Consider the following 55,458-nt stretch of genomic DNA (forward strand, 5'->3'; position numbering starts at 1 on the left):
CGCATCGATCGGATCGGTCGGCGACGCCTACGACAATGCCCTGATGGAGTCCACGATCGGCCTGTTCAAAACCGAGTTGATCAAGCCCCGTCGGCCCTGGAAGACACTCTCTGAGGTCGAGCTGGCCACCGCCGAATGGGTCGACTGGTACTGCCACCGCCGACTGCACGGTGAGATCGGGCACATCCCACCCGCCGAATACGAGACCAACTACTACCGGGCAACCACGAAGCCCCAGGTCACAGTCATAACCTAGAGTCTCGATCGAACCCGGAACGGTTCAACCAGGTGAGCTCGAACTGCCCTGTCAGCAGGTCGCGGCGAGAGGGAGCGGGGTGGGCGGAGCCGGGAACGGTGGCGTTCATGAGGGGGCTCTCGGCTTTCTGTGAGGGAGGGGCGCGGGCGCGGGAGAGGGCGGCCCGGGGTCTCCCGGAGCCTGCGGGGCGCTCCCTTCCGTGGAATCAGAGTTCCTCGTCCTGCGCCAGCTGCTCCCACGCCATCTCCCGCAGGCCGGGCTCCGCATCGCAGCCCGAGGGCAGGAGTGACGTCGGCTGGAACCAGACGACGGTGAGGCGCGAGCGGTGGAGGACGCGGTCGTGGGCCGGGGCGATCGCCTCGGAGCTGAAGGCGCCGACGCAGCTGACGGCGGGGAGCACCTCGACCGGGCCGAAGGCTCCCGCGTACTGGTCGGGACGGTCGCGCGGTGGCGTGATCAGGTGGACCGGGGCGCCCGGGAAGGACTGTGCGGCGGAGCGCACCAGCCGGTCGATCCTCATGTCGTTGAGCGGTTTGCAGGGGTAGCCCTCGAGCACGCCGCCGTACGTCGACGACAGGTGCAGCTCGGACAGCTCCACGGTGCGGCCGGAGGTGAGGGCGACACGGGCGAGCGACATGGTCGGCACTCTATGGCGGTGGTGCCTCGGGGTCTTTCGATTTTCGGTCGGCCGGTGCGGCCGGGCGGTGCAGGTGGTCGGGGTGGGCTTCAGGGGAGGTGGCCGGTCATGCGGGCCGCCGAGGCGATGGTCGCGCGGGCCTCCCGTTCGGTCAGGCCCGCGCCGACGGCGGCGCGGACCAGGGGGTCCACGAGGGCGGGGCCGATGCCGTCCTCGTAGGCGCGGCAGGCCGCCCAGAACAGACGGGTGTTGCGCTGCCCCTGGTGGGCGGCGAGGACGAACTGCACGAGGCCCTGGCCGTGTCCGCCGGCCGACGGGGGCGTGGGGTGGTGCGCCCGGGGCGGTGGCACGAGGATCCGGAGCAGGGCCGGCGGGCAGGCCGCCGGAGGCAGGTGCGCGGTGCCGGGCACGGCGGTGTAGGTGCCGCGGTCGGTACGGGAGCCGGGGCCCACGAGGTAGCCGCCGGCGCCCCGGATGTCGATGCCGGGGGCGAGCCGTCCCGCGGAGTTGGGGACGACGACGTCGGGCGGGCCGCTCAGCCACAGGTGGCGTCCGCCGCTGGGCGTCAGGATCACGACGGTGGCGGGGATGGTGAACAGGTGGCGCAGTGCCAGCTCGCGCAGGGCGGCCGGGGCGTCGGTCCCGGTCTTGGTGTCCAGGTCGACGCCGATGAGGTGGTGCGGGGGCAGGCCGCAGGCGATGCCGTAGCCGGTGGCGCGGGGTGCGGCGGCGAACATCCGGCGGATGCGGACGGGATCGGTGGAGGCGTCGTGGACCCCGTGGCCGAGGCGTCCGCAGGTGCCGTGGCAGCGCGTCGGGGTGGCGGGGTCGTCACGGTGGGGGGAGCGCAGGGCCGGGAGCTTCGTGCGGGACAGGGGGATCACGGCCAGTCCGCGTTCGGCGGCTGACAGGGCGTGTGCGAGGGCCAGGGTCGTGGCCTGCCGGTCGGTGGTGGCCATGGCTCTATTTTCGTACGCGCGTTCGAAAAAGGAAAGAGGGTGCGGGTGCGGTCCGTTGCCCGTGAGCGGGTCGCCGGGGTCATGCCGTAACGCTTCGGCTCTTGCGGGGCTTGGGGTGATGTGACCGGTCGGAGAGGGGATAGGAGGTGTGTAGGGGAAAAGGGTTTATCGACATGTCCTCACGCTTGCGTGCGAATGAGGGCCTACGGGGTGGTTCCGGCGGAGGCGATGGGCAACTGTGATCACGCGACGTCGTGCACAGCGGATCGGGGCGGTCGGCCGGCCCTCCGACGGAAGACGTATGTCACGCACGGAGGCCGTCCTCGGCCGGTGCGTCCTTGGTTCTGGAGGGAACACAACATGGCAAGCATCCGTACCGCCCGCGTCATCGCCGCGGTCTCCGCCCTGCCGCTCGCGGCCGCCCTCTTCACCGGCGTCGCGGCGGCGGACAACGGCGCCCTCGCGGACAACGGATCGAGCGCGACGGCGGCGAGTGCCGCGGCCGGGATCGCGGGCAGCGGCGTGGGCGGCGACAACTTCGGCAACTCCGCCACCACGCAGCAGCAGGCCGTCGGTTCCGGGGCCTCGAACCAGAGCAACACCGCCCAGGTCAACGGATCCGCCTTCACGGCGCTGAACCAGGGCAACGAGAACGTGGCCATCGGCTTCACGCCGCTCTGGCGGTGATGACGGGGCCGACCGTGGCCCCTGACGTGAGGGTGTGCTTCCAAGGGTGCAGGGCGTCCGCGCGACGGTGCTTCGGTGCCGTCGTGCAGACGTGTGGGGGGTGTGGTGGCCGGTCGGGGCGACGGAGGCGGGTGGGGGTGGAGGGATGGGTCGGGGGTACGGGCTTCGGGTGCGGGTGGGCGCCGGGGGTGGCCAATTCGGCGGCTGGGGGCCGGGGGTGGCAGCCCGGGGCGATCGGGGTGAACGGGGCCGGGGGCGCGCGGGGCGGCCGGGGTGGACGGGGCAGGGGCCGGCGTCGGAGGACGGGCGGAGCCGGTCGTGGTGGTCAACCGCCCGATGGGGTCGGCCTGTGCGGTCAACTGCCGGGGCGGGGCCGACGTCTCCTCAGGGAAGTGGGACGAGAGAGTCCCCTCAGGAAAGTGGGAGGAGAGAAGAGGGAACCCGTTCGGCCGCGAGCGGTGGATCAGAAATGGCAGGGCAGGGCAGGGCAGGCAGGACGGCACGGAACACCAGAGGGTCGGATGAACCCGGTGCAGGAGATGGGCCCGGCGTGGCATGTGTGGGGTGAGCCTTTTCTGCCCTGCCCGTCGTCCGGCCCGCGCGCAGGAGCCGTCGGACGCGGCGGCCGGTCGGGAGCCTCCCCCGGCCCGGGAGCCGCCCCCGGCCGCCGCCCCGGACCGGTACGGGTGTGCCCTGGCGGGCCGGCCCCTCCGGGGAGAACCCTCAGGGGCTCTCCTCCTCACGTCCACCTACAGGAGGTGGGGCGGTCCCCACCCCTACAACCTGAGGGGGACGCGGCTTCGGGACCTGCGGGCGATCCGCCGGGCGGCCGTCGCTCATAGCGTTGAGCCATGACCACACCCGTCTGCACCCGCGCTTCGAACGCCGCTGCTCCGCCGGCGCAGACCCTCGTGTACCCGTCGTTCTCGTCGTACATGAGGGCTCGTCAGCCGGCGCTGCTGCGGACCGCCCGGTCGCTGACCGGCAATCCGAGCGACGCGGAGGACCTGCTGCAGACCGCCCTCGCCAAGACGTACGTGGCGTGGGAGCGGATCGAGGACCACCGCGCACTCGACGGATACGTACGCCGAGCGCTGCTGAACACCCGGACGTCCCAGTGGCGCAAGCGCAAGGTCGACGAGTTCGCCTGCGACGAGCTGCCCGAGCCGGACCCGGTGACCGGTGGCGAAGATCCCGCCGAACGGCAGGCACTGCGCGACGCCATGTGGCGGGCGATCATGCGGCTGCCGGCCCGGCAGCGGGCGATGGTCGTCCTGCGGTACTACGAGGATCTCAGCGAAGTGCAGACCGCCGAGGTGCTGGGCGTGTCGGTGGGGACCGTGAAGTCGGCCGTGTCGCGGGCGCTCGGGAAGCTGCGCGACGACCCCGAGCTGGGGTTTGTTCGCTTCTGAGACGAAGTGTCGGGTGCTGTGGGGTGATCGATCACCGCTCCCCTAGTGACATACCGCGTGGTATGTGCGCAGAATCAGCGCAACCCTTACCCGCGCGCAGGCAATGTCGCCAGGAGGACTCCGTGCTGAGCACCATGCAGGACGTACCGCTGCTGATCTCGAGGATCCTCGCCCACGGGTCGACGATCCACGGCACATCGCAGGTCATCACCTGGACCGGCGAGGACGAGCCGCAGCGCCGCTCCTACGCGGAGATCGGCGCCCGTGCGGCCCAGCTGGCCCATGCCCTGCGCGACGATCTCGGGGTCACCGGCGACGAACGCGTCGCGACCCTGATGTGGAACAACGCGGAGCACGTGGAGGCGTACTTCGCGATCCCGTCGATGGGCGCGGTGCTGCACACGCTCAACCTCCGTCTTCCTCCGGAGCAGCTCGCCTGGATCGTCAACCACGCCGCGGACCGGGTGGTCGTCGTCAACGGTTCGCTGATTCCGCTCCTCGCCCCGCTGCTGCCCCACCTGAAGACCGTGGAGCACGTCGTCGTCTCCGGCCCCGGTGACCGTTCCCCGCTGGCGGACGTCTCCGTGCGGGTGCACGAGTACGAGGACCTGCTCGCCGGGAAGCCCGTCGCCTACGACTGGCCCGAGCTGGACGAGCGCTCCGCCGCGGCCATGTGCTACACCTCCGGCACCACCGGCGACCCCAAGGGCGTGGTGTACAGCCACCGTTCGATCTACCTGCACTCGATGCAGGTCAACATGGCCCAGTCGATGGGCCTGACCGACGAGGACACCTCCCTCGTCGTCGTCCCGCAGTTCCACGTGAACGCGTGGGGCCTGCCGCACGCCACCTTCATGACCGGCGTCAACATGCTGATGCCGGACCGCTTCCTCCAGCCCGCGCCGCTCGCCCGGATGATCGAGAGCGTGCGGCCGACCCACGCGGCGGCCGTGCCCACCATCTGGCAGGGCCTGCTCGCCGAACTCACCGCCAACCCGCGGGACGTGTCGGCCCTCACCCAGGTCACCATCGGCGGCTCGGCCTGTCCGCCCTCCCTGATGGAGGCGTTCGACCAGCTCGGCATGCGGGTCTGCCACGCCTGGGGCATGACGGAGACCTCGCCGCTCGGTACGGTCGCCCGCCCGCCGGCGCACGCCGTGGGCACCGACGAGGAGTTCGCGTACCGGCTGACCCAGGGCCGCTTCCCGGCCGGTGTCGAGGCCCGGCTGACCGGCCCCGGCGGCGAACGGCTCCCCTGGGACGGCGAGTCCGCGGGTGAGCTGGAGGTGCGCGGCCCCTGGATCGCCGGCGCCTACTACAACGGACCCGGCGAGGAACCGCTGCGCCCCGCCGACAAGTTCAGCGAGGACGGCTGGCTGAAGACCGGGGACGTCGGCATCATCAGCCCCGACGGCTACCTCACGCTGACCGACCGGGCCAAGGACGTCATCAAGTCCGGGGGCGAGTGGATCTCCTCCGTCGAGCTGGAGAACGCCCTGATGGCCCACCCGGACGTGGCCGAGGCCGCCGTGGTGGCCGTGCCGGACGACAAGTGGGGCGAGCGCCCCCTGGCCACCGTCGTCCTCAAGGAGGGGGCCACCGCCGACTTCACCACCCTGCGGGCCTTCCTCCAGGAGGAGGGCGGGATCGCCAAGTGGCAGCTCCCGGAGCGCTGGTCGGTGATCGAGACGGTGCCGAAGACGAGTGTCGGCAAGTTCGACAAGAAGGTGCTGCGCAAGCAGTACGCCGAGGGCACGCTGGACGTCACGCAGATCTGACGCACCGGGCGGCGTACGACGACGCGCCGGCGCCAGGCAATGCGCGCCACGTCACGCGCCACGCATCGCGCCCCGCCTCGCGACGCACCATGCGACGTACGACGTGACGCACGACGCACGACGTGACGCACGTCCCCGTTGCGCGGGGAGACCGACCGAGCGCCGGCCGCGCCGGGCAGGGGACCGCAGCAGTGCCCGTCCCTCTCGCCCGGCGCGGCCGTTGTGTCCAGCCGGTGAGCCGGTGAGCCGGTGAGCCGGTGAGCTGGTGAGCCGGCGGGCTGGTGGGCCGGTGAGCTGGTGGGCCGGTGGGCCGGCGCGCGCACGTGACCGACCGGGGCGGGGCCGGTCACGGTCCCGTGGGGCCGGCCAGGTCCGGGGACGGGGCCCGGGACTGGGGTGGGCGCGCGGCCGGGGCCTGGCCGATGCGCAGGGCCGACGACGTCCCGTTCGGCATCACCGCGCCGCGGGCCGGGCCGGCCGGGCCCAGCACGGCGGACCGAACAGACCGGGCAGACCGGGCTCCCGTGCCGGGAGCCGCCTCGCCCGGGGGCCGATCCGCCGACGCACGCGAAACTCCGCCCGCACTCCCCCGCGCTCGCGCCCGCGCCGTGCCCGTGTCGCGCTCGGCGCCCCTACGGACACCACGCGTGCCGCCGACGAGCGAGGGCCGGGTCGGGTCGGGTAGGGCCGGAGCGGTCAGTTCGTGCCGACGCGGGCGAGCAGGTCGACGATGCGTTCCTGCACCTCGGAGCTGGTGGACCGCTCGGCGAGGAACAGCACGGTCTCACCGGAGGCCAGCCGCGGCAGGTCCGTCGGCTCCACGGCGGCGGTGTAGACGACGAGTGGGGTGCGGTTGAGCCGGCCGTTCGCGCGCAGCCAGTCCACGATCCCGGCCTGGCGCCGGTGCACCTGCATCAGGTCCATCACCACCAGGTTGGGACGGAACTGCCCCGCCAGCGACACCGCGTCGGCGTCGCTCGCGGCCCGCGCCACCTGCATCCCGCGCCGCTCCAGCGTGCCCGTCAGGGCCAGCGCGATCTCCGCGTGCTCCTCGATCAGCAGCACCCGCGGCGGGTGCTGCTCGCTGTCGCGCGGTGCGAGCGCCTTCAACAGCACCGCCGGGTCGGCACCGTAGGCCGCGTCGCGTGACGCCTGCCCGAGCCCCGCGGTGACGAGGACGGGCACCTCCGCCGCCACGGCCGCCTGCCGCAGCGACTGCAGCGCCGTGCGGGTGATCGGCCCGGTCAACGGGTCCACGAACAGGGCCGCCGGGAAGGCCGCGATCTGGGCGTCGACCTCCTCGCGGGAGTTCACGATCACCGGGCGGTAGCCACGGTCGCTGAGCGCCTGCTGGGTGGACACGTCCGGCGCCGGCCACACCAGCAGCCGACGGGGGTTGTCCAGCGGCTCCGGCGGCAACTCGTCGTCCATCGGCTGCGGCCGGGGCGGGTCGGCGACCTCGACGGCCCCACCGGGACCGTCCAGCGGCTCCGGCCCCTCGGCGGCGTCCGCGTCCGGCGCCCCTATCGCGTACGAGCGTCCGGTGCCCTCCGCGGCCGGCGCGAGGCGCGACTGACCGGCGAGCGACTGCTGGGGCTGGGGGGCCTGTGGCTGTCCCGGCGCGGGCGGCTGCGGGCGGGCCGCGGCCGGTTCGGCCTGCGGCGGGTGCGGGCGGGCGGCCTGCTCGTCGACGTCGGTGGCGAGGTCGTTGCGCGTCCCCAGCTTGCGTCGGCGGCCCGAACCGCCGGGCTGCTGCGGAGGCGGGGTGGCCGTCGGCAGCGGCTGCTGCACCTGGGCGGCCTGCCGGGTGAACGGCACGCCCTGCCCCAGCGTCCGCACGCTGATGGACCGCCCCTGGGTGGAGTGCGGGTCCACGGGCGCGGCGGCCTCCGCGGGCAGCGGCTGGGCGGCCCGCTGCGCGGTCGTCGCGCCCTCGGCAGCGACCTGACCGGTCTGCTCACCGGTCTGCCCGGTCTGCCCATCGGTCTGGCCCGGAGGTACGGGTGCCTGGCCGGGCGGTACGGGTGCCTGGCCGCCCGGAACGGAAGCGGGTGCGGCGGGGGTGCCGGCGGCGCCGGTGTCACCGACGGCGGGCCACATCTGGGGAGCCGGTGTGCCCTCCGCCGGGGTGGGCTGCCCGGGGGCGGCCTCGGCGGGCAGCGGCTGCGCGGCGGCAGGCTGCGTGGGGCCTGCGTGCGCCGGGACTGCCTGGGCGGGACCTGCCTGCGCGGGACCAGGCTGTGCCGAGTCGGCGTGCGCGGGACCTGCCTGTGCCGGTACTGCCTGGTGCGGCGCGGCGGGAGGCGCAACGGCCTGCGGCTGCTGCGGTGCGACAGCAGGCGGCGCAACGAAAGGCGACGGCACGGCGGGCGAGGCCACGGCGGGCGGGGCCACGGGAGCCGGTGCGTCGGCAGGGGCTGCGCCGACAGGGGGTGCGCCGGCAGGTGGCGCGGGCTGAGCGGCGGCCTGTGGCATCCCGGCCTGCTGCGGCGTCCCGGCGGCCTGGGCGGTGGCGCCGTCCGGGGGAGGCAGCGGCTGGCCAACGGCCTGCGGCTGCACCTGCGGTTGAGGGTGCTGGGCCACCGGGGCGGCCCCCTGCGGCGGCACCGGGGTGGCTCCCTGCGCCGTGACCGGCATCCCCTGCGCCGTGACCGGCATCCCCTGAGGCGTGGCCGGCGTCCCCTGCGGCGGGACCGGGCCGCCCGGGTCGGCCGTGGGTGCTGCCCCGTGGATGGGCACCGGCCCGCCCTGGGCCGGCACCGGAATCTGGGGGGACGGCAGCGGAGCACCGGGGGAGGCGACCGTGCCGCTCGCCGGGTCCACCGGGCCACCGTGCGGCGGCGCGGCGGGCATCGGAGCGGCGCCCTGCGGCGGCACCGGGGCCGGCTGCTGCGGCGTTCCGGCGGGCCCGGGGAGCTGCCCCCCGGCGACGGCCTGGGGTGCGGCGGCGGTTACCGGCGTCGGCTGTCCGGCGGCGGACTGGGGCGGCACCGGAGCAGCGGCCGGAACCGCGCCGTGGGGCACGGCACCCTGCGGAACCGCGCCCTGGGGCACGGCACCGTGCGGAACCGCGCCCTGGGGCACGGCACCGTGCGGCGCCACGGCCTGGGGCGGCACCGTCTGCGCGGCGACCTGCCCGGCGTCGGCCGGCAGGGCCGCGGGGTCGGCCTGCGGAGCGGCGACGCGCCTGCGGCGGCCGGTGGGCGCGCTGGTCGGGTGCGGCTGCGGCGGGGTGTGGTCGCCGGACTGGTCGTGCGGAACGGCGTCGTGGCGGCCCTCGTCGGCAGGCACCGCTCCCGGAGTCGCCGGGGCCGCCGGGGCCGCCGGGGCGGGCAGCGCCGGCGCGGCGCTCACCGGAGACGGCTGCGGCTGACCGGCGGGAGCGGCCTGCCCGACCACCTCGGCCTGGTGCGCACCGGCAGCGGCGGCCGTGCCGGCCCCGGCCGCCTGGTCGCCGTCGGCCGGCGGAAGGGCGAACACCGTGCGGGGCGCCGCCTGCTGGGCCGCGGCCCGCTCGGACGCGGCCGCCAGCGCGCGCCGACGGCGCCCCGTCGGCTGCTGCTGGGGCTGGTGCGACTGCGGTGGCTGCTGCGGGCCCGCCTGGCCGTCGGCGGTGGCGCCGTCCGGGCCGGTGGTGCCGTGGGTGCCCGGGGTGCCGTGCGGGCCGTCGGGGGCATGGGGGGCGGACGGCGCGGGCAGCGCCGGGGGCAGCGCGTGCTGCTCGCCGCCGGCCCGCCGGGCCCGCCGGCCGGAGGGTGCGGGGACGCCCTGGGGCGGCACGGTCCCGCCCAGTCCGGTGTTCGCCGCGGCGGCACCCGCCGCGTGCTCGGCGGCCGTCATCACCGCGCCCTCGGAGACACCGGCGGCGTCCCCGGTCGTGGCGATCACGGCACCCGTGCCGGTGCTCGCGTCCTCGGCCGGACGGCCGCGCCGACGGCCGGTCCCCGCGGAGACGGGGGCCTCGCCGGTGGCCTGCGCCGGGAGCGGGGCGGCCTCGGTGGCCGCCGCCCGGCGCCTGCGCCGACCGGTGGGCGGCGCGCTCTCCCCACCCGGGCCGCCGTCGCCCGCCGGCGTACCGCTCGGGGCGTCGGGGCCCGGCGTCCCGCTCTCCAGGAAGGCGTCGACGGAGGCCCGGCGCGCCCGCCGCCGTCCGCCGGACGGCCGCCGGCCCGCGACGTCGTGGCCGGGGGCGGCCTCGGCCGGGGGCGGCCCGGCGAGCTCCACCTCGGCGGCCGGGACGGCCCCGGCCCCGGCTCCGATCGGCACCTCCAGGACGAACGCGCTGCCGCTCATCCCGGGCACCTCGTGGGTCTGCAGCACACCGCCGTGCGCCCGCACGATGCCTCGCACGATCGGCTCGTGCACCGGGTCGCCGCCGCTGTACGGGCCACGGACCTCGATGCGCACGACCTCGCCGCGCTGGGCGGCGGCGACGACCACGGTGTTGTCCAGGTAACCGCCCGTCGACACCGGGCTGTTGCCGGTCGCGTCCACCCCGGCCACGTCGGCGACGAGGTGCGCGAGGGCGGTGGCGAGCAGACGGGGATCGACCTCGGCCTCGATGCGCGGCGCGTGCACGGCGAACTGAACCCGGCCCGGTCCGATGAGCTCCACCGCCCCGTCCACGCCGGCCGCGACGACGGCGTCCAGCAGCACCTTGGTGCGGGCCACCTGCTCGGTGCCGGTGTCGAGCCGCTGGTAGCCGAGGACGTTGTCGATGAGGGTGGTGATGCGCGCGTAGCCGGCCGACAGGTGGTGCAGCACCTGGTTAGCCTCGGGCCACAACTGCCCGGCGTCGTCCGCCGCCAGGGCGGACAGCTCGCGGCGGAGTTCGTCCAGCGGGCCGCGCAGCGACTGCCCGAGCAGGGTGAGCAGCTGGTCGTACCGGGCGGTGAGCGCCTCGTAGCGGTCCTTCTCCCGTTCACCGAGCGCCGCGTACCGCTCCTCGTTGGCGGCGAGCTCCTCGGCGTGCCGCTCGGTGAGCTCCTCCAGCTCGGTGACGTGGCTCTGCCGCAGGGCGGTCAGCTCGGAGGCGTGCTCCTCGGCCAGCCGCTCCAGTTCCTCGGCGTGCCGCCGCGCCGCGTCCTCCTTCTCCGTGAGGAGCGCGTCGTACGGGCGCCGGTCGGTGAACGTCATCACCGCGCCGACCAGCTGGTCGCCGTCCCGCACGGGAGCGGTCGTCAGGTCGACCGGCAGCTTGTCCCCGTTCTTGGCGTACAGGACCTGCCCGCGCACCCGGTGCTTGCGCCCGGAGCGCAGGGTGTCGGCCAGCGGCGACTCGTCGTAGGGGAAGGGGGAGCCGTCGGCGCGCGAGTGCAGGACGAGGGTGTGCAGCTCGCGTCCGCCGAGGTCACTGGCCCGGTAGCCCAGTATCTGGGCGGCGGCCGGGTTGACCAGGACGATCCGCCCGTCGGTGTCGGTACCGACGACGCCCTCGGAGGCGGCCCGCAGGATCATCTCGGTCTGCCGCTGCGAGCGCGCCAGCTCCGCCTCGGTGTCCACGGTGCCGGACAGGTCGCGCACGACGAGCATGAGCAGTTCGTCGCCGGTGTAGCCGTACGTGTCGTAGGCCTGCTGGCCGGTCTCCAGGTTGGCGCTGGTGACCTCGACGGGGAACTCCGACCCGTCGGTCCGCCGGGCCGTCATCCGGGTCGGCTTGGTGCGGGCCCGCGGGTCGATGTGGTCCGGCCGGCGCATCGAACCGGGGATGAGCTTGGAGTCGAACTCCGGCAGCAGGTCCAGCAGTCCGCGCCCCACCAGCGCCGTGCCCGGCGTCTCGAAGGCCTCCAGGGCGATGGTGTTCGCGTTGACGACGGTCCCGTTGGCGTTGACCAGGACGAGGGCGTCCGGAAGCGCGTCCAGTATGGCTGCGAGGCGAGCAGCGCCTCGGGATGGCCTGCTGCTCACGAGACGCTTCCTCCCTGTTACCGCGACGTGCCGACCGTTCGGGCCATCTTGCCAACCTGCCCGCAACGTGTCACGCGAGGGAGTCTAAGGGCTGGGGTTGCGGCCGCGGCGCCGGATGAGAGGGAGGTCGCACGACGAAGTGACGGCGATCCGATGCCCGGATCGCGCAGAACACGTGACGGCCTGCGGCGACGCCTCCCCGCCCCGCACCGGCCCTTTACGTACCGTGCGCCCCGGTTTCCGGGCTTCGTTACCAAGGTGTCGCGGAACCCGCCGGGAGAGCTGTCGCGGGACCCGCCGAGGGAGCTGTCGCGGGACTCGTCGCGGAACCTGATGCAGATCCCGCCGAGGGGCGGGCCGCGGGTCCGGCCGCGGGCCCCGCCGCGGGCAGCAGCGGCACCAGGGCGTCCCAGCGGTCGATCGCGCACCCGTCCCGGCGGTCGTACGTCGCGTCGACGGGACGCCCGGCCCAGGTACCGGTGACGCGGGCGGTGGCGGGGCCGCCGTACTGCATGGTGCACAGGGTGTCCTGCCGCGGCGGGGCGAAGGCGTCGCGCCCCCGGCTGGTGTTCCGCTCGACGGCGGCACAGGCCCCCTCCGGGTCGGGGTGACTGCCGCGGCCCGGCCGGCACATCACCTCGTACGTGCCGTCGACGCCACGGCCCGCACCGCTCACGGTGACGGTGAGACGGTCCTCGCCCCGTGCGGACACCGGGTGCTCGACGGACGCCACGGACGCCACGGACGCCACGGACGCCACGGACGCCACGGACACCACGGACGCCACGGGGGTGGCGAGTGCGGCGGGGGCGGAGTGCAGGGCAGACGCCGCGGCGGGCGCCGCGGACACCGTGGCGAGGACGGCGGAGACCACGGCGGCGGTGGCGAGTCCCCGCGCCGCCGTACGGCCGGCCGCGCGAGCGCCGCGGACGGTGGCGCACCTCCCCGCGGACGCGGGCGGAGCGGGTGCCGGCGAGGACGCGGGGGCCGGGTCCGGGACGACGACCGGGACGACGACCGGGAAAGGGGCCGGTGCGGACGGGCGCGGGGTGGTGCCCCGGGCGACGGTGACCTGCGACATGCCCTGACCAACGCGTGAGCGCGCGGGACGTTGCGCCCCGGCGGCGTGCCGTCCGAAAGAGCTTTGCCCTGTGGCCTGCCTGCCTAGTACCGTAGGCCTCGATTGGTGGCAGCCCGCGCGGCTGTGTCATCATCGGCACGCACCACCGGCTCGCGCTCGCGCGCGGAAGGTGGTGCGGGGGAGGCGTCGCCTAGTCCGGTCTATGGCGCCGCACTGCTAATGCGGTTTGGGCCTTAAAGCCCATCGAGGGTTCAAATCCCTCCGCCTCCGCCCCATCGAGAAGCCCCGGTCCCCAGCGGCCGGGGCTTCGTCGTGATCACCGCCCCAAACTGCGGTTTCCGCAGGTCACAAGGGGTGGGGTCAATGGATTTCACATGGCGGCGGCAGTCATGTAATGTTCTTCCTGTCGCCGCGACGGGCCGCAGAGCCCGGGAGCGGCGAGAAAACTGAAGAAGTGCACACGCACTCGTAGCTTAACGGATAGAGCATCTGACTACGGATCAGAAGGTTGCAGGTTCGAATCCTGCCGAGTGCACACAGGTGAGAGGCCCCGGAGAGATCCGGGGCCTCTTGCGTTTCAAGGGCGTACAGCAGCGAAGTACAGCAACCGCCTCAGCCGGTACCGCCCATGACGTCGGACAGCTTGCCGATCGCGGCCCGCACCTCTTCCTCGCTCGCCTCCGCGTAGACCTCCATCGTCATGGCGATCTGCGAGTGCCGCAGGATGCGCTGCGCCACCTTCGGGTGGACCTTGAGAGCCACCAGGAGCGAGCTGCACGTGTGCCGGGTGTTCCGGAGCGGGATCTCCCGGAGTCCGGCACGACGAGCGCGCAGGGCGAACATGCGGGTCAGGTTGCCCGGCTCGATCGGCGTGCCGTACTTCGTGGTGAAGACCAGGTCGTGACTGTTCTGCCAGAGCTCCCCGGCAGCCTTCCGGTCCCCGATCTGCTGGGCACGGCGCATCCGCAGCGCCTTGAGGCAGAGTGCCGGCAGGGGAAGGAAGTCATCGGAGTCCTCCGTCTTGGTTTCCCGGTGCAGGATCTGACGCCCGGCTCGCTGGATCTGGTGGTCCACGTACAGCTCGCCCCGCTCGAAGTCCACGGACTTCCACGTCAGCCCCAGGACCTCACCCCGGCGGAGGCCGAGGCAGAGCACCAGGACCCAGGCCGCGAAGAGGTGGTCGTCGCGCGCGGCGGCATCGGTGAGGAACTGGCTTGCCTCAGCGACGGACCAGGGCTTGATCCGGCGGCGCCGCGGCTTGGGCACCTTCACCAGCGAGGCCACGTTTTTGCTGATCAGTTCCTCGGCGACCGCGTGAGTCAGGGCGGCCCGCAGGGCATCACGGGCGGCTTGGATCACGCGACGGGACGGGTACGACTCGCAGCACTCCCCGATCGCACAGCACCGCCGGCGGGACGGTTCCCGCTTCTCGTCTTTGCCCTGGGCGCAGCACTGGCAGACCGTGGACAGCTTGGTCACCCACTCGCGGACATCCCGGACCGTAAGCCGGTCGAGGCGCTTAGAGCCGAGGTGCGGTGCGATGTACAGCCGGACGGAACCCTCGTAGGAGACGTACGACAGGGGAGCCAGGTTCGGCTTCACAACCGAGTCCAGCCAGTACGAGAGGAACGCGCCCACCGTCGGATGCCGGGTGGCCACCGGCCCGCGCTTGGCCTCCGCGTGGAGGTTGAGCCACTTCTCGTGGACCTCTTCACGCGTCCTGCCGTAGGCGTACTTCCGAGCCCGCTTGCCGTCCGGCTTGGTGACCCAGACGTAGGCCGCGTAGCCGTTCTTGTAGGGGTAGATCGATCCTTCGCCGTTGCCGCGCTTGCCGCTCATGCCGACCACCCGGTGACGTCAGCGGTGACGCGCTGGACGTACTCATCCACCCACTCGGGCAGGATGCGGCGGTTGCGGCCGATCTTGACGGAGCGGATCTCTCCGGTGAGGACGAGCATCTTGGTCTTGGACAGGCCGAAGCCGAGCATTTCGGCGACCTCTGCCGTGGTGTACCACTTGCGCGTGATCACAGCCGTCGTCATGTAGCGATTCCTTCCAGGTCGAGCATGGCGGGTAGTTCCTCGCGGGCGGTGTCGCGGTTGTGCTGGATGTCGCGGCGGATGTTGGCGGCGAGCCAGGATTCGCCGGGGGTGTGGCCGTGGCCGGCATAGGTCCAGTGGCCGAGGGTGAGCGTGGTTGCTTCCTCGTCGTCGGGGTCGGGCAGACCGAGGGCGGCGCGTTGCTGGGCGGCGCGGTAGTCGGCGCGCACCTGGCGCAGTTCGCCGAGGGTGGTGGAGTAGCGGCGGGACTTGGTGGAGAAGTGGCCGCGGAAGCCGAGCATGTGGGCCCAGTCGCGGAGCTTGCGGTCCGGGTAGAGCGGGTGGAGGTCGAGGCAGGCGGCGATGAGCCGGGCCGGGTGCTCGGGGACGTCGAGCAGGACCAAGGCCTCTTTGTTGCCGATGCGGCGGTCCACGGTGCCGGTGGTCTCGGCCGCTTTGGTGGCGTACTTGGCGACGTAGGAGGCGACCGCCTGCTCGGTGATGTCCTCGCCGTCGCCGAAGGCGCGGATCGGGCGTACGTCGAGCTGGGTGCCCCATCGCAGGGTGCGGGCTGGTTGGTTCCCGGACGGGGGTACGTCGACTTCCACGCGGGCGGCAGCGGCATGGATGGCGTCGGTGAGCAGGTCGAGGGTGGCCCATGCCGGGGGAGGGTCGTCGGGGCCGGCCGGGCCGTCGAAGCGGATCACGGCGTGGAAGTGCACGGCCCCGCGTTTCTGGTATTCGGCGACCTTCCCGAACGACACCCGTGACTGCTCGCGTGCGGCCTTCTGCGTGAGTCCGGCCCGCTTGGCGATCTCCCGGCGCAGGTAGATCGTGAAGTAGCGCCACAGTTCGGAGGCGTGGTTGTTCCACAGCACCGCGCCCGCGTAGTCGTAGGTGTCTGGGTCGAGCGGTGTGCCCAGCTCGGGGGCGTCTTCGGCGTGGCGGGTGCCGCAGCGGCAGGGCCGGTTGCCGGGCCGGTTGTGGACCGGGCCGAACGACGGCGCGGTGAGCGTGGCGAACACCCGAGGGTGGTCGCGGATCGTCTCGGGGGTGCCCTTGGCGGGGTCGCCGACGAGGCCGGCGCGGATCAGGTGGTAGGTGTCGCCCGCGTAGGTCCAGGCGCAGGCCGGGCAGCGGGAGGCGCGGCGGTTGCCGCAGGCGACGCGCAGGACCCCGCCGGGCTCGGTGTCGGTGGAGTAGGAGTGCAGCACCTGCCCCGTGGTGGCGTCGCGGGTGACGGTCGAGCCGGTCAGGCGGATTGGGTCGGTGCAGCCGCCGGTACGGCGGATTTGGTCTTGGATGCGGTCGAAGCCAGGAGACCCGGCCAGCCTCAGCACGTCGGCGAGGGTGGCCGGGTCCAGGCCCGCCATCGTGGCGGTGTCACTCACGCGGCCACCTCCAGCGCGGCGGGCACGAGGGGGCGCAGGACGGCGGTGGCGAGCGGTGCGGGGACGGCGTTGCCGATCTGCTCGAACTGTTTGGTGCGGGAGCCCGCCCACGGATAGGCGGCGGAGAAGCCCTGGAGGACAGCGGCTTCCTGGATGGTCAGACGGCGGATGCGGGCGCCGGCCGAGTCGATCCAGGAGACGTCGTTGAGGGCCTTGGCGAACAGCAGGGTGGGAGCGGGTTGGTCGAGGCGGCGGCGTGTCGAGGAGGGACGGTTGCCGACTCGGAGCATCCAGGACCGCGCCCGCCCGGTGAGCGCCCACGAAGGACCCGTGGTCGGGAAGCGACTTCCGCCGGTGGTGTGGTTGCCGCGCGTGACGACCTCGGAGGGCGGGCAGCCCAGGACGTCGCCCATGGTCCGCCAGGTGGGCAGGCCGTCACCGAAGAGGTCGGCCGGTGTGCCGCCGTCGGCGTGGGTGGGCTCGGGAGGCAGGGCCGGGCGAGAACGCGAGGCGATCAGAAAGGCGCGCCGGCGGGTCTGTGCCAGGCCGAAGTCGGCGGCGTTGAGGACGCCGGTCCACGTCGAGTAGCCGACGCCGGCCAGGAGCCGGGCGGTGTGCTCGAACAGGGGCAGTACTGCGGGGACTTCCTCCAGCGCGACCCAGTCGGGGCGCAGGTCGAGGGCGAAGCGCAGTGGCTCGACGACGAGGAGGGAACGCGGATCGGCGCAGGCGGTGCGCAGTGCGGGGCGTGTGTCGTTGCCGCGGGCGAGGTCGTCAAGGCCTTGGTGGCACAGGTCCATGTCGTCGTTCCCGGCGCGCAGGCCGGCGGCGCTGAAGGTCTGGCAGGGCGGGGAGGCGATCAGCCCGGCGACCTTCCCGCGGAGCGGCACGGTGGGGTAGGTGGCGACGTCGGCGCGGATCGTGCGGTGACCGGCGGCGGCGCGAGTGGCACAGGCCGCCGGGTCGATCTCGATACCGACGTCGTGCAGACCGAGGGCTCGCAGGCCCTCCGACCAGCCGCCGGGGCCGGCGAAGAGGTCGAGGACGCAGCCCGTCGCGGCGGTCATCGGGCACCGTCCTTGCGGGTCTTGCGCAGGGGGTCGGAGTGGAACCGGCGGGTGCCGAGGTCACGCCCGTCGTGCTGGTGACGGGGGGCGTTCGGGTTGCGGTCGTTCCAGTCCTCCGCGCACACCTTGTGGACGGGCTCGCCGTCGTGGGAGCGCATCGGGGTGGGCTTGCCGCACTGCGTGCAGGGGCAGTCGCCGTTGTGGTCGTAGTGCTGGCTGGAGGTCCAGTTCAAAAGGCCCACGGCGCTCACCTCCCGGCCCGGACGACGCCGGCGGGGGCGGTGGTGCCGGTGCCCTTGCAGGCCGGGCAGGCGACGTGGAGGGTGACGCGGGTCCCGTCGCGGTGTCGGGTGCCGGTGGTGATCGCGGCGGTGGCGAAGCCGTCGCAGTCACGGCAGACGCGCGTGTTCTGGGCGTGCTGGGGCATGATGAGGCTTCCCTTTCGGGTCCGTTGGATCTGGAAGTGGTGGAGCCGTCCGGGGCGGCGGAAGTTTGGCGACCGAGGCCGCCCCGGAGGGCGTTACTTGCTGCGGCCCTTGTGCTTGGCCGCGCGGTTGATCGTGTAGGTGAGTCCGCTGGTGGCCGACAGGACCGCGACGGCGGCGCCGGCGACGACCTGGGCCACGAAGGCGATGACCAGCAGCACCGCGATGGACCCGGTGACGACGACGAGGGTCAGCACGATCGGTCCGGTGTAGGAGCGGGGTGCTTCCTGGACGATCACGACACGTCGCACGTCGGTGCCGGGCGGGAGCCGCCGGTAGACGTCGGCGGGGATGTGACCGGCGCGGAGCTGGTCCTCGGGGAGCTGCATGGCGGTGTCCTCCTCTCAGGTGCAGCGGTGGGTGCGGGCGGCGAGTTCGGCCGCCGAGCGGTCGCGGTGCTCGGTGGAGAAACCGCAGTTCGGGGCGGTGCAGGCGGTGGTGTGCCGGGTCTGGCCACGGCCGTTGTTGAACGTGCCGACCCTCACGGGTCCGATGCGGATCACGTCGTAGAAGCGGTTCGGGCGCACGCGGGTCCACCTCCTTTCAGGCGAGTTGGGCGACGATCGCGCCGGCGAGGTCTTCCGGGACGCCGAGGCGAGCGCGCAGGGTGGCGGTGTCGATGTCGGTCCCGGTGCGTGTGCGGTGCTCGGTGGCGACCTTGCGTGCGTGGTCGACCAGAGCCGGGGGCACCACCGGCACCGAGGCCGGGACCGGAGCTTCCGGCAGAGCCGCAACGGGTTCGGCCGGGGCGATCTCCGGTCCTTCGTCCGCCACGTCGGGGCGGTCGATGACCGGTGCGGGATCAGGAGCAGCCGCGGGTTCGGTGGGTTGGTGGACGAGGAGGGTGCCGCCGAGGAAGGCCAGCGCGGGCCAGCCGGCGACGAGGATGCGCAGCCAGGCCGGTACGTGGTCGAGGTCGAGGAGTCCAGCGGTCGCGACGTTGGCGCCGAGGGAGGCGACCAGGGCGATGACGAACCACGTCCAGGCCGAGCGGTCCCGGCGGGCGCCGCGCAGTCGACGCCAGGCCGCCACCAACAGCAGGTCGACGGAGACCGGGTAGGCCCATGCCTTCCAGCCGGACTGTCCGGCCGCTTCGGCGAGGTCGTGCAGGTGGGCGAAGGACAGGGCACCGGCGATCACGGCCTGAATGAGCACGGCATCGATGCGGATCGAGCGGAACACGTCTTCACCTCCGTTTCGCGGGGTCGAGCCGGGGCGGAGCACGGGTGGCCGTGGCTTCCGGCCCCGGCGGTTCACTCGGTGGGGGGTGCTTCACCGGAGCCCCAGCAGGTCAGGCACACAGCCGCCTGCCGGTGCTGGGTGGCGCGGCCCTTGCGGGAGCCGACCCGGACGGTTTCGGCGATCTCGCCCTTGCCGTCACAGTCGGAGCACTTCGGAGGGGTGCGGGGCTTCGCGGGCTTGCGTGGAGCCATGAGCGATCCCCCTTCTCAGGGCTGCGGGACGGACGGCGGTGTGGTGGGCATCGGCGGGATCGCCACGGGCGGGCGGAACGAGGCCAGGAACGGCAGGTCCGGGGTCAGGTGGGCGTACTCCCGGCAGACGGCTGCCGCTTGCGCCGGCGTGGTCTCGGGGGTGCGGATGCGCGACCAGCCACCGGAGGTGTCACCGGCCACCGCGACACCAGGACGGTCCACCCGGATCGAGGTCGCGGACACCACCGCCTCAGGGGCGATGTCGCCCAGGCCCATCTCTGCCGTCTGCTTGTCGTTGACGCGGTGCACCACACGGCCGGTGAGCTGAGCGCGCAGCGCGGTCGCACCGCGGCCGAGGTCGGAGCCGAAGCGCTGCCCGCACACCTCCAGGTAGATCCCGACCGCGCGGGCCATCTGCCCCAGCCGCACGAGCTGCATCACCGTCCGGTCCCGCGCCGCCTCGTCCTTCTTGGAGGTGACGAAGAACAGCTCCGCCACCTCATCCACCAGGACGACCAGCGGCACCGGCCGCAGCTTCTCGGGAAGGTCCCACAGGTCGGAGACCCCGTGCAGGGCGAGGAGATCGAAGCGTTCGCTCATCTCCAGCACCAGCGCGTCTATCAGGCGGCCGGCCATGTCCGGATCGGTGGCCAGCGCCGACAGGCGGGGCAGGTACCGGCTGTGCTCGACACCGCGCTTGCAGTCGATCCCGACCAGGCCGACCGGGAGCTTCGCCAGGCCCATCACCAGGTTGCGCTGGTACATGGACTTCCCCGACGAGTTCGCCCCCAGGGTTAGGGCGTGCGGCATCTTGCGGTAGTCCCGCTCGAAGACCGTGCCGTCCTCCCGCAGAGCCACCGGCACCACCAGGTCACGCGGCCGGGCCTTGCGCGGCAGACGCACCCGGCGCAGCACGTCGTAGCCCGTCATCCGAAGTTCCACGTATCCGGGCTTGGTCTCCGCCACGGTCACCGACTGCACCCCGAAGGCGTGCCGCAGCCGTTCCGAGGACACCGCCACATCGACCGGTTCCAGACCGGCCGGAAGCCGCAACGTCACCCTCAGGCCCGTCGAGGTCGGGCGGATGCGGCGGACCTTCGGCGCGACGGGCCGGACCTCACGCCGGGCCAGGTTGCGGGTCATAAACGCCCGCAGCCCCGTCGGCTGCACCGTCAGCCCGCACACGTCCATCGTGGACCGGTACGAGCAGGCGAACCGGCCCCACGTCAGCGGCAGACCCACCGTCGACCAGTACACCCGCGGAGCCCGAGCCCTGGCGTAGCCGACACCGCCGGCCCCCGCTAACGCCCCCGTGGCCTCCAGCCACAACGACCAGTCGCTCATGGTCAGGCCGCCGGGGTGATCGCGACCGCACGGAAGGAGATCCCGTGCCGCTTCTGGCCGTTGAACTCGTTCTCCCAGTCACGGGCCTTGAGTCCGATGACCTTCACCGGCATGCCCGGCTGGAGGCCCTCGGGGTATCCCGTCTCCGGGATGGTCACCTGGTAGAGGTTCCCCTCCCCCTCGTCCGAGACCAGCAGGCCCACCGTCGACAGCGGGGCCCCGGTCTCCCGGTCCATCGCCCGCTCACCGGTCTTGGCGTTGGCCAGCTTCGGCACCGGCGCGGTCGCCACGAACACCACAGCAGACGACGTGTCGATCTTGAAGGACGGCATCAGTTCTCCCAGCGTTGAAGACGAGGCAGCCCAAACCGGACTGCGTGATACTCGCTGTCCTAGGACTGCGAGCCGCTGAGAGAGATAGTGCACCGCAGTCCTAGGACTGTCAACAGTCCTAGGACTATGTTTCACTAGACCTCGTCGAGAGGGGTTCGAGATGGCGCCCAAGTGGCGGGAGCTGGCGGACAAGCTGGCCGAGCAGATCAGAAGGGGTGACTACGCCCCTGGCCAGCGTTTGCCTCACATCCGAGAACTCGTCGACGCCGGCGAAGGCTCCAAAGCGACCGTGCACGCCGCCTACAAAGCACTGGAAGCCGAGGGTCTGGTCACGTCTTCACGCGGCCACGGCACTGTCGTGCGCCAGCAGGTCCCCCTCAAGCGCTTGGGCATTGCCCGCTACGACAAGGCCAAGTGGCGAGACGGCGACGAGGTCGCGTTCATCGCGGACCGCGTGGCATCGGGCCGCACCTACCGCCGGAACGAGCAGACCCAGACGGTGAGTCGCGTCGTGGCACCGCCGGAGGTGGCAGCCGCACACGGACTACCGGAAGGCGCGGAGGTCTACGCGCGCGCCCGCCTGGTCAAGGAAGGCGATCAACCGACGCACACGCTGACCAGTTACTACCGGCCCGAGCACGTGGAAGGGACGCGACTGGTCGACCCCACGCCGGGCCCCGCCGGCCGAGGCGGCGGATTCCGCGTGCTATACGACGCGGGATACGAGATCGACCATATGAAGGAACATCTGTTCGCTCGCGCCGCCACCCCGGACGAGGTGAAGCAGCTCCAGTTGCCGCCGGGCGAACCGGTGGTCGAGCTGCACCGGACGACATACACGGCGGACGGCACCGTCGTGGAGTTCGCCATCGGGGTACACGCGGCATCACGCTTCGCGTGGGAGTACGACTTCAAGGTGCCCGACTCGGCGAGGGACGGAGAAGGACAGCAGTGATCTCGACGCAGGATTGGGCCGACGCCCGGCGCGTATGGGACTACCACCAGATGGGCCATGCGCCCCAACCGTGCTCGGTGGCCATCGGACTCGGCAGTCACGACCTGGGGGTGGCTGACACCGCCGTGGACCTGTACAAGCGCGGCATGGCCCCTCTGCTCGTGTTTACCGGAGCCACCAGCCCGACGACGCGGGAGCGCATGCCCCGTGGCGAAGCCGTCCACTACCGCGAGCGGGCATTGGAGCTGGGGGTTCCTAGCAAGGCCATCCTCGTGGAGCCGCACGCCCGGAACACCGGGGAGAACATCCGCTTCTCCCGGAAGGTGTTGGAGGAGAATGGGGTAGAGGCCGCCTCCGTGCTGCTGATCAGCAAGCCGTACGAGGAGCGGCGCGCGTACGCCACGGCACGCAAGCTCTGGCCCGAGGTCGAAGTCGTCAGCGCCTCCACGCCCATGACCTTCGCCGAGTACGTCGACTCCATCGGCGACGCCCGCTTGGTGATCGACATGCTGGTCGGTGCCCTGCAAAGGCTGATGATCTACCCGGATCAGGGATTCATGATCCGCCAGCCAGTACCCAGCGACGTGACCGAGGCGTACGGGCGCCTGTGCCAAGCCGGATACACGAGCCGACTCACGACCGCCGCGACATCTTCGACCTGACCAGCGGAACGAGAGCTGTTACAGGTTTCTCTACCTCATCAAGCCCCGGCTGCGCTCCGCTCCGCCGGGCGCGCTTCCCGGCTCCGCTCCGGGCGCCGCTCCTGCCTTCGGCCCGCTCCGCCCGCGCTGCGCCGACGCGCGCCCACTGATGGGTTGGGCCGAAGGCCATGAGGCGAGCACCGCACAGAACGACCTACGGTCACAGACGATGCCTCCGGCGGGGGATCGGCCGGCACCGGGATGGAGGGGGCACCGTCGCCGACCGCGGGCCGGTAGTGGCGTGCGCGGGGTGCTCCCATCCCGTCCACCATCGACCCAGGCAGAGCCGAGCAGACGCGGCCCAGGGCGTCCAGGTCGTTCGTACAGTGGCGCGCTCCACCTGGACGCCCTGAACCACGCCCGCTCCACGGTGTGTGGGTCGACGGCGGACGGGATGGGAGCTGGGGAGAGTGGTGGGTGGAGGCGGTTGCCACACCGACGCTATAGGTCAGCCAAACTGCAGCTATGGATGCAGGGATAGCGGCAGTTCTTGGAGCAGTTGCTGGGGCGCTCGGGACAACTATGGCTGGCCTATCCACCGGGTGGGCCTCGCAACGTCAGGCGAAGATCACAGCTCGATCGGCACACCTACTCAAGCGGAGCGAGTCGCGACAGGTCGCATACAAGGCGTTTCTCGCAGCAGCCAGCGAGCTACGGGAACACTTGATCACTAGGATCGGGATGCCGTTGCCGGACGAGATCGAGGAACGCGATCTGTTCCGGCTGCCGGATCAGGATTTTTGTGTCGAAGCGGACCGTCTGGGCAAGACGCTGCGAGACGTATGGCTAGAGGTTTCCCTTGCTGGCCCGGAGTCTGTCTTAGAGGCCGCAGGCACCGTTGAGGACGCCGCCAACAGTCTGGTCGTTCACTCTGAGATCATCGCGGCTCTGGCCCGCGTCCCTTCTGTAAGGTCAGAGGTCCGGACGTACCGACGTGCCGCCCAGGACGACCTGGCGCGACTCACACGGGGTATTCGGGACTTCAGTAAGCTTGCCCAGCATGCCCTTGATCGTGACGGCACCGATTGATGAGGCAGGCCGCAGCTGGCGGCAGTACAGCAGCGACGTACAGCAACCACAGCAACTGGCCCCGTCCGGTGGCGTCTTCGAAAGGCCATAGCGCGACCGGTATGACCCTCACCGACCGATCCACATAGAGCTACGGATCAGAAGGTTGCAGGTTCGAATCCTGCCGAGTGCACACAGATCAGGGACCCCGCCGGATGATCCGGCGGGGTCCCTGTCGTCACGGGTGACATCGACGCCTGCGTGGGCCGCCCGCCCCCGTGGCGTCGCGATGACGTGGGGAGCGGGCTGGTCACCACGACCGGTCGTGCAGTCGCGGAGGACGGTCCGGGGTGAAGCGGACCATGGAGGTCGCGGGGTCGTCCAGCGGAGCCGAGAAGCGGGCCGGCCACTGGTCCTCGGGGCCGAGGTAGCGGGTCAGCTTCCGGATCGCCCTGGCGCGGTCCAGGGGGACGACCTGGGCCTCGCCGCGGCACGTCACGGAGAACACCACTCCCGTCGCCAGGTCGCACGTGTCGATGACCAGCGCGACGCGCGCGTCCTCGGCCAGCAGTCGCTCCAGGCGGGAGTAGGAGCCGGTGAGCCACCAGAAGGCGCCGTCCTCCCAGAGGAACCACACGGGCCGGACCTCCGGACCCCGCGTCGCCACACGGGCGACCAGGGGCTGGGACAGGAACTCGCTGACGTCCATGGGGAGAAGGCTGGCGCACGGCGCCCGGGAACGACAACCCCGCACCCGACCGGTGGCCTTCCTCGCGCGGGTGTCCGACGGCGGGTGTCCGGCGGCGGTTCAGCCGTCGCCCGGCACCCGCGGAGGCCGGCGGTGTTCGAGGTGGGCGCGCAGGTAGCGGGTCAGGGCGGTGGCCGAGGCGGTGAGGAAGATGAAGGTGTAGAGGATCTGGAGGATGGCCACCAGGCGGGCGGACTGCCCGTGCGGGGTGATGTCGCCGTAGCCGATGGTGGCCAGGGTGACGAGGGTGAAGTAGAGGCTGTCGAGCCGGGTTTCGAGGCCCTCGACCTCCCCCGGGTGCTGCGCCAGGCCCTGGTAGGCGGTCGCGAAGACCAGGATGGACAGGCAGATCAGCAGGGGGATGACCAGTCCCGGCCGGGCCCTGGGGTGGTCGAGCAGGACGGGGACGACCTGCTTGAGCAGCAGGCCGGCCACCAGCGCCAGGGCGAAGCCGAAGAGGAGCCAGCTGAGCACCGGGCGGCGTGGGCCGAGGCCGTCGAGGGGGAGCAGGAAGAAGGCGGTGAGCATGACGGTCACGGCGACGAGCTGGACGAGCATCGGCCAGAGCGCGTGCCACACCGTGTGCCGCGGTGAGCGCTCGTGCCGCATGCCGGCCGCCGGTGCGCAGCGGTGGGACGGCGGGTGCCCGGTGCCCGGCCCTATGCCCGGACCTCGCGGCGCGGTGCGCACAGGGCCCAGATGATGAAGCCGTCGATGACGATGAGGACGATCGACCACACCGGGGCGTGGGGCAGCCACACGAAGTTGGCGACCATGCTCAGTCCGGCGAGGGCGACACCCACCACGCGGGCCCAGGTCGCCCCGCGGAACAGGGAGATGCCGGCCAGCATCACCAGGACGCCGAGGACGAGGTGCACCCAACCCCAGCCGGTGAGGTTGAAGGCGTAGGCGAAGTCGTCGGTGACCACGAAGACGTCGTCGTTGGCGATGGCGGCGGCGCCCTGGAAGATCGCCATGATGCCGCCGAAGGTCATCAGGACCGCCGCGGCCGCGGTCCAGCCGGTGGCCCAGGCGCTCTCCGGGTCCCAAGAGGTTCGGTGGTGCTGCGTGCTGCCGACGTTGGTGGCCATGTGCTCGCCCTTCCGGCTCCCGTGTGGTCCCCGAGCGGTCCGCCCCCTCCCTCAGGTTGGCACCAGGGGGCGGACGCGGCACCTCGAACGGTCCTTCCCCGCTTGCGGTGACCGCAGGAGCGGGTACGGGGCGGAGCGGGCACGAGGGCTGTGCGGGTAGGGAGCGGGGTTGGGGCTCGGGAGCGGGGCGGGGCCCGGGGCCGGGGGCCGGGTGAACCGGGGAGCGGGTCGTCGGTGGAGTGGGTGCTCGGTGGGGCGGGTGGCCAGGGGGCGAACCGTGGGGACGGACGGTCAGGGGCGGACCGTCGAAGAGGAACGGACCAACAGACCCTCGGAGAGGAACAGACCCTCGGAGAGGAACGGATCGGCGCGTGGGCCGGACGGTGGACGGGCCGGACGGTGCACGGACCGGACGGCGGAGGGACCGGGAGGCGTGGGGAGACGGTGCGGCGCGATGGCCGGGCGGCGGGCGCGAGGGGCGTTGTCAGTGGTGCCCCCTAGTCTCGGCAGGGATGGCACAGGCGTGGAGATGTTCGGGGCTGCGGTGGTCGGCGGACGGTCCCGTGCTGGTCTGGGACGGAGGTCGGCGCAGTGCGCTGACCTGGGGGAAACGGGTGGCCTTCGCGGTCGCGGAAGGGGGTGGGCGGACCTGCGTGGGGGCACGGGGGCACGGGTGCCCGCGGGGTGCCGCGGTTCCGGCGCGCAGTACGGGGGCGCGATGCGAGGAGTGCGCGCGGCTGGACCGGGCCCACTCCGTGGCCGCCGACGCCCTGGCCGACGACCCGCGGCCGTACCGGGTCTACGTGGCGTGGTTCGGGCCCGGCATGGTCAAGGTGGGGATCACCGCCGTGGCCCGGGGGCCGGCCCGCCTGCTGGAACAGGGGGCGGTCTGCTTCAGCTGGCTGGGCACCGGCCCGCTGATGGCGGCCCGGCGCACCGAGGAACTGCTCCGCGCCGCGCTCCGTGTGCCGGACCGCGTCCCCTACGCGGCCAAGCGGGCGGTACGGGGTGCGCTCCCGGCCACGGAGGAGGAGCGCGCGGCCGAGCTGGCCGACCTGCACGGGCGGGCGTCCGGTCTGGCCGGGTGGCCGGAGTCGCTCGACCGTGAGCCGTTCCGTCCGGTCGACCACGCCGGGGTCTTCGGGCTGCCGGGTACGCCCGGTGCGGTCGGCGAGGTTACGGAACTGGTCGCCGGGGGAGCGGTGGCCGGGGCACTGGTGGCCGCCGCCGGGCCGGACCTGCACCTCGTGCCGGCCGACGGGGCGGGCGCGGTGGTGCTGGACACCCGGTTGCTGGCGGGCTGGGGGCTGGTGCCCGGCGGAGGGCGGGCGTTCGACGTGCCGGTACGGGAACTGCGGGGGAACGGGACGGGGGAAGGGGCGAGCGTGCAGGACGGGTTGTTCTGAGGACGGGTGCGGTGGGCGCCGGGGGTGTGGACCCGGGGCGCGGTCCCGGGTGATCGTGGCGGCATGAGCGATCACCTCACCACCGCCGCCGAGGCCGCGGACGTCCGGCGATTCTGGGAAGGGCTGGGGCTGCCCGGGCTCGTCGACGTGCACACGCACTTCATGCCGGAGCGGGTGCTGGCCAAGGTGTGGGCCTACTTCGACGCCCTCGGTCCGCTGACCGGTGGGGTCGAGTGGCCGATCACCTACCGCCGGGAGGAGGGGGAACGGGCCGCGCTGCTGGGCGCCTTCGGGGTGCGGGCCTTCACCTCGATGCTCTACCCGCACAAGCCGGGCATGGCCGCCTGGCTGAACGGCTGGGCGGCCGGCTTCGCCCGCCGCACGCCCGGCTGCCTGCACACCTCCACCCTGTTCCCCGAGCCGGGCGTCGAGGGATACGTCCGGGAGGCGGTCGAGGCGGGGGCACGGGTCTTCAAGGCCCACGTGCAGGTGGGCGCGTACGACCCGGCCGACGCCGCGCTGGACGGTGCCTGGGGCCTGCTCGCCGAGGCGGGGGTACCGGTGGTCATCCACTGCGGTTCCGGACCGGCGCCGGGCAAGTACACGGGACCGGAACCCGTCGCGCGCGTGCTGGCCCGGCACCCCCGGCTGCGGCTGATCGTGGCCCACCTCGGGATGCCGGAGTACGAGGACTTCCTGGACCTGGCCGAGCGCTACGGGGAGGTGCGCCTGGACACCACCATGGCGTTCACCGACTTCAGTGAGCGGCTGGCCCCGTTCCCCCGGCGGGCCCTGCCCCGGCTGGCCGCACTCGGTGACCGCGTGCTGCTCGGGACGGACTTCCCCAACATCCCGTACCCCTACCTCCACCAGTTGCGGGCGCTGGAGCGGCTGGACCTCGGGGCGGAGTGGCTGAGGGCGGTCTGCCACGACAACGCGGCCCGGCTGTTCGGGCTGCCCGGGGACCGGGCTGGTGGGTGAGGGCTGCCTGGACACCGCGCCGTGGAGGGTGAGGGGCCCGCCTGGACACCGCGTCGTGGAGGACGATGGGCTGTTCGGACGGTCGGCGGGGGGTGAAGCGGAGGGGTGAAGGGGCTGCTCGGAGGCGCCCGGCCGGTGGGGACGGTTCGTTGGAGGGGGCGCCGACGGCCGGTCTGACGGACGAACGGACCCCCGGCCCGCCGGATGCCTCTGAGACCGGCGGCCCAGAAAAACCGGCGCCCGGCGCCCGGCCACCCCGGCCACCCCGGCCACCGGGCCGAGCGGGCCCGCGGGGCCCGGCCGAACATCGGGCATGCGGCCCGCCCGCTGATGACCCGCCGACGACCTGCCGACGACTCGTGAACACCCGCCGATGCCCCACTGATGACCCGCGGGTGATCCGTCGAGGTGGCCTGTGGGCCCTTCGGCGAGAGGACGGGTGGGACTGGGGGCCGGCGCCGACTTTCTCAGGAAATACACAGAAGGCCGCAAGGAGGCTCTCAGACGGCCCGGACACGCTGTGCGGTATGACCACGACCTCGCCCCAGCGGCGCACCCCCCAGCGGCGCACCATCGAATCGCCGACGACGGACGGGCAGCCCGTCCGCGTGCTGGTGGTGGACGACGAGCAGTCGGTCACCGCGTTGCTCTCCACCGCCCTCCGGCACGAGGGCTGGCACATCCGCTGCGCGAGTGACGGCCGGGACGCCGTGCGGGCCGCGCGGGAGTTCCGGCCCGACGCCGTTGTGTTGGACCCGGTCCTGCCGGACATGGACGGGCGGGAGGCACTCGGGTGGCTGCGCCGGGAACTGCCGGGCATCCCCGTGCTGTTCCTGACCGCCGGGGACGGGGCCGGCCGACGGGGCGCGGGACTGACCGTGGGCGGGGACGACCACGTCACCAAGCCGTTCGGGGTGGAAGAGGTCGTCGCCCGGCTGCGCGGACTGATCCGGCGTTCCGCGAGGGGCGACGGACGGCCGGAGTCCCTGCTGGTCGTGGGTGACCTCACCCTCGACGAGGACAGTCACGAGGTCACGCGGGCGGGGCAGCGCATCCACCTCACCGCGACCGAGTTCGAGCTGTTGCGCTACCTGATGCGCAACCCCCGGCGCGTGCTCAGCAAGGCCCAGATCCTCGACCGGGTGTGGTCGTACGACTTCGGGGGGAAGGCCAACGTCGTCGAGCTGTACATCTCCTATCTGCGCCGCAAGATCGACGCCGGCCGGGAGCCGATGATCCACACCCGGCGCGGGGCGGGATACCTGCTCCGCCCTGCCACGGCCTGAGCAGTCGAGCGTCCCGAGCCGGTGGAGCGTTCCGAGCCTGCCGGTACAGAGTTCCGGGTCGGCCAAGCGGCCTGAGCCGGCGGAGGGTTGGGTTTTCCGGGTCGGCCGAGCGGCCTGAGAGGGCCGTCGGCCCGGTGGTCGCTCCCTCCGCCCTCGACCCCGATCCCGTCTCGTCCCCGCTCTCCGCTCTCCGCTCTCCCGGCCCTCCTTCCCCCACCCCCCTTCCCCCATCCCCTTTCCCTCCCCGCCTCCCGACCGCGGCCTCTGCCGGCGGCCCGGCACTCGGTGTCGGTCGATCTCCCTCGCCCTTGTACAGCGTATAGGGAGTGTTCTACGGTGTAGAACATGACCACGTCGTCCTCCCCGGAACCCGGCCAGGAGTCCCCCGGTCGGTTCGCGGATCCGATTGCTGTCCCCGTCACCGTCGGAGGTCACCCGCAACGCTGGGTGATCCTGGGGGTCATCTGCCTGGCACAGCTCACCGTGCTGCTCGACAACACGGTCCTGAACGTCGCGATCCCCTCGCTCACCCGTGAGATGGACGCGTCGACCTCCGACATCCAGTGGATGATCAACGCCTACTCCCTGGTGCAGTCGGGCCTGCTGCTCAGCGCAGGCAACGCCGCCGACCGCTACGGGCGCAAGAAGATGCTGATCGCCGGCCTGGCCCTGTTCGGCGTCGGCTCGCTCGTGGCCGGACTGGCGGACAGTACGGGCCAGTTGATCGCCGCGCGGGCCGGAATGGGTGTCGGCGGGGCGTTGTTGCTGACCACGACGTTGGCCGTCGCGATGCAGATCTTCACGCTGGAGGAGCAGCCGAGGGCGATCGGCATCTGGAGCGCCGTCAACGCCCTCGGTTTCGCGGCCGGTCCGCTGGTCGGCGGCTTCATGCTGGACCACTTCTGGTGGGGGGCGATCTTCCTGATCAACCTGCCGGTCGTGGCCGTCGGCCTGGTCGCCGTGGTTGCGCTGGTGCCGGAGTCCCGGAACCGGCAGGGCGACCGGCCCGACCTGCTCGGGGCCCTGCTGTCCACCATCGGCATGTCGGCCCTGGTGTACGCGATCATCTCCGGGCCCGAGCACGGCTGGTCCTCGGGCCGGGTCCTCGCGACGGCGACGGCCGCGGTGCTCGTGCTGGGTGCCTTCGCCTCCTGGGAGAGCCGGATCCCGTACCCCATGCTCGATCCACAGTTCTTCCGCAACCGCCGGTTCACGGGGGCGGTGGCGGGTGCCGTACTGATCACCTTCGGCATGGGGGGCGCCCTCTTCCTGCTGACCCAGCACCTGCAGTTCGTGCTCGTCTACGGCCCCCTGGAAGCCGGGCTGCGCACGGCGCCGCTGGCCCTGACCGTCGTGGCCCTCAACTTCACCGGACTGTCGGCGAAGTGGACGCTGAGGCTGGGGACGCCGGTCTCGATCGCTCTGGGCATGGTGATGATGGCCGCCGGGCTGGCGTCCATCGCCACCCTCACCGGGCAGGGGTACGCCGGCACGCTGCTCGGCCTCGTCCTCATCGGCCTCGGCTGTGCGATCGCCAATCCGGCGATGGCGCACGCCATCATGAGCTCCATCCCCCGGGAGAAGGCGGGCGTGGGTGCCGGGATCAACGGCACACTGGCCGAGTTCGGCAACGGGCTCGGGGTCGCCGTCCTCGGCGCGGTGCTCAACGCGCGCTTCGCGGCGCTCGTCCCGGTGGCGGCGACGTCCCTCCCGGCGGCGCTGGCCGCGGCGGACTCCCCGGGCGAACGGGGGGTGATCACCGAGGCGTTCTCCTCCGGCTTGGAGACCGGCCAACTGGTCGGCGCGGTCGCCGTCCTGCTTGGCGGGCTGCTCGCCGCGGCGTTGCTGCGGAGGGCGGAGCGGGCGGACACCCCGCAGGTGACCTGAGCCGCCCTCCGACCCCGGGCAGCAGCGCCGCTCGTTCACCACGGGCAGGGACAGGGGCAGGGACCCGGCAGGGGCAGGGGCCCGGGTCCCAGGTCCCGGGCCGAACCGCACTCTCCCCCGGCCCGAGCGCAGCGCCCCGCACCCCGCCTCGCACGCCATCCGGCCACGCACGTCACCCGGCGTCCCCCGCACCCGGCTTCTCGCCCGTCCACCGTCCCGCTCCCCGGTGTGCGTCCCCCGGCCGTACAAGGGGCGCGGTCCGCCGGACGGGCGGCCGGCACCGCCTAGCATGTGGGAAGCAGCACGTCGAGAAAGGTGCGCCATGGCGAGGGCAGCCCAGCGGTCCGGGCGGGCGGCGCGGCCCAGCGTCTGGCTGGCGGGCGGGCAGCCCCGCCGCAGCGGACGCGGCGGCGGGGGGCAGCCGTCCGGACTCGACCGGGAGCGGATCACCGAGGTCACCGTCCGGCTGCTGGACGCCGAGGGCCTGGCCAAGTTCTCCATGCGCCGCCTGGCAGCCGAGTTGAACGTGACGGCGATGTCCGTCTACTGGTACGTGGACACCAAGGACGACCTGCTGGAACTCGCCCTGGACGCCGCCTTCGGCGAACTCGTCCTGCCCGACCCGGCGGCCGACGAGGACTGGCGTGAGCAACTGCGCGCCCTGGCGAGGGAGTACCGCGGGCTGCTGGCCCGGCACCCCTGGCTGTCCCCGCTGGCCGGGAGCTTCCTCAACATCGGTCCCCACGCGCTGGCGTTCTCCGGCTCGGTGCAGCAGGTCATCCGCAGGACCGGGCTCCCCGCGCACGGTGTCACCGGCGCGATCTCGGCCGTCTTCCAGTTCGTGTACGGGTTCGGCACCATCGAGGGCCACTTCCTCGACCGGGTCGCCGGTACGGGGATGACGCCGGACGAGTACCACCGCAACGCCCTCAGCGCGGTCACGGAGTCGTCGGACGCCCCCGAGGTCATCCGGGAGTCGACGCGCATCATGGACGCCCGGGGCGGCGACACGGTCGGGGAGATGATGGAGCGGGACTTCGCCTTCGCACTGGACCTGCTGGTCGCGGGCATCGAGGCGATGGTGGCCCGCGGCAGCCACGGCTGACCCGGCCCGGGGACTCCCACGCCCCCTTCCGTCACCGTCCCCGTTCCCGACCCGTTCCTGTTGCCGCCCTTGCCCTTGCCCTGGCCTGCGCCGGAGGGCGCCCGGTGCCCCACGTGCTCCTCGTCCGGGCGGACACGGGTGTTCGTTCGCCGGGGCGGAGCGCCCCCGAGCCCGCTCTACGACGGCACCGCGACGCCCACGGCCTCCGCCGCGTTGTCGTACACGGGCACGTCGCGGCGCAACCCCGTCAGCTCCAGGAGGCGGCCCACCACGCCGCCGGGGGTGGCGACGAGGTGCAGTCGGACGCCGGGAGGCAGCCCGCGGCGGACCTGGTTGACGAGACGGATGCCCTGGGAGTCCATGAAGCGGGTGCGTGTGAGGTCGAGGACGAGGGTTCCCGACGCGGGGGAGAGGGTGCCGGCGCCTGCCATGATCAGCGGCAGGAGCTCGGAGGCGTTGGCGACGTCGACCTCCTCGGGTAGCGGGAGGAGCACGTACGCGGGAGGTCCGGTGGAGGCGGGAGGGTGGGAAGAGTAGGACACGGTGCTCACCTGGCAGTCGTTCGTCCGGCTTTCCGTACGGCCACTTCCTGACCCGGACGTCCATTGCACCATGCCCCGGGTGCGGGGCGGAAGCCGTGGTTCACCGCTGTCCGCCCGGTTCGGGGCCCAGGTCCGGGCGTCACCTCGTGGCAACCGAGCAGTTAGAGTTGCCTGCGTCCTGTGCTCGCAGTCAGGAATGTGCTGCGGAGCTCTCCTGCGCACGGCCGGTGGTCGTGCATGCCGAAGAGGTTCGTGGTGGTTGCGTCCCGGTTTCCTGAATTGTCCCGATTTCCGGATGGTTTCGACCTGGCGGAGGCGCTCACCGGCGCGGCTCGGCGACTGCACGAGACCTCCACCCCGCACAGCGCCCTGGACACGGCGGTCCGGCTCGCGGTGGAGCTGATGCCCGGTGCCGAGCACGCGGGGATCTGCGACATGGAACGGGACAGCCGGCGCCGCACCCTCGCCCGGACCGACGACATCGTGCGGCTCGCCGAGGAACAGCCGGACACCGGCCTCCCGGACACCGGCCTCCCGGACACCGGCCTGCCCGACGACAGCCTCCCCGAGGCCGGGGTCCGCGCGGACGGGGCCCGCGGGGAACGGGGACGGCCGCACTGGGACCGGCTGTGGCACACCCCGGTGGCCGAGGTGGCCGACAGCACCCGGGAGGCGTCCGGGCGCGTCCTGTCCGACCTGGGTCTGCGGTCCGCGCTGTCCCTGCGGCTGCGCGCCGAACGCCGCCGACTCACCGTGCTCACCGTCTACGCCCGCAAGCCGCACGCCTTCGACGAGACCACCCGGCGGGTGGGCCGGCTGCTCACCGCCCACGTGGGCATCGCCCTCGACTCCGCCACCGTGCGCGAGCAACTCACCGAGGCCATGCGCACCCGTGACCTGATCGGCCAGGCCACCGGCATCCTCATGGAACGCATGGACATGGACGCGGCCGCCGCCTTCGACAGCCTGGTGCGCGCCTCACAGCGGGAGAACACCAAGCTGCGCGACCTCGCCCGCCGTGTCGTCGACTCGCTCAACAGCCCCGAGGGCAGCCGCTGATCCGCCGGCGGGCGACCCCGGCACCCGTACGGGACGCCCGCCCGCTCCCACGCGGGGGACGGCGCCCCCGCACCCCGCCGTGCCCGCTCCAGCCGAACCCGCGCCTGCCCGAAGGGCCGCCGCCCCCGCCCGCCGCGACTGCCGACCCCACGCCCACCCACCAGGGCGTTCGTCGCCGTGCGGGAACGGCGGGGGAACCGACCACCGAGGCCGCCGCCGCCCCTTCCAAGGGGCCGTCGACCCCCTCCGGGGAGGGCCGTCGACCGGAACCGGTGGCGTCAACGGCCGCCGACGGGATATCCGTACGGTCATGACATCCGAGACGCCCGACACGCTGGACCACGCGATGGCCCGCAGCAGCGGTCTCGACACTCTGCTGCGCGACCTCACGGACCGCGCGGTGGAGGAGGTACGCGGTATCTCCGCCTGCAGCATCACCGTGCGCCGGGCCGACCGGCTGCTGACCCTGGCGGGCAGCGACGGTCTGCCGAGCGGACTGGACCAGCGGCAGTACGAGAACGGCTCCGGCCCGTGCGTGGAAGCGGCCGAGACGGGCCGTGAGCAGTACTCCCCCGACCTGACCGTGGAGTCCCGCTGGCCCGAGTACACCCGGTACGCGCTGTCGGCCGGGGTGCGGAGTGTGCTGGCCGTGCCGCTGAACGTCATGAACGGCCGGGGTGCCGCGCTCAACCTCTACGCCGAGCAGCCCGGGGCGCTCGAGCGCGGGCGGGAACGGGCCCGCGTCTTCGCGGCCCGGGCGGCGGACGCCGTCAGTACCGCCCTGCACCTGGAGGACCGGGCGCACACCGCCGCGGACGTGCGCACCGCCCTGCTCTCGCGCAGCGTCATCGACCAGGCGATCGGCATCCTCATGGCCCGCGAACGGATCGACGCCGAACGCGCGCTGGAGCGGCTGCGCCGCGTGTCGCAGGACCGGAACATCAAGCTCCGCGATCTGTGCGGTCAGTTGGTCTCGCGTACGGCCGAGGGGTTCTCCCCCGGCCGTACCTGAGTGGGGCCGGCTGACCGAGCGCCGCCCGCCCGACCGCGACTGAGCGTGCGTGCCCACCCGGCCGACCGAGTGGGCACGCCCGGCCGCAACCGAGGCGGCTCACCCGACTGACAGAGCGGGCCGGGAGACCGGCCCGCGGCGGGGCGTCTCCTCTGCGGGACACGTCTCCCGCCACGGGCGGGCCGGGCTGGGTCACGCCTCGCGGTGGGCGAGTTCGATGTCGTGGTCGTCGACGCCGCCGCCGGAGAGCGTCAGGGAGGTCGCCACCGGCGGGAAGCCCGTGGCGATGACCGTGTAGTCGCCGCCGTCGAGGTCGGAGAAGGCGTACGTCCCGTCGGGCCCGGTGGTCGTCGTGGCGATCACGTTGCCCGCGGCGTCGACCAGCGTCACCCGGGCGTCGGCGAGGGGACCGTGGGGGGCGCGGACGACGCCCTGGAGGCGGGCGCCCGGCGTCAGCTCGATCTCCAGTCCGGTGGTGGCGGCGCCGTCCACCTCGACGGGTAGGGCCCGCGGACGGTAGCCGGTCGCGTTCACCGCCACGGTCACCGCGCCCGGCACCAGCTCGGACAACGAGAACGTGCCGTCCGCGCCGGTGGTCCCGGTCGCCAGGACGTCCCCGCGCACGTCGGTGACGGTCACCGTGGCCCCGGCGACGGCCGGACCGCCGTCGGCCGCGCGGACCACGCCCGTCAGGCAGCCGGTGCCGCCGAGCAGGATGTCGTGGCCGACCGGCTCCCCGTGCACGACGACCGTGGACGCCTGCGGCTGGTGGCCGTCGGCCGCGGCGATCAGGACGTACGACCCGGCGCCCGGAGCATCGACCGCGTAGGACCCGTCGGCCTGCGCCACCGACCGGCCCAGCTGGCGTCCGGACAAGGAGATCAGCGTGACGGCGGCGTGCGGCACGGGCGCGCTCTCGGCGCCCCGGACGACACCCCGCACGGGGATCCCGGTCGGCGTACCGCTCCCGGCGGGTTCGTCCGGGCGGGCGACGGTGGCGACGGTGGCGACGGTGGCGACGTCGGCGGTGGCCGGCCGGCCGTCGGTGGCCCCGGGCGCGGTGCCCGAACCGGTGTCCGCGAGGGCGGACGAGGCGCCCGGTGCCTCGTCGGCTCCCGTCGGCGCGGGGGCGGCACCGCCGGTGCCGGGCGCGGCGGCGTCCTGGCGACGCGTGCCGCTCTCGGACGCGCCGGTCCCGGACGCGAGAGACCCGGACGAGCGGGTCTCGGACCCGGCAGTCCCGGACGAGGCGTCCGGCGCAGCGGCGTCCACGGCGGCGGGGGCGACGGGCGTGGACTCGGCGACCTGGGCGAGGGCGCCGGACGTGCGCAGCGGGACCTCCTTGATGAACAGGGTCACCACCAGGGCCAGGAACGCGATCGGCGCGACGTACAGGAAGATGTCGGCGATGCCGTGGCCGTAGGCGCTCTCCAGCCAGGTGCGGATGCCGGGCGGCAGCAGGTCCATGTCGGGGATGGCGCCGCTGCCGGCGGACTCGGCGGCCGCTGCCCGCTCCCGCGGGGCGAGCGTGCCGATGGTGTCGGTGGCGTAGTGGCTGATCCGGGAGGCCATGACGGAGCCGAGCACCGAGACGCCCACCGCGCCGCCGAGGGACCGGAAGAAGGTGACGACCGAGGACGCGGCGCCCAGGTCGTTCGGGGCGACCTGGTTCTGCGTGCAGAGCACCAGGTTCTGCATCATCATGCCGACGCCGAGCCCCATGAGGCCCATGAACAGGGCGATGCGCCAGTACGGGGTGTCGTAGCGCATGGTGCCCATCAGGCCCAGGCCGGCCGTGAGCAGCACGCCGCCGGTCACCAGCCAGCCCTTCCACCGGCCGGTCCGGGTGATGATCAGACCGGACACCGTGGAGGAGACGAACAGGCCGCCGATCATCGGGATCGTCATGACGCCCGACATGGTCGGGGACTGGCCGCGGGCCAGCTGGAAGTACTGGCTGAAGTAGACCGTGCCGGCGAACATCGCGATGCCGACGAACAGCGAGGCGAGGGACGCCAGCGTGATGGTGCTGTTGCGGAACAGGCGCAGCGGGATGATCGGCTCGGCCGCCCGGGTCTCGACGAACAGGAAGACGAGGGTGAGCGCGATCGAGCCGCCGACCATGACGTAGGTCTGCCAGGACAGCCAGGCGTACTTGTCGTCGGCGAAGGTGACCCAGACGAGGAGCAGGCAGACGGCGGCGGTGACGAAGAAGGCGCCGGCCCAGTCGACCTTGACCTCGCGCCTGACCACCGGCAGGTTCAGCGTCTTCTGCAGGACGAGCAGCGCGATGACGGCGAACGGCACGCCGACGTAGAGGCACCAGCGCCAGCCGAGCCAGCTGGTGTCGGTGATGACACCGCCGAGCAGCGGTCCGCCGACGGTGGCGACGGCGAACGTGGCGCCCAGGTAGCCGGAGTAACGCCCGCGCTCACGCGGGGAGATCATCGCGGCCATGATGATCTGCGCCAGGGCGGACAGGCCGCCGGCGCCCAGGCCCTGGATGACGCGGGCCGTGATCAGGGTGCCGGGGTTGTGCGCCATGCCCGCCACCACGGACCCGATGACGAAGACCACCAGGGCTATCTGGACCAGGGCCTTCTTGCTGATCAGGTCGGCCAGCTTGCCCCAGAGCGGGGTGGACGCCGTCATGGCCAGCAGGGAGGCGGTGACGACCCAGGTGTAGGCGCTCTGGCCGCCGCCGAGGTCGGCGACGATCTCGGGCAGGGCGTTGGTGACGATGGTGGAGGACAGGATCGCGGCGAACATGCCGAGCAGCAGGCCCGACAACGCCTCCATGATCTGTCGGTGCGTCATCGGAGCCTGGTTCTCGGAGGAGCCTCCCCCGTGCTTGGCATGAGCCCGCACACCGGATGGTGTGGTCGTTGCCATGGACGTCCTTCTTCAGGTGTTTGCGGGTGTACGGGTGGTCGGTGCGGAGCCGGGAGCCGCCTGCCGGGGCGGGGACGCCGGGGGGCGGGAGCCGGTGCGGCAGTCGTCGAAGCTGTCCCTGAGGCGGGCCATGAGGTGGGCGAGCAGGGTGACGTCGTCGTCGGACCAGTCGGCGAGGCGCTCGGCGAGCAGGCGGGTGGTGTGACGGAACACCTCGTCCAGCTGGTCGCGGCCCGAGGGGGTCAGGCGCAGGATGCGCGAGCGCTTGTCGGCGGGGTCGGGCAGGCGCTCCAGCCAGCCGCGGTCGGCCGCCTGGGCGACGTGGCGGCTGGTCACCGACATGTCCACGGCCAGCAGCTCCGCCATCCTGCCCATACGCATGTCGCCGTGCCGTCCGAGCAGGGCCAGCACGGCCGCGGACCCGCTGGGGCACTCGGGCAGGGCGAGCCGCCGCATCTCGCGCTTCACTGCGCCGAAGGCACTGAACTGCCTGACCAGCTCCTCGTACTGGGCCTGCGCGGCCATGGCATCTCCCGTTTCGTTGCTCGGAGCAACCATGCAGGTAGATGATTGCTACAGGCAAATAAAAACCGGGGGGACGGCCTCAAAACTTGGCAAAGGTGCGTATGGCGCCAGTAAACGCCCAGCTCAGAGCGGTGCCGGGCGAAGGGGGAGGGGGGAGGGCGGCGGGGGCAGGACCGCGTCTGCGGGGGGTGCGGTGCGGGCGGGACGGTGACAGCGCGGAGCCCGGCCCCCGGCTCTCGCCCGTCCCCCTTCCCTCCCCTTCTTTGTCATTGTTCCCGTGCCAGGCGTGCCGGACGGCTCGCGCCTGTCCCGGTGCGGCCGTTCGGGGGCCGCCCCCGCTTGGGGTGGTCGTACCGGATTCGCTAGGGTCTCGGGCCATGGCTAACATCCAGGGCCCCCAGGGCAACCACGACCCCGCTGGCAGCACCCAGATGTTCCGTGCGTTCGTCGACGAGGCCCCTCAGGGCCGGCAGGCCGCCGCGTCGAGCGGCGGGCCCCGGATCGGCCTGATCGTCGGTGTCGTCGTCGCCGTGGCCGTCGTCGCGGCGGTGGCCTGGCTGGCGCTGAAGTAGCCGACAGGGCGGCGGCCGCCGTCGCGCCCCGCGAGGGGCGCACCGGCGGCCACTGACGCACGCCGGAGCCTGCCGGCGGACCGCGGTGGTCCGCCCGGCGGCCGACCGGCTTTCCGCCCGGGGTCGGCGTCGACCGTCCGCCGGGTGTACCGTGCTGCGCCGGGCCCGGGCTTCAGCCGGGCATGCCACTTGCGCCGGGCCCGGTGTTCCCGCCGGGCCCACGCCCCGCGCTCCACCGGGCCGACGCCCAGGGGGCCTGGTCCCGACAGCCCGTCAGATGCCCGTGCCCGCCGCTCAGTCGGAGATGAGGCCCTCGCGCAGCTGCGACAGGGTCCGCGTGAGCAGGCGCGAGACGTGCATCTGGGAGATGCCGACCTCCTCGCCGATCTGCGACTGGGTCATGTTGGCGAAGAAGCGCAGCATGATGATGCGCCGTTCGCGCGGCGGCAGCTTGGCGAGCAGCGGCTTGAGCGACTCCCGGTACTCCACGCCCTCCAGGGCCGCGTCCTCGTAGCCCAGACGGTCCGCGAGGGAGCCCTCACCGCCGTCGTCCTCGGGAGCCGGGGAGTCCAGCGACGACGCCGTGTACGCGTTGCCGACCGCGAGGCCGTCGACGACGTCCTCCTCCGACACCCCCAGCACGGCCGCGAGTTCGGGCACCGTCGGCGAGCGGTCCAGCTTCTGGGAGAGCTCGTCGCTGGCCTTGGTGAGCGCCAGGCGCAGCTCCTGCAGCCGGCGCGGCACCCGCACCGACCACGACGTGTCGCGGAAGAACCGCTTGATCTCGCCGACGACCGTCGGCATCGCGAACGTCGGGAACTCGACGCCCCGTTCGCAGTCGAAGCGGTCGATCGCCTTGATCAGGCCGATGGTGCCGACCTGGACGATGTCCTCCATCGGCTCGTTGCGCGAGCGGAAGCGCGCCGCGGCGTACCGCACGAGCGGGAGGTTGAGTTCGATCAGGGTGTCCCGGACGTAGGCGCGCTCGGGGCTGTTCTCGTCCAGCGCGGCGAGCCGCAGGAACAGGGAGCGGGACAGGGTGCGGGTGTCGATGGCCGCCGGGTCCGGGAGGCCGGGCGCCGGCTCGGCCGGGAGGGCCGGTGCGTCATCGATGGGGCCGAGTGCGTCGAGAGCATGGGGAGCTGCTGACTCGCTCTCCGTGGGCGTGAGCACCTTCGAGCTGCCCTGTTCTACGGACATGCCACCCCCTTTGGGTCGCGGGACGGTCGCGGCCGGCGCTCCCCGGAGCGAGGAACGCAGCCTTCACCTGAATACCGGAGCCGGAGCTCCGGCAAACGCTCTTCCCGCAGAATGTCACATGTCGGCAACGCTCTGAAGTGACAAGTCGACATCTGAGACGCGAATCGGCCCTGGAAACACGGGTTCTGACGGGTTTTCGGGGGCCGAGACCGTGAATGGGCACTGATGAGCGAATCGCGCCCGTGAGGGTTACGCGTCGATCCGGTTCGCGGACCGCAGCCGCTGGAAACTGCGCGCCAGCAGCCGGGACACGTGCATCTGCGAGACGCCCAGCTCCGCGCTGATCTGAGACTGGGTGAGGTTGCTGTAGTAGCGCAGCAGCAGGATCCGCTGCTCGCGCTCGGGCAGCTGGACCAGGAGGTGGCGGACGAGGTCGCGGTGCTCCACGCCGTCGAGCGCGGGATCCTCGTAGCCGAGCCGGTCCAGCAGGCCGGGCATCCCGTCGCCCTCCTGGGCGGCCTCCAGCGAGGTGGCGTGGTAGGACCGTCCCGCCTCGATGCAGGAGAGGACCTCCTCCTCGGTGATGCGCAGCCGTTCGGCGATCTCGGCGGTCGACGGGGACCGTCCGAACGCGGTCGTCAGGTCCTCGGTCGCGCTGGTGACCTGCACCCACAGCTCGTGCAGCCGGCGCGGTACGTGCACGGTGCGGACGTTGTCGCGGAAGTACCGCTTGATCTCGCCGACGACCGTCGGCATCGCGAACGTCGGGAACTGCACGCCCCGTTCCGGGTCGAACCGGTCGATGGCGTTGATCAGCCCGATGGTGCCGACCTGGACGACGTCCTCCATCGGCTCGTTGCGGGAGCGGAAGCGGGCGGCCGCGTAGCGCACCAGGGGCAGGTTGGCCTCGATGAGCGCGGCGCGCACCCGGGTGTGCTCGGGGGTCCCCGGCTCCAGGTCCTTGAGCTGGCCGAAGAGCACCTGTGTCAGGGCCCGGGTGTCCGCGCCCCGGCGCTTGGCCGGCGTCGGCTCCGCCCCGGCCTCGCGGGTCTCCGCCGAGGGGGGTCGGAAGCCGGCGGGGGCGCGCGTGCCGCCCGCGGGGTGCGCCTCGCCCGTGCCGCCGGGAGCCGCCGTGCCGCCCGGAGCCGCCGTGCCGCCGGTACCGCCCGGAGCCGCCGTGCCGTCCGCGTCGCCGGGGGTCTGCGGACTGCCCGTCGCGCCCGGGGGCTGGGTGCCGGCGGGCGGCTGCGAGCCCGAGGAGGCCGGGGTGGCCGGTGCCGGGACGGGGTCCGGGGAGCGGGCCGGAGCCGGAGCCTGGGCGGACACCTGGTCCTGGGGCGGCGCAGTACTGGCCGACACGGTCAACGCCACCTCTTCATCGGTCGAACGTCCGTCAACTCATCCTTCAAAAGCGGTCATAGCATCACAAGACATGCTCACTGTGTGCAAGCACCCGCATATTCCGTGTTGACGGTGAAAAGGTGCGTATCCCTACGCAATGGACGCGCAGGAGCCCCCCGCCGGGACGGCGGAGGGCTCCGGACGGGGTGGGGGCCGGGTCAGAACTCGTAGTCGGCGATCACCCACGTGGCGAACTCGCGCCACAGCGCGACGCCCGCCTCGTGGTCCGGGTGCGTCAGGTACCGGCGCAGGGCGTCCTCGTCGTCGAAGGCCGAGTTGATGGCGAAGTCGTAGGCGATCGGCCGGTCGGTGATGTTCCAGGCGCACTCCCAGAAGCGCACCTCGGGGATCCTCTCCCCGAGCGCCCGGAACGCCTCGACGCCCCGCACGACCCTCGGGTCGTCCCGCTGCACGCCCTCGTCGAGCCGGAAGAGCACCAGGTGACGGATCATCAGTTGCCTCCGTTGGCGATCCAGGTCATGAAGTCGCCGATCGCCTTCGCCGCATCCGATATGCCCTCGAAGCCGACCTGGACGTAGTCGGCGGCCTTGGCCGGATCCGTGATGATCACATACAGCGCGAAGGCAACCAGCACGTAGACGGCGACCTTCTTCGCGTTCACCGCCATCGCGGCCCTCCCCAGTCCCAGTGCTGTGCCGGTGTCGCACATGACGAGCGGGCCCATGATCGCACGAAGGGCCCCGTCTGACGACGAGGCCCTTCATCAGCGGTAGCGGTGGGATTTGAACCCACGGTGACTTGCGCCACACTCGCTTTCGAGGCGAGCTCCTTCGGCCGCTCGGACACGCTACCGAGGGAGACCTTACAGCACGGTGGGGGATGCTCCGAAATCGGTTTTCAGCGGCTCCGGAAGAACGCCGTGAGCAGGGCGGAGCACTCCTCGGCCAGCACGCCCTCGATCACCTCGGGCCGGTGGTTCAGGCGCCGGTCGCGGACGACGTCCCACAGGGACCCGACCGCGCCGGCCTTCTCGTCGCGGGCGCCGTAGACGACCCGGTCCACTCGGGACTGCTGCACCGCGCCCCCGCACATCGTGCAGGGTTCCAGCGTCACCACCAGGGTGCAGCCGGTGAGCCGCCACTCGCCCAGCCGGGCGGCGGCCCGGCGCAGGGCGAGCACCTCGGCGTGCGCGGTGGGGTCCCCGGCCGCCTCGCGTTCGTTGTGGGCGGTGGCCAGCACGGTCGTCCCGTCCGGGCCGAGCAGGACGGCCCCGACGGGCACGTCGCCGCCCCGGACGGCACGTTCGGCCTCGTCCAGGGCGCGGCGCATGGCGGGCCGCCAGGGGTCCCGGACCGGGTCCGGCGGTCTGTCGGTGGTCGGCACGGTCAGCGGACGGTCTCCAGGACCTCCGAGGCGCCCAGCACCTCGGCGATCTCGTTGAGGGCGTCCGAGGACATCGAGCGCAGCTCCTTCTCGCTGACCCCCAGATCCTCCAGGACCTGGGCGTCGCCGACCGGCCCGCGCGGAACGGCGTCGGCCGAGGCCGCGGCGTCGGGGCCGTCGGCGTCCTCGTCGTCGTCCGGTTCACCGTCCTCGGTGCCGTCGAGGTCGAGGGCGTCCAGGTCGGCGCCGTCGTCGCCGGGTTCCCGGCCGAGCAGCTCGTCGGTGAGCAGGATCTCGCCGTAGCTGCTGCGGGCGGCGGCAGCGGCGTCGGACACGTAGATGCGAGGGTCCTCCTCGCCGTCCACGCGGACGACCCCGAACCAGCCGTCCTCCTGCTCGATCAGGACGAGCACCGTGTCCTCGTCGGGAGAGGCTTCCCGGGCCAGGTCGGCCAGATCCGACAGGGTCTCCACATCGTCGAGCTCCGTGTCGCTCGCTTCCCACCCGTCTTCGGTGCGCGCGAGCAGTGCGGTGAAGTACACCGTGACTCTCCCACTGGTCAGAGGCGTGCCGGTCGGGGGTTCCCCCGGCGGAGGTTGTGGGCGTGGAGTGCTCCGAGAGTCCCGCCCACTCGGAATCGTGGCAGAAACAGGGCCGTCAGGGGATGTCTTCGACTCCCTGTGTCCCGCGGTTTTGATCGCATGTCGCCCGACGCGCCCCGGTCACCGGCGCACCGGTGAAGGCCACCGGCGGCACGAGGCCGCCGCGTGTGGCTTCACGCTCCGGATGGTACGCGGCCGGGCCGCCCCCGCGCGCGGGTCCGGCGGGCGAGCCCGCGCGGCGTCCCGCCGCCTCCGCCCTCCGCCCCGGTGGCCGACGGCTTGAAGGGTCCGGACTACCAGCGGAACGTCCGCATCCGCATCGCGTGTCGCAGCCGGGCCGCCTTGGCGCGGCGCGGCTGGACCCGGTCGCGCAGGGCCCGGGCCTCCGCCAGTTCCCGCAGGAACAGGGCACGTCGTCTGCGCCGTTCGGCCTCCGTCTCGGCGGCCCGTTCCGCGGCGGTGCGGGGGCCCGTGCGGAACACCGCCCCGGGCGCCTCCCCGGAGGTCCCGCCGGGTGTCTCCCCGGTGGCCGCGCCGACGGCTTCGCCGACGCCCTCGCCGGGGGCCGCGCGCCTCGACGGATCGCGTCGGGCATCCTGCTCTGGCATCGTTCACCACCCCAGTCCGTCCCTCCCACCTTCCCCCGGACGTGGGGTTTGACGCCAGTGATCGGGTGGTGATGCCGCAGGTGGCTTGCCCTGCGGGGGGACTGCGGGCCTCCGGCGCCCGGTTAGTGTGGGGGCATGCGTCTCCACGTCGTCGACCACCCGCTGGTCGCCCACAAGCTCACCACGCTGCGCGACCGGCGCACCGACTCCGCGACCTTCCGCCGTCTCGCCGACGAGCTGGTCACCCTGCTCGCCTACGAGGCCACGCGCGACGTGCGCACGGAGCAGGTCGACATCCAGACGCCGGTCGAGCGGACCACGGGCGTCAAGCTGTCCCACCCGCGCCCGCTGGTGGTGCCGATCCTGCGGGCCGGTCTCGGCATGCTCGACGGCATGGTCCGGCTGCTGCCGACCGCCGAGGTCGGGTTCCTCGGCATGATCCGCAACGAGGAGACGCTCCAGGCGTCCACCTACGCGACCCGGATGCCGGAGGACCTCTCCGGACGCCAGGTGTACGTGCTGGACCCGATGCTCGCGACCGGCGGCACGCTGGTCGCCGCGATCCAGGAGCTGATCGAGCGGGGCGCCGACGACGTGACCGCCGTGGTGCTGCTGGCCGCGCCGGAGGGCGTCGAGGTCATGGAGCGCGAGCTGGCCGGCACGCCGGTGACGGTGGTGACCGCCTCGGTCGACCAGCGGCTCAACGAGCACGGCTACATCGTGCCGGGCCTGGGGGACGCGGGGGACCGCATGTACGGAGCGGCCGAGTAGCCGAGTTGCCGGGTAGCCGGGTAGCCGGGTAGGCGGATGGCGGGGAGTCGACCGGCCGCGTAGGAAGCGACTGCGCAAGGCCCGCAGGGGCGGCCGTCGGTTCCCTGCGGTGCCCGGAGGGCACGAGTGGGGGCGCCGGTCCCTCGCCTCACTCGCCGCGCGTCGCCCGTTCCTTTCCGGGGCGGCTCACGAACCGTCGTGCGGGGCCTGCCGGACGCCGTGCGGGCTCCATCGGGCGCCGATCGGAGCCTGTCGGCCGCGTTCCGCGGGGCCGCCAGTCGCCCCCAGTGGCTCGCTGGTCGCTCCGGTTCAGCACTTCTTCCCGGTGGGTGCCGACTCGGGCTTCGCCAGCGCGGTCAGGGCCCGGTCGGCGGCGGCCCGGTCCGTCAGCCGGGTGAAGCCGTCACCGATGATGAGGTCGACCTCGGTGCCCTTGCGGGTGGCGTCGGTGCGCGGCTGGGCCCCGGCGAGCTGGGTGCCGAGCACCGGCAGCGTGGTGTTGAGGGCGGCGGTGGGGCCGAGCAGCACCCCGGCGCCCTTGACCTTCTTGTCGTACTCCTTGGTCGCGTTGCCGACCTCGCCGATCTTGAAGCCCCGCTTCTTCAGCTCGTCCGCGGTCTTCTTCGCCAGACCCGTACGGGTGGTGGCGTTGAGTACGTTGACGGTGATCCCGCTCGGCCGGGGGAGGACCCGGGGGCTGGGAGAAGGGCTCGCCTTGGCGACGCACGCCGCCTTGGTGCCGACGGCGGAGGCCGAGTCGCCGCCGCCGGTGAAGACGTCGATGAGCTGCAGGGTCCCCCAGCCGCCCACGCCGAGCACGGCGACGGAGGCGGTGCCCAGGAGCACGAGTCGGCCGCGGCGCCGGGGACGGCGCATCCGCGGGTACTTGTCACCCCTGATCCGGTACTGGCCGCCCATGCCCGGGGGAGTCAGCATGCTCATGAGCGCAGCGTAGTGCGCTCCGGCGGCAATGCCTACCAGATGATCATTCGACTGCGCGTACGGGCATACGAAAGAACCCGAAAGGGCCAAACGGTCCTTCGGGTGAGGGGCGCGGAGGGGCGCGGAGGGGGGGCGGACGGGTCGGAGGGGGCGGCGTGCTCCGGCCGGCCCGGGGTGGCCGGCGGGCCCGGTGCGGTCGCACTCCGACGGTGGGGCGGGCGCGGCCCGCGATCCGGTGGTCGGGGCTCCGTGCCGGTGGATGCCCGGGTGGTCCACGTCAGTCGGCGCCGTCGGGGCCCCGGGTGGCTAGACGCCCGGTGGGGCTCCACGCGGCTCGGTGCCCGGTGGGCGTTCCGCGTCGCGCGATGCCCGGTCGTGGCTCCGTCGGCGGAGGCCCGGCCGGGTGACGGTCAGTCCAGCTCGAGGACGCGGGCGTGCAGGACCTGGCGCTGCTGCAGAGCCGCGCGCACCGCGCGGTGCAGGCCGTCCTCCAGGTACAGGTCGCCCTGCCACTTCACGACGTGCGCGAAGAGGTCGCCGTAGAAGGTGGAGTCCTCGGCGAGCAGGGTCTCGAGGTCGAGTTGCTGCTTGGTCGTCACGAGCTGATCGAGGCGGACCGGGCGCGGCGCCACGTCCGCCCACTGCCGGGTGCTTTCCCGGCCGTGGTCGGGGTACGGCCGGCCGTTTCCGATGCGCTTGAAGATCACACGGAAAGCCTACCGGTCAAGAGCTTCCCGGCGCAGCCTTGGCGCCGCAGTGCCACGCGGGAAATGACATCCGAAAGCGGGGCGTACCGGATTCCGGGGGTCCGCCGTGGGCAAGGCGAGGTGGGGCGGGGCAGCGCGGCCGGGGGTGCTCCCGCCACCCGGCGGTGCTCCCGCCCCGCGAACCGGCGCGCCCGGCGTCCACCGGCCCGGGGTGCGCGGTGCGCGGGCGCGGGTTCTCCGGGACACAGCCCTCCGGGACACAGCCCTCCGGGACACAGCCCTCCGGGACACGGCCCTCCGGGACACAGCCCTCCGGGACACAGCCCTCCGGGTACGGGCCCGGTGACGCGCGCGGACGCTGCGTAGCGGCTCCGCCCCCACGGCGGACCGTCCGCGACGTCGGCGACGTCGGCGAGCCCGCCCGCCGAGGGTCCGCCTTCCGCGCGCACGCGTGCACAGGCTGTGGACCGCGCGCGGGACGGCGCAGCCGGGCGTGGTCGGCCGGTCCCGTGGCGGTCGTCCGGCTAGCTCTTCGGGGCCTCGGACGCCTTCGGGGTGGTGGCGGCCCTCTCCGCCTTGGCGGCCTTGGCGGCGGCCTTCATCTCCTGCTTGTGGGCCCTGACCTTGGCCAGCGACTCCGGCCCGGTGATGTCGGCGACCGAGCGGAAGGACTTCTCCTCGCCGTAGGAGCCCGCTGCCTCGCGCCAGCCCGTGGGGCGCACACCGAGCTGTTTGCCCAGCAGGGCGAGGAAGATCTGGGCCTTCTGTTTGCCGAACCCGGGCAGTTCCTGGAGCCGCTTCAGCAGCTCGCGACCGGTGCCGACGTCGCGCCAGACGGCCTCGGCGTCCCCGTCGTAGTGCTCGACGAGGTACTGGCACAGCTGCTGGATGCGGCCCGCCATGGACCCCGGGTAGCGGTGCACGGCCGGCGTCTCGGAGAGCAGGGCGGCGAACGCCTCGGGGTCGTGGGCGGCGATCTCGTGCGCGTCCAGGTCGTCCGACCCGAGCCGCCGGGCGATCGTCGCCGGGCCCTTGAACGCCCACTCCATCGGGACCTGCTGGTCCAGCAGCATCCCGGTCAGCGCGGCGAGCGGGCTGCGGCCGAGCAGTGCGTCGGCTTCGGGGTCCTGGGCGAGGTGCAGTGTGACGTCCATGCCCCGATGGTCGCGCGTCCCCGCCCGGCCCGCGCGCCGGCCCGCGCGCCGTGGGCGCCCGGTGCCGCGGAGGCGCCGCCGGGCACCCGCGCGCGCCGCGGTAGGGCACCGCTGTGGTGGACGGGCCCGCTGCGGTGGACGGGCCCGCCGCGGTGGACCGACCCGCCGCCGGGCCGGCCGGCTCAGGGGCGCCAGTAGCCCAGGGCCTGCATCCGCTGCTTGGACACGCCCAGCTCCTTGCGGGCGAAGGCGGACAGGGCGCGCGTGGTCGCCGTGTCGCAGGCGATCCAGACGTACGGGTCGGGGGTGGCCCGCAGCAGGCCGGGCAGCTCGGCCCGGACCCGCTCCACCAGGGCGGCGCCCGCGTCGCGGCGCGGGACCTCGCGCACCTCGTGCCGGGCCGGGTCAGCCGCCGACGGCAGGCCGTCCAGGGTGCCCTCGAACCAGATGGTGGCCGGGGCCGAACCCAGGGCTCCCAGCAGCGAGTTGATGGCCGGCAGCGAGGCCGGGTCGCCGACCGCGAGGACGTGCGAGGGGGCGGGCTCGGGATGGTCGAACCCCGTGCCCTGGAGGGTGGCCTCGACGGTGTCGCCGGGCTTCGCGGCCCGCGCCCAGTCGCTGGCGCACCCCTCGTGCAGCGCGAACTCCAGGGCGAAGGTGCCCGCCGCGGGGTCGGGGTCGACCAGGGTGTAGGCCCGCTGGTGCGGCTTGCCCGCGTTGTCGAACCACAGTCGCGCCCACATCGTCGGGTGGACGCCGGCCGCGGCCAGCAGTCCGCCGTCCGTGAACCGCAGCCGCCGGTAGTCGTCGGTGACGTCCTCGGTGTCCGTCACGGTGAACGTGAAGTCCTTCGCGCGCAGCAGTTTGAGGACCGCGCCCTCCCAACCCCGCCCCTGCCCCATCGCGTCCTCACCTTTCGCGTACGATCCCGTCACGCTTACTTAGGCGAGCCTAACCTAAAGGGAATGAGGGGCACAGTGGCCGGCGAGATCTTCCGTGACGCCTGGGGCATCCCCCATCTGCGCGCGGGCGGCGTGCGCGAACTCGCCCGGCTGCAGGGCCGGGTGACCGCACTCGACCGGGCCTGGCAGCTGGAGGTCGAGCGGCACCGGGCGCAGGGCACCTCGGCGTCCTTCCTCGGCCCGCAGGCCCTGCCCTGGGACCGGCTCGCCCGGCGGGCCCGGCTGGCGGACACGGCCCGGCGCTGCTTCACCGCCCTGGAACGGCAGGATCCGGAGACGGCGGACTGGGTGCGCGCCTACGTGGACGGCGTGAACGAGGGACTGGACGCGGTACGGGCCGGCGAACACGAGGGCACGGCACCGGAGTTCACGCGCGTGGGCCTGGAACCCGGCCGCTGGGAGCCGTGGACGCCGCTGGGCCTCTGGCTCGCCACCCACATCCTCTTCGCGGGCTTCCCCGCCAAGCTGTGGCGCGCCCACGTCGCCGAGCACCTCGGCCCGGACGCGGTCGGCCTGTTCGCCGCCGACGGCCCCGGCACCTCCGGCAGCAACGGCTGGCTCGTCTCCGGGGACCGCACCGTCACCGGCCGGGCCGTCATCGCCGGGGACCCGCACCGCTTCATCGAGGACCCCGGCGTCTACCAGCAGATCCACCTGTCCTGCCCGGAGTTCGACGTCGTCGGCCTCGCCGTGCCCGGCGTCCCGGGCATCGCCCACTTCGGCCACACCGGCACCGTCGCCTGGGCCATCACCAACGCCATGGCCGACTACCAGGACCTCTACCGCGAGCGGCTGCGGCGCACCGGCGCGGGCGTGGAGGCGCTCGGCCCGGACGGCACGTGGCGGCGGGCGGCCCGGCACACCGAGTCCGTCGAGGTGGCCGGGCAGGAACCTGTCGAGGTCGAGGTGATCGAGACCGACCGCGGTCCGGTCGTCATCGGCGGCCCCGAGGGGCTGGAGGACGGCGGGACCGCCGGCACCGTGCCCCCGGTCGCCCTCGCCCTGCGCTACCCGCCCCGGGTCACCGCCGACCTGGGCTTCTCCGCCCTGCTGCCCCTGCTGCGGGCCCGCCGGGTCGGGGACGTGGACCGGGCCGCCGACCGGTGGGCCGAGCCGGTCAACGTGCTCCAGGCCGCCGACACCGAGGGCGGCACCCTGCACCGGGTGGCCGGCCGGGTGCCACTGCGCGCCCGGGCCAACGGGCAGGGGCCCGTGCCCGCCTGGGAGCCCGGGTACGAGTGGCGGGGCTGGCACGAGCCGCCGCGCGCCGGACTCGCCGACGGCGTCGCGGTGATGGCCAACCAGCGCGGCCCGTCCGCCCCGCTCGGCGTCGAGTTCGCCCCGCCGCACCGCGCCGACCGCATCACCGCGCTGCTGGCCGGAAGGCGGCAGTGGTCGGCCGACGGCATGCCCGCGATCCACATGGACACCCACCTCGCCTCCGCCGCCCCCCTCCTGGACCTCCTCGCCGCGCTCCCCGGCGACGCCGACGGTGACGACTCCGGGGAGCCGCTCAGCGCCCCGGCCACCGCCCTCCGCGACCGCCTGCTGCGCTGGAACCGCCGGATGGACGCCGGCAGCGCCGACGCGGCGGCCTTCGCGGTCGTGCGGGGCGCGCTGGTCCGACGCCTCGCGGCGGAGCCGGTGTTCGCCCCGCTGGCCACCCCGCCCGCGTACCCCGAGGTGTACCTGCCCTGGCTGGCCCCGGTACCGCGGATCGGGCACGCCCTCGAACACCTCCTCGCCGCCGACGACCTGTTCGGCATCGACCGTCCGGCCGCCGCCCGGGCCGCCCTGGAGGAGGTGGCCGCCCGGCCGCCGGCCGGCACCTGGGGCGACACCCACCGCCTCGCCCCCTGGCGAGCCCTGCCGCCCGGGCAGCCCGTCGAGGAGCCGGGACTCTCCGGCGACCACGACTGCGTGCTGTGCACCTCCCCGGTCCCCGGTGTCACCGACCTCGCCGCCCGCGGGCCGGCCGCCCGCTACGTCTGGGACCTGGCCCGCCGCGAGGACAGCCGCTGGGTGGTGCCGTTCGGCGCGTCCGGCACCCCGGGCTCGCCCCACCACCGCGACCAGCAGCCGCTGTGGCTCGCGGGAGACCTCGTCCCGGTCGTCACGGACTGGACCCAGCTGCACAAGGAGAGCGATGTCTGACCTGCCCGACCCGTACGCCGCCCGGCCGGCCGTCCACGATCAACGCGTCGACGGCTTCGGCCGGGTGCGCGTCCTGCCGGTGGACCCGTCCGCCGACGCGCCCCTGCTGCACCGCTGGGTCAGTGCGGAACGCGCCTCCTTCTGGGGCATGATCGGCCTCACCGAGGAGCAGGTCGCCGGGATCTACGCCCACATGGACACCCTCGACACCCACCACGCGTACCTCGTCCTCAAGGACGGCGCCCCGGCCGCGCTGCTCCAGACGTACGAGCCCGGGGCGGACCGGGTCGGCGACTGCTACCCCGTCCGGCCGGGCGACATCGGCATCCACCTGCTGCTCGCCCCCGCCGACGGCGGCCGGGGCTCGTCCGGCTGGACCGGCGGGCTGCTCCGGGCCGTCGCCACGTACGTGCTGGTGGGGCTGGACCGCGAACGGATCGTGATCGACCCGGACCCGGCGAACGAGAAGGCCGTGGCGCGCTTCCGCAAGGAAGGTTTCGAGGCGGGACCCGTGGTCGTCCTCCCGGAAGTCGACCTGCCCGACGTGTACCTGCCGGAGAAGCAGGCCCAACTGGCCTTCCTCAGCCGCGAGGCAGCCTTCGGCGGGTGACTCCCGGAGCGACCGGGGGCGGGCCGGCGGTACCCCGGGGCGGGGCCGTGGAGCGGTCGGCGGAGCGGCCGACGAAGCGGTCGACCCAGCGACGGAGCGGTCGGCGGAGAGGCCGACGGAGCGGCCGGTCCCGGGACCCGTGGCGCGGCGGGTGAGCAGACCGCGCCCGCCGTCCGTACCCCCTCCGGAGCCGGAAGGCCGGGAGGCGGTACGACGTGGAACGACGGCGCAGCGAGTCGGTGGGCGGCGGCGGCAGGAGCCGGACCCCGCGCGGGGCAGGGTGGAGGCGGCCGGGCGGTTCCGGCGCCCGACGGCTGCGGGCCCTGGTGCTGCTGGGCGGTGCCCTCGTCCTGCTCCTGCTCGGCAGCGCGGGCCCGGCCTCCGCCCACGCCGCGCTGCGCGGCTCCGACCCGCAGGACGGCAGCGTCGCCAAGACGGTGCCCGAGCAGGTCACCCTGACCTTCACCGAGTCCGTCGGCCTGATGGACGACTCCGTCCGCATCTACGGCCCCGACAACCGCCGGGTGCACGTCGAGGAGCCCCGGCACGCCGAAGGCGCCTCCGACACCGCCGTGGTCGAGCTGCCGGACGACCTGGCCGAGGGCACCTACACGATCGCCTGGCGGGTGATCTCCGCCGACAGCCACCCCTCCTCCGGCGCCTTCACCTTCTCCATCGGCAAGCCCTCGCCCACCCCTCCCGCCGCCCCCACCGACCCGGGCGAGCACCCGGTGACGGCGAGCCTCTACAACACCGCGCGCTACCTCGCGTACGTCGCCGCCGTCCTGCTCATCGGCGCGGCGGCGTTCGTGGCCCTGTGCCGCCCGACGGACACCACCCCGTTGCGGCTGCCCCTGCTCACCGGCTGGTGGACCCTGCTCGGCTCCACCCTGGTCCTGCTGGTGCTGCGGGCACCGTTCGAGTCCGCGGCACCGCCGTCCGGCGCCCTCGACACGGAGGCCGTCGGCCGGGCGCTCGGCGGACGCCCCGCCTGGGCCCTGCTGGCCCGGCTCGCCCTGACGCTGCTGGCCGGACTGTTCCTGCTCCGCCTCGCCCGCCGCCGGGAGGACGGACACCGGCCCACCCTCCCGCAACTCGCGGCGGGCGGCGCCCTGTCCGTCGGGTTCGCGCTGACCTGGGCGGCGGCCGAGCACGCCTCCGCCGGCATCCAGGTCCCCGTGGCGATGACCTCGTCCGTCGTGCACCTGCTGGCCACGGCGTGCTGGCTGGGCGGCCTCGTCTCCCTGCTCGTGATCCTGTTCCGGGCGGACACCCCGCCGCCCACCGCCACCGTCACGCGCTTCTCCCGCGTCGCCTTCCTCTCGGTGGCCGTCCTCGCCGTCACCGGCGTCTACCAGTCCTGGCGCGGTCTGGGCTCCTGGGCGGCGCTCACCGGGACCCCGTACGGCAGGACCCTGACCGCCAAGCTGGTCGCGGTGGCCGTGCTGCTGCTGGTGGCCGGACTCTCCCGCCGCTGGACGGCACGACTGGCCCAGGGCCGGACCCGGGAACCGGAGACGGCACCCGTGCCGGACCGCGCACCGGACCTGGTGACCGTCGGCGGTGACACCCGCCCGGCGCCCGCGGCGACGTCCCCGGCCGAACCGGGACCGGGCGCCGCCCGCGCGACCGTGCCCCCCGGTGACGACGCCCCGGACTCCGAGGGCGCCCCGGACGCCTCCGCCGCGGCGGACCGGAGCGACCGGCCCGCCCCCGCTGCCTCCGACGCGCCCCGCGGTCCGGAGCCGCACGACGCCCCGGACTCCGACGCCCGCCCCGCGGACTCCCCGGAGGACCTGCACCGGCGTGCGCTGCGCCTGTCCGTCCTGGTCGAGGTTCTGGTGGCCGTCGTGGTCCTGCTCATCACCACGGTGCTGACCAGCACCCTCCCGGCCCGCGCCCAGGCCGAGGCCGAGGCGTCCGGCCCGCCCCAGGTGGCCGGCCTGCCCGCGGCGACGTCCGTGACCATCCCCTACGACATCGGCTCCGGGAAGAACGGCACCGTGCAACTCACCCTGGACCCGGGCCGGGTGGGGGAGAACAGCGTCCAGGCGGTCACCTTCGGCCCGACCGGCGCCCTGGCCATCGTCCCGGAGGTGCGCCTCTCCTTCACCCTGGAGGCGAAGGACATCGGGCCCCTCGACGCGCGCCTCACCGACCGCGGCGGCTACTGGGCCACCAGTGACCTCGTCCTCCCGATCGAGGGCACCTGGACGATGAGGACGACGGTCCGGGTGTCGGAGGTGGACCAGGTCACCGAGACCCGGCGGATCCGCATCACCCGCTGACGGGCGCACCCGGCAGCGGATCGGGAGCGGTGGAGGCCGGACGCGGGCCGGACGCGGGCCCGGCCCGCCCGGCCGTATCGAGCCGCACCGGGATGCACTGAGCGGCGCCGCACCGAGCCGTGCCGACCGCGTCCGGCCGCCCTGCCGTGCCGCCCCGCCCACCCGCGCTCCACGGGGCGGCGGCCTCACCCGTCGACCCGGGTGCGGCCGAGCAGCCGTGCCATGTCCTCCGCCGCGCGCACGGCCGCGTCGCCGCAGCAGTTGTTGAACAGCACGTGCACCTGGTCGGCCCGCCCGGCCAGTTCCCTCAACCGCGGTACCCACCCGGCGAGTTCGTCCTCCTGGTACCGGTGCCGGAACCGGTCCTCCTTGCTGCCCCGCCCCCACGCGGTGCTGCGCCCGTGGAAGCGCACCACGGACAGCCGGGACGAGGTCACCGGCGCGACCGGCGGGATGGACGACGGCAGCGTCTGCGCCATGTCGATCCCGACGGCGGCCACTCCCCAGCGGGTGAGCATCCGGGACGTCCGGTCCGCGCGCCCCTCCTCCCACCACGACGGGTGCCGGAACTCCACGGCCACCGGCCAGCCCCATGCCCGGCGCACGCACTCCTCCACGAAGTCCTCGCCGCGCGCCCCCGCCCGCACCCAGGGCGGGAACTGGAACAGCACGGCGCCCAGCCGACCGCCGTCCCGCAGCGGGGCGATCCCCTCGGCGAACCGTTCCCACACCTCGTCCCGCACCCGCGGGTCCCGGCCGTCCGGCGGCAGCCCGGGCGGCATCACCGCGCCACGAGTCGGGTGCCCGGTCAGCAGCGAGAACGCCTTGACGTCGAACACGAAGCCGTCCGGGGTGCGTTGCACCCAGAGCCGGCTGTTCCGCGCGGAGGGCAGCGCGTAGTAGGACGCGTCCACCTCGACCACCGGGAACCGTTCCGCGTAGTACCGCAACCGTCCCTCGGCGTCCCGCCGGCCCGGCGGATACCACCCGCTCCCGACCAGCGCCCGGTCGGTCCACGAACACGTCCCCACGAGAAGGTCACCCATGGCCCCCGGTTACCCGCCAACGGCCGCGGTGCGCAGCCGCGTTCGCGCCGAGCGGTCGACGGGTCCGCCGCGTTCCGTGTGGAGCGGCCGACGAGGCCGCCGCGTTCCGTGTGGAGCGGCCGACGAGGCCGCCGCGTTCACGTCTCCGGCACGATCCGCCCGGCAGGCCCGCCGGCGCCCGGCTGGGACTCCTCGCGTCTCGGGGTGCGCAACGCCAGGAGGGCGACGTCGTCGTGGCCCGGCGGCCGGACCCGGCGCAGGAGCTGGTCCGTGAGGGACGGCAGGGGACGGTGGGCGAGGGCGGCGGCGTGCTGGCGCAGTCGGTGCATGCCCTCGTCGAGGGTGTGGCCGGGCGCCTCCACGAGGCCGTCCGTGTAGAACAGCAGGGTGCTGCCCGGGGGGAGCCGGACCGTGGCGTCGGTGCGGGGCGTGTCCACCCCGGTGCCCAGCAGGATGCCGTGCCCGCCGGTGAGGTACTCGGCCAGGCCCTCCCGGGTGACCAGGAGGGGCGGCGGGTGGCCGGCGTTGGTCCAGGTCAGCTGCCACTGGCCGTCGTCCGTCCGGGTCAGCCGGGCGAAGACCAGCGTGGCCATGGTCACGTCGGTGATCGGCATGATGGCCGCGTCCAGCCGCTCGACGACCCGGCTGGGGGGCTCCTGCTGGGCCCAGCCGTAGGCGCGGAGCATGTTGCGCAGCTGCGCCATGCCGGCGGCGGCCTCCAGGTCGTGGCCGACGACGTCGCCGATGGCCAGGGCCGTGGTGCCGTCCGCGAGGCCGAAGACGTCGTACCAGTCGCCGCCGACGTGGGAGGCGTCCGGGGCGGGCAGGTAGCGCACCGTCAGCGTGAGGCCGGGCACCTGCGGGAGGTGGGGCAGCAGATGGTTCTGCATCGTCTCGGCGACCTTGCGCTGGCGCTGGTAGAGGCGGGCGTTGTCCAGGGCGAGACCGGCGCGGCGGGCGATGTCCTCCAGCAGGGGCAGGTCCGCGGAGGTGAAGGCGCCCCGCTTCGAACGGCCCAGGGTGACGGCGCCCAGGACGGCCCGGGTGCTGCGCAGCGGTGCCATGACCGCGGAGTGGATGCCCGCCGTCTC

Annotated in this window: 53 protein-coding genes, 3 tRNA genes and 1 pseudogene (1 of these 57 only partly in view); 21 read left to right on the plus strand and 36 right to left on the minus strand. The window is 73.4% G+C overall.

What is annotated here, in order from left to right; translation table 11 throughout:
- On the plus strand, positions 1-256 hold a 256-nt coding region (locus tag AC02VZ_RS23150; protein WP_476476286.1), incomplete at its 5' end, for an integrase core domain-containing protein.
- A gap of 205 nt (positions 257-461) precedes the next feature.
- Here the strand turns inward: AC02VZ_RS23150 and AC02VZ_RS23155 are convergent.
- Positions 462-893, minus strand: coding sequence for a hypothetical protein (locus AC02VZ_RS23155; protein WP_432057380.1), 432 nt, complete (start codon positions 891-893; stop codon positions 462-464).
- Positions 894-982: 89 nt separating this feature from the next.
- The gene (locus AC02VZ_RS23160; protein WP_432057381.1) at positions 983-1,852 is read right to left on the minus strand and encodes a bifunctional DNA primase/polymerase; all 870 of its coding nucleotides are present in this window, start codon (positions 1,850-1,852) and stop codon (positions 983-985) included.
- A 360-nt stretch (positions 1,853-2,212) separates the two neighbouring features.
- Here AC02VZ_RS23160 and AC02VZ_RS23165 point away from each other — a divergent pair, with 360 nt between their 5' ends.
- The 3 genes from AC02VZ_RS23165 to AC02VZ_RS23175 all read left to right on the plus strand — a co-directional run bounded on the left by AC02VZ_RS23165 (position 2,213) and on the right by AC02VZ_RS23175 (position 5,729).
- On the plus strand, positions 2,213-2,539 hold the full coding sequence (locus AC02VZ_RS23165; RefSeq protein WP_476476287.1) for a hypothetical protein: 327 nt from the start codon (positions 2,213-2,215) through the stop codon (positions 2,537-2,539).
- Positions 2,540-3,390: 851 nt separating this feature from the next.
- On the plus strand, positions 3,391-3,951 hold the full coding sequence (locus tag AC02VZ_RS23170; RefSeq protein ID WP_476476288.1) for a SigE family RNA polymerase sigma factor: 561 nt from the start codon (positions 3,391-3,393) through the stop codon (positions 3,949-3,951).
- 62 nt (positions 3,952-4,013) lie between these two features.
- A complete protein-coding gene (locus tag AC02VZ_RS23175; protein WP_432057383.1) occupies positions 4,014-5,729 on the plus strand; it encodes a long-chain fatty acid--CoA ligase in 1,716 nt (571 codons plus the stop codon).
- A gap of 696 nt (positions 5,730-6,425) precedes the next feature.
- Here AC02VZ_RS23175 and AC02VZ_RS23180 read toward each other — a convergent pair.
- Together AC02VZ_RS23180 and AC02VZ_RS23185 are read right to left on the minus strand one after the other, a co-directional pair.
- Positions 6,426-11,636: a PAS domain-containing protein gene (locus tag AC02VZ_RS23180; protein ID WP_476476289.1), complete on the minus strand. Its 5,211-nt coding sequence runs from the start codon at positions 11,634-11,636 to the stop codon at positions 6,426-6,428.
- Positions 11,637-11,997: 361 nt separating this feature from the next.
- A pseudogene (locus AC02VZ_RS23185) lies at positions 11,998-12,423 on the minus strand (SSI family serine proteinase inhibitor); the annotation flags it as partial.
- Between the two features lie 473 nt (positions 12,424-12,896).
- Here AC02VZ_RS23185 and AC02VZ_RS23190 point away from each other — a divergent pair.
- Together AC02VZ_RS23190 and AC02VZ_RS23195 are read left to right on the plus strand one after the other, a co-directional pair.
- Positions 12,897-12,987: transfer RNA gene (locus AC02VZ_RS23190), tRNA-Ser, on the plus strand.
- 192 nt (positions 12,988-13,179) lie between these two features.
- A tRNA-Arg gene (locus AC02VZ_RS23195) sits at positions 13,180-13,252 on the plus strand.
- 77 nt (positions 13,253-13,329) lie between these two features.
- Here AC02VZ_RS23195 and AC02VZ_RS23200 read toward each other — a convergent pair.
- The 12 genes from AC02VZ_RS23200 to AC02VZ_RS23255 form a co-directional block, all read right to left on the minus strand.
- Complete coding sequence (locus AC02VZ_RS23200) at positions 13,330-14,565, minus strand: tyrosine-type recombinase/integrase (RefSeq protein WP_476476290.1); 1,236 nt, start codon at positions 14,563-14,565, stop codon at positions 13,330-13,332.
- On the minus strand, positions 14,553-14,759 hold the full coding sequence (locus AC02VZ_RS23205; RefSeq protein WP_058916487.1) for a helix-turn-helix domain-containing protein: 207 nt from the start codon (positions 14,757-14,759) through the stop codon (positions 14,553-14,555). Before AC02VZ_RS23205 ends, AC02VZ_RS23200 begins: the two co-directional genes overlap by 13 nt.
- Positions 14,756-16,147, minus strand: a complete 1,392-nt coding sequence (repSA, locus tag AC02VZ_RS23210; protein ID WP_476476291.1) for a replication initiator protein RepSA — start codon at positions 16,145-16,147, stop codon at positions 14,756-14,758. The genes AC02VZ_RS23205 and repSA overlap by 4 nt, the downstream gene beginning before the upstream one ends.
- Entirely contained in the window at positions 16,144-17,214 is a 1,071-nt protein-coding gene (locus AC02VZ_RS23215) for a DNA cytosine methyltransferase (protein WP_476476292.1), read from the minus strand. Before AC02VZ_RS23215 ends, repSA begins: the two co-directional genes overlap by 4 nt.
- Positions 17,211-17,456 (minus strand): hypothetical protein, encoded by a 246-nt coding sequence (locus AC02VZ_RS23220; RefSeq protein ID WP_403451738.1) that lies wholly within the window; start codon positions 17,454-17,456, stop codon positions 17,211-17,213. The genes AC02VZ_RS23215 and AC02VZ_RS23220 overlap by 4 nt, the downstream gene beginning before the upstream one ends.
- A 5-nt stretch (positions 17,457-17,461) precedes the next feature.
- Positions 17,462-17,641, minus strand: coding sequence for a hypothetical protein (locus tag AC02VZ_RS23225; RefSeq protein WP_058916491.1), 180 nt, complete (start codon positions 17,639-17,641; stop codon positions 17,462-17,464).
- A gap of 93 nt (positions 17,642-17,734) precedes the next feature.
- Positions 17,735-18,028: a hypothetical protein gene (locus AC02VZ_RS23230; RefSeq protein WP_058916492.1), complete on the minus strand. Its 294-nt coding sequence runs from the start codon at positions 18,026-18,028 to the stop codon at positions 17,735-17,737.
- A gap of 15 nt (positions 18,029-18,043) precedes the next feature.
- Positions 18,044-18,226, minus strand: coding sequence for a mobile element transfer protein (locus AC02VZ_RS23235; RefSeq protein WP_476476293.1), 183 nt, complete (start codon positions 18,224-18,226; stop codon positions 18,044-18,046).
- Between the two features lie 16 nt (positions 18,227-18,242).
- Positions 18,243-18,881 carry a DUF2637 domain-containing protein gene (locus tag AC02VZ_RS23240; RefSeq protein ID WP_476476294.1) on the minus strand — a complete coding sequence of 213 codons (639 nt, stop codon included), beginning with the start codon at positions 18,879-18,881 and terminating at the stop codon, positions 18,243-18,245.
- 71 nt (positions 18,882-18,952) lie between these two features.
- A complete protein-coding gene (locus AC02VZ_RS23245) occupies positions 18,953-19,132 on the minus strand; it encodes a hypothetical protein (RefSeq protein WP_476476295.1) in 180 nt (59 codons plus the stop codon).
- A gap of 15 nt (positions 19,133-19,147) precedes the next feature.
- Positions 19,148-20,476, minus strand: a complete 1,329-nt coding sequence (locus AC02VZ_RS23250) for an FtsK/SpoIIIE domain-containing protein (RefSeq protein WP_476476296.1) — start codon at positions 20,474-20,476, stop codon at positions 19,148-19,150.
- 2 nt (positions 20,477-20,478) lie between these two features.
- Positions 20,479-20,808 carry an SCO3933 family regulatory protein gene (locus tag AC02VZ_RS23255; protein WP_476476297.1) on the minus strand — a complete coding sequence of 110 codons (330 nt, stop codon included), beginning with the start codon at positions 20,806-20,808 and terminating at the stop codon, positions 20,479-20,481.
- A gap of 160 nt (positions 20,809-20,968) precedes the next feature.
- On the opposite strand from AC02VZ_RS23255, the gene AC02VZ_RS23260 reads away from it, so the two are divergent.
- From AC02VZ_RS23260 to AC02VZ_RS23270, 3 genes are all read left to right on the plus strand, one after another.
- Complete coding sequence (locus tag AC02VZ_RS23260; RefSeq protein WP_476476298.1) at positions 20,969-21,763, plus strand: GntR family transcriptional regulator; 795 nt, start codon at positions 20,969-20,971, stop codon at positions 21,761-21,763.
- Entirely contained in the window at positions 21,760-22,425 is a 666-nt protein-coding gene (locus AC02VZ_RS23265; RefSeq protein WP_476476299.1) for a YdcF family protein, read from the plus strand. The genes AC02VZ_RS23260 and AC02VZ_RS23265 overlap by 4 nt, the downstream gene beginning before the upstream one ends.
- A gap of 504 nt (positions 22,426-22,929) precedes the next feature.
- Positions 22,930-23,493, plus strand: a complete 564-nt coding sequence (locus tag AC02VZ_RS23270) for a hypothetical protein (RefSeq protein WP_476476300.1) — start codon at positions 22,930-22,932, stop codon at positions 23,491-23,493.
- Positions 23,494-23,782: 289 nt separating this feature from the next.
- Here AC02VZ_RS23270 and AC02VZ_RS23275 read toward each other — a convergent pair whose 3' ends face one another.
- From AC02VZ_RS23275 to AC02VZ_RS23285, 3 genes are all read right to left on the minus strand, one after another.
- Entirely contained in the window at positions 23,783-24,181 is a 399-nt protein-coding gene (locus AC02VZ_RS23275) for a pyridoxamine 5'-phosphate oxidase family protein (protein ID WP_476476301.1), read from the minus strand.
- A 99-nt stretch (positions 24,182-24,280) separates the two neighbouring features.
- Entirely contained in the window at positions 24,281-24,829 is a 549-nt protein-coding gene (locus tag AC02VZ_RS23280; protein WP_476476302.1) for a potassium channel family protein, read from the minus strand.
- A 50-nt stretch (positions 24,830-24,879) separates the two neighbouring features.
- Positions 24,880-25,311: a DUF7144 family membrane protein gene (locus tag AC02VZ_RS23285; protein WP_432057388.1), complete on the minus strand. Its 432-nt coding sequence runs from the start codon at positions 25,309-25,311 to the stop codon at positions 24,880-24,882.
- 512 nt (positions 25,312-25,823) lie between these two features.
- Between AC02VZ_RS23285 and AC02VZ_RS23290 the strand changes: the two genes are divergently transcribed.
- The 5 genes from AC02VZ_RS23290 to AC02VZ_RS23310 all read left to right on the plus strand — a co-directional run bounded on the left by AC02VZ_RS23290 (position 25,824) and on the right by AC02VZ_RS23310 (position 31,976).
- Positions 25,824-26,717 carry a DUF2797 domain-containing protein gene (locus AC02VZ_RS23290; protein WP_476476303.1) on the plus strand — a complete coding sequence of 298 codons (894 nt, stop codon included), beginning with the start codon at positions 25,824-25,826 and terminating at the stop codon, positions 26,715-26,717.
- A 63-nt stretch (positions 26,718-26,780) separates the two neighbouring features.
- A complete protein-coding gene (locus tag AC02VZ_RS23295) occupies positions 26,781-27,698 on the plus strand; it encodes an amidohydrolase family protein (RefSeq protein ID WP_432057390.1) in 918 nt (305 codons plus the stop codon).
- A gap of 527 nt (positions 27,699-28,225) precedes the next feature.
- The gene (locus AC02VZ_RS23300) at positions 28,226-28,984 is read left to right on the plus strand and encodes a response regulator transcription factor (protein ID WP_476476304.1); all 759 of its coding nucleotides are present in this window, start codon (positions 28,226-28,228) and stop codon (positions 28,982-28,984) included.
- A gap of 345 nt (positions 28,985-29,329) precedes the next feature.
- The gene (locus AC02VZ_RS23305) at positions 29,330-30,871 is read left to right on the plus strand and encodes an MFS transporter (RefSeq protein WP_476476305.1); all 1,542 of its coding nucleotides are present in this window, start codon (positions 29,330-29,332) and stop codon (positions 30,869-30,871) included.
- Between the two features lie 322 nt (positions 30,872-31,193).
- Positions 31,194-31,976, plus strand: a complete 783-nt coding sequence (locus AC02VZ_RS23310; RefSeq protein ID WP_476476306.1) for a TetR/AcrR family transcriptional regulator — start codon at positions 31,194-31,196, stop codon at positions 31,974-31,976.
- A gap of 176 nt (positions 31,977-32,152) precedes the next feature.
- Here the strand turns inward: AC02VZ_RS23310 and AC02VZ_RS23315 are convergent, their stop codons facing one another.
- Positions 32,153-32,518, minus strand: coding sequence for an STAS domain-containing protein (locus tag AC02VZ_RS23315; RefSeq protein ID WP_476476307.1), 366 nt, complete (start codon positions 32,516-32,518; stop codon positions 32,153-32,155).
- 237 nt (positions 32,519-32,755) lie between these two features.
- Here AC02VZ_RS23315 and AC02VZ_RS23320 point away from each other — a divergent pair, with 237 nt between their 5' ends.
- Positions 32,756-33,577: an ANTAR domain-containing protein gene (locus AC02VZ_RS23320; RefSeq protein WP_476476308.1), complete on the plus strand. Its 822-nt coding sequence runs from the start codon at positions 32,756-32,758 to the stop codon at positions 33,575-33,577.
- Between the two features lie 310 nt (positions 33,578-33,887).
- Complete coding sequence (locus AC02VZ_RS23325) at positions 33,888-34,589, plus strand: ANTAR domain-containing protein (RefSeq protein ID WP_476476309.1); 702 nt, start codon at positions 33,888-33,890, stop codon at positions 34,587-34,589.
- 192 nt (positions 34,590-34,781) lie between these two features.
- On the opposite strand, the gene AC02VZ_RS23330 is transcribed toward AC02VZ_RS23325, so the two are convergent.
- Both AC02VZ_RS23330 and AC02VZ_RS23335 read right to left on the minus strand, forming a co-directional pair.
- The gene (locus tag AC02VZ_RS23330) at positions 34,782-37,406 is read right to left on the minus strand and encodes an MFS transporter (protein ID WP_476476310.1); all 2,625 of its coding nucleotides are present in this window, start codon (positions 37,404-37,406) and stop codon (positions 34,782-34,784) included.
- Positions 37,407-37,493: 87 nt separating this feature from the next.
- Entirely contained in the window at positions 37,494-38,006 is a 513-nt protein-coding gene (locus AC02VZ_RS23335) for a MarR family winged helix-turn-helix transcriptional regulator (protein WP_476476321.1), read from the minus strand.
- Between the two features lie 377 nt (positions 38,007-38,383).
- On the opposite strand from AC02VZ_RS23335, the gene AC02VZ_RS23340 reads away from it, so the two are divergent.
- Positions 38,384-38,578 carry a hypothetical protein gene (locus AC02VZ_RS23340; protein WP_476476311.1) on the plus strand — a complete coding sequence of 65 codons (195 nt, stop codon included), beginning with the start codon at positions 38,384-38,386 and terminating at the stop codon, positions 38,576-38,578.
- A 294-nt stretch (positions 38,579-38,872) separates the two neighbouring features.
- Here AC02VZ_RS23340 and AC02VZ_RS23345 read toward each other — a convergent pair whose 3' ends face one another.
- The 8 genes from AC02VZ_RS23345 to AC02VZ_RS23380 all read right to left on the minus strand — a co-directional run bounded on the left by AC02VZ_RS23345 (position 38,873) and on the right by AC02VZ_RS23380 (position 43,607).
- Positions 38,873-39,778 (minus strand): RNA polymerase sigma factor SigF, encoded by a 906-nt coding sequence (locus AC02VZ_RS23345; protein ID WP_362093750.1) that lies wholly within the window; start codon positions 39,776-39,778, stop codon positions 38,873-38,875.
- Positions 39,779-40,027: 249 nt separating this feature from the next.
- On the minus strand, positions 40,028-41,149 hold the full coding sequence (locus tag AC02VZ_RS23350) for an RNA polymerase sigma factor SigF (protein WP_476476312.1): 1,122 nt from the start codon (positions 41,147-41,149) through the stop codon (positions 40,028-40,030).
- A gap of 188 nt (positions 41,150-41,337) precedes the next feature.
- The gene (locus AC02VZ_RS23355) at positions 41,338-41,631 is read right to left on the minus strand and encodes a Dabb family protein (RefSeq protein ID WP_432057398.1); all 294 of its coding nucleotides are present in this window, start codon (positions 41,629-41,631) and stop codon (positions 41,338-41,340) included.
- Positions 41,631-41,801, minus strand: coding sequence for a hypothetical protein (locus AC02VZ_RS23360; protein WP_476476325.1), 171 nt, complete (start codon positions 41,799-41,801; stop codon positions 41,631-41,633). The genes AC02VZ_RS23355 and AC02VZ_RS23360 overlap by 1 nt, the downstream gene beginning before the upstream one ends.
- A 106-nt stretch (positions 41,802-41,907) precedes the next feature.
- Positions 41,908-41,992 (minus strand) — tRNA-Ser (locus AC02VZ_RS23365).
- A 45-nt stretch (positions 41,993-42,037) separates the two neighbouring features.
- A complete protein-coding gene (gene tadA / locus AC02VZ_RS23370) occupies positions 42,038-42,469 on the minus strand; it encodes a tRNA adenosine(34) deaminase TadA (RefSeq protein ID WP_432057425.1) in 432 nt (143 codons plus the stop codon).
- Positions 42,470-42,525: 56 nt separating this feature from the next.
- Positions 42,526-43,065 carry a tRNA adenosine deaminase-associated protein gene (locus tag AC02VZ_RS23375; RefSeq protein ID WP_476476313.1) on the minus strand — a complete coding sequence of 180 codons (540 nt, stop codon included), beginning with the start codon at positions 43,063-43,065 and terminating at the stop codon, positions 42,526-42,528.
- A gap of 353 nt (positions 43,066-43,418) precedes the next feature.
- Positions 43,419-43,607: a hypothetical protein gene (locus AC02VZ_RS23380; protein WP_362094390.1), complete on the minus strand. Its 189-nt coding sequence runs from the start codon at positions 43,605-43,607 to the stop codon at positions 43,419-43,421.
- Between the two features lie 261 nt (positions 43,608-43,868).
- Between AC02VZ_RS23380 and upp the strand changes: the two genes are divergently transcribed.
- Entirely contained in the window at positions 43,869-44,504 is a 636-nt protein-coding gene (upp, locus tag AC02VZ_RS23385) for a uracil phosphoribosyltransferase (RefSeq protein WP_362093739.1), read from the plus strand.
- 309 nt (positions 44,505-44,813) lie between these two features.
- Here the strand turns inward: upp and AC02VZ_RS23390 are convergent, their stop codons facing one another.
- The 4 genes from AC02VZ_RS23390 to AC02VZ_RS23405 form a co-directional block, all read right to left on the minus strand.
- Positions 44,814-45,422, minus strand: a complete 609-nt coding sequence (locus tag AC02VZ_RS23390) for a LytR C-terminal domain-containing protein (protein WP_476476322.1) — start codon at positions 45,420-45,422, stop codon at positions 44,814-44,816.
- Positions 45,423-45,856: 434 nt separating this feature from the next.
- Positions 45,857-46,153 carry a type II toxin-antitoxin system VapB family antitoxin gene (locus AC02VZ_RS23395; protein ID WP_004943146.1) on the minus strand — a complete coding sequence of 99 codons (297 nt, stop codon included), beginning with the start codon at positions 46,151-46,153 and terminating at the stop codon, positions 45,857-45,859.
- A 524-nt stretch (positions 46,154-46,677) separates the two neighbouring features.
- Positions 46,678-47,307 (minus strand): HhH-GPD-type base excision DNA repair protein, encoded by a 630-nt coding sequence (locus AC02VZ_RS23400; protein ID WP_476476314.1) that lies wholly within the window; start codon positions 47,305-47,307, stop codon positions 46,678-46,680.
- 182 nt (positions 47,308-47,489) lie between these two features.
- Complete coding sequence (locus AC02VZ_RS23405; protein ID WP_476476315.1) at positions 47,490-48,209, minus strand: siderophore-interacting protein; 720 nt, start codon at positions 48,207-48,209, stop codon at positions 47,490-47,492.
- A gap of 63 nt (positions 48,210-48,272) precedes the next feature.
- Here AC02VZ_RS23405 and AC02VZ_RS23410 point away from each other — a divergent pair, with 63 nt between their 5' ends.
- From AC02VZ_RS23410 to AC02VZ_RS23420, 3 genes are all read left to right on the plus strand, one after another.
- Positions 48,273-50,423, plus strand: a complete 2,151-nt coding sequence (locus AC02VZ_RS23410) for a penicillin acylase family protein (RefSeq protein WP_476476316.1) — start codon at positions 48,273-48,275, stop codon at positions 50,421-50,423.
- 1 nt (position 50,424) lies between these two features.
- Positions 50,425-51,033 carry a GNAT family N-acetyltransferase gene (locus AC02VZ_RS23415; RefSeq protein ID WP_476476323.1) on the plus strand — a complete coding sequence of 203 codons (609 nt, stop codon included), beginning with the start codon at positions 50,425-50,427 and terminating at the stop codon, positions 51,031-51,033.
- Between the two features lie 326 nt (positions 51,034-51,359).
- Positions 51,360-53,321, plus strand: coding sequence for a copper resistance CopC/CopD family protein (locus tag AC02VZ_RS23420; RefSeq protein ID WP_476476324.1), 1,962 nt, complete (start codon positions 51,360-51,362; stop codon positions 53,319-53,321).
- 185 nt (positions 53,322-53,506) lie between these two features.
- On the opposite strand, the gene AC02VZ_RS23425 is transcribed toward AC02VZ_RS23420, so the two are convergent.
- Complete coding sequence (locus tag AC02VZ_RS23425) at positions 53,507-54,367, minus strand: DUF72 domain-containing protein (protein WP_476476317.1); 861 nt, start codon at positions 54,365-54,367, stop codon at positions 53,507-53,509.
- Positions 54,368-54,504: 137 nt separating this feature from the next.
- Positions 54,505-55,458, minus strand: partial view of a PP2C family protein-serine/threonine phosphatase gene (locus AC02VZ_RS23430; protein WP_476476318.1) — the 3' portion only. It continues 816 nt past the right edge of the window; only the last 954 of its 1,770 coding nucleotides appear in the window; the start codon falls outside the window, past its right edge; it ends in the stop codon at positions 54,505-54,507.

The sequence above is a fragment of the Streptomyces sp. 3-6 genome, assembly GCF_056323165.1.

Bases quoted from the DNA above. Each gene is read 5' to 3' on its own strand.
- AC02VZ_RS23155 (WP_432057380.1), bottom strand. From the start codon at position 893: ATGTCGCTCGCCCGTGTCGCCCTCACCTCCGGCCGCACCGTGGAGCTG.
- AC02VZ_RS23160 (WP_432057381.1), bottom strand. From the start codon at position 1,852: ATGGCCACCACCGACCGGCAGGCCACGACCCTGGCCCTCGCACACGCC.
- AC02VZ_RS23165 (WP_476476287.1), top strand. From the start codon at position 2,213: ATGGCAAGCATCCGTACCGCCCGCGTCATCGCCGCGGTCTCCGCCCTG.
- AC02VZ_RS23170 (WP_476476288.1), top strand. From the start codon at position 3,391: ATGACCACACCCGTCTGCACCCGCGCTTCGAACGCCGCTGCTCCGCCG.
- AC02VZ_RS23175 (WP_432057383.1), top strand. From the start codon at position 4,014: ATGTGCGCAGAATCAGCGCAACCCTTACCCGCGCGCAGGCAATGTCGC.
- AC02VZ_RS23205 (WP_058916487.1), bottom strand. From the start codon at position 14,759: ATGACGACGGCTGTGATCACGCGCAAGTGGTACACCACGGCAGAGGTC.
- AC02VZ_RS23215 (WP_476476292.1), bottom strand. From the start codon at position 17,214: ATGACCGCCGCGACGGGCTGCGTCCTCGACCTCTTCGCCGGCCCCGGC.
- AC02VZ_RS23225 (WP_058916491.1), bottom strand. From the start codon at position 17,641: ATGCCCCAGCACGCCCAGAACACGCGCGTCTGCCGTGACTGCGACGGC.
- AC02VZ_RS23230 (WP_058916492.1), bottom strand. From the start codon at position 18,028: ATGCAGCTCCCCGAGGACCAGCTCCGCGCCGGTCACATCCCCGCCGAC.
- AC02VZ_RS23245 (WP_476476295.1), bottom strand. From the start codon at position 19,132: ATGGCTCCACGCAAGCCCGCGAAGCCCCGCACCCCTCCGAAGTGCTCC.
- AC02VZ_RS23250 (WP_476476296.1), bottom strand. From the start codon at position 20,476: ATGAGCGACTGGTCGTTGTGGCTGGAGGCCACGGGGGCGTTAGCGGGG.
- AC02VZ_RS23255 (WP_476476297.1), bottom strand. From the start codon at position 20,808: ATGCCGTCCTTCAAGATCGACACGTCGTCTGCTGTGGTGTTCGTGGCG.
- AC02VZ_RS23260 (WP_476476298.1), top strand. From the start codon at position 20,969: ATGGCGCCCAAGTGGCGGGAGCTGGCGGACAAGCTGGCCGAGCAGATC.
- AC02VZ_RS23270 (WP_476476300.1), top strand. From the start codon at position 22,930: ATGGATGCAGGGATAGCGGCAGTTCTTGGAGCAGTTGCTGGGGCGCTC.
- AC02VZ_RS23275 (WP_476476301.1), bottom strand. From the start codon at position 24,181: ATGGACGTCAGCGAGTTCCTGTCCCAGCCCCTGGTCGCCCGTGTGGCG.
- AC02VZ_RS23280 (WP_476476302.1), bottom strand. From the start codon at position 24,829: ATGCGGCACGAGCGCTCACCGCGGCACACGGTGTGGCACGCGCTCTGG.
- AC02VZ_RS23285 (WP_432057388.1), bottom strand. From the start codon at position 25,311: ATGGCCACCAACGTCGGCAGCACGCAGCACCACCGAACCTCTTGGGAC.
- AC02VZ_RS23290 (WP_476476303.1), top strand. From the start codon at position 25,824: ATGGCACAGGCGTGGAGATGTTCGGGGCTGCGGTGGTCGGCGGACGGT.
- AC02VZ_RS23295 (WP_432057390.1), top strand. From the start codon at position 26,781: ATGAGCGATCACCTCACCACCGCCGCCGAGGCCGCGGACGTCCGGCGA.
- AC02VZ_RS23300 (WP_476476304.1), top strand. From the start codon at position 28,226: ATGACCACGACCTCGCCCCAGCGGCGCACCCCCCAGCGGCGCACCATC.
- AC02VZ_RS23305 (WP_476476305.1), top strand. From the start codon at position 29,330: ATGACCACGTCGTCCTCCCCGGAACCCGGCCAGGAGTCCCCCGGTCGG.
- AC02VZ_RS23310 (WP_476476306.1), top strand. From the start codon at position 31,194: ATGGCGAGGGCAGCCCAGCGGTCCGGGCGGGCGGCGCGGCCCAGCGTC.
- AC02VZ_RS23320 (WP_476476308.1), top strand. From the start codon at position 32,756: ATGCCGAAGAGGTTCGTGGTGGTTGCGTCCCGGTTTCCTGAATTGTCC.
- AC02VZ_RS23325 (WP_476476309.1), top strand. From the start codon at position 33,888: ATGACATCCGAGACGCCCGACACGCTGGACCACGCGATGGCCCGCAGC.
- AC02VZ_RS23330 (WP_476476310.1), bottom strand. From the start codon at position 37,406: ATGACGCACCGACAGATCATGGAGGCGTTGTCGGGCCTGCTGCTCGGC.
- AC02VZ_RS23335 (WP_476476321.1), bottom strand. From the start codon at position 38,006: ATGGCCGCGCAGGCCCAGTACGAGGAGCTGGTCAGGCAGTTCAGTGCC.
- AC02VZ_RS23340 (WP_476476311.1), top strand. From the start codon at position 38,384: ATGGCTAACATCCAGGGCCCCCAGGGCAACCACGACCCCGCTGGCAGC.
- AC02VZ_RS23345 (WP_362093750.1), bottom strand. From the start codon at position 39,778: ATGTCCGTAGAACAGGGCAGCTCGAAGGTGCTCACGCCCACGGAGAGC.
- AC02VZ_RS23355 (WP_432057398.1), bottom strand. From the start codon at position 41,631: ATGATCCGTCACCTGGTGCTCTTCCGGCTCGACGAGGGCGTGCAGCGG.
- tadA (WP_432057425.1), bottom strand. From the start codon at position 42,469: ATGCGCCGCGCCCTGGACGAGGCCGAACGTGCCGTCCGGGGCGGCGAC.
- upp (WP_362093739.1), top strand. From the start codon at position 43,869: ATGCGTCTCCACGTCGTCGACCACCCGCTGGTCGCCCACAAGCTCACC.
- AC02VZ_RS23390 (WP_476476322.1), bottom strand. From the start codon at position 45,422: ATGGGCGGCCAGTACCGGATCAGGGGTGACAAGTACCCGCGGATGCGC.
- AC02VZ_RS23400 (WP_476476314.1), bottom strand. From the start codon at position 47,307: ATGGACGTCACACTGCACCTCGCCCAGGACCCCGAAGCCGACGCACTG.
- AC02VZ_RS23405 (WP_476476315.1), bottom strand. From the start codon at position 48,209: ATGGGGCAGGGGCGGGGTTGGGAGGGCGCGGTCCTCAAACTGCTGCGC.
- AC02VZ_RS23410 (WP_476476316.1), top strand. From the start codon at position 48,273: ATGAGGGGCACAGTGGCCGGCGAGATCTTCCGTGACGCCTGGGGCATC.
- AC02VZ_RS23425 (WP_476476317.1), bottom strand. From the start codon at position 54,367: ATGGGTGACCTTCTCGTGGGGACGTGTTCGTGGACCGACCGGGCGCTG.